This window comes from Micromonospora sp. DT68 (genome assembly GCF_049847245.1).
Classification (GTDB): domain Bacteria; phylum Actinomycetota; class Actinomycetes; order Mycobacteriales; family Micromonosporaceae; genus Micromonospora; species Micromonospora profundi.
Window position 1 is genome coordinate 113,423 of sequence record NZ_JBNCNZ010000011.1, and the last position, 56,619, is coordinate 170,041.

Here is a 56,619-nt window from a genome sequence, read left to right on the forward strand (position 1 = left end):
CAGCTCGACGGCGTGCTCGTGCAGGCCGTCCACGTGAAAGGACGGGGGTTGCCAGACGTCGTCCGGGGTCGGCGCCCAGTTGAACCGGAGCGCCGTGAGTGCGCGTCGCTCGGCCTCATCCATTACAGGCCGATGGCGAGGAGATGCTTGTGCTGGTTACCGATGCTCACCGCAGCAGCGCGCTGCTCAGCCGTCAGTGCCTTCTGGTTCGACTCGGGCACCAGATGCACGTCGGGGGCACGGTTGAGGTCGATGAGAGCGGCGTCGACCTGCGGGCCGGGCACCCCCGCCAGCGCGGCGCGCAGCGCGGCCAGCGCGATGTAGTCGCCGGGCCGAGGCGCCAGATCGGTGTACGCCGCACGGATGCGCTGCTCCACGTCGGTCGCCTCGGTGGCCGGCTCCGGTGCCTGCTCCGCGACGGCCGGCAGGTCCTTCGCCAGTCGGAACCGGAAGAAGTCCCTGGGCTCCGTCCCGGTGTGCTCCACCAGCCGCCGGATGAAGTCGAGAGTGGCGTAGAGGGTCTCGCCGGCCGTGCCCGCCCGCAGGGGCGGCTCGGCTCCGAGTTCGGCGACCGCCCGATCGTGGCCCTGCTGGGTCAGGTCCAGGGTGATCGGCCGCTCCGTGGCGACCACGTAACCCCTGTCGACCAGATCTATCCGCTTGTCCTTCGTGAGGCTACCGAAGAGCTTGAATGGCAGGGCATCCGCGTTGATCATCAGCCGGACGAGTACGTAACGCTGCACGGGGGTGAGACCATCGTGGGGCATTGTGCTCCTGAAGGGGTACGGAATCGCGCCGACAGCCACGGCGGACATCTGCGGAGGGGTTTGATCGTCGACCGTGTTTCGCCGGCAACGGTATACCGGCCCGATTCTCTCTATCGACCGAGTACGGCGCAAGGTCCGATATGAAACGGCAGATACCCGACAGCGAGATCGACGCCGATACCTAAATCGCCTGGTCGACGGCTTATGCAACTCCCGTCAGCAGATCCCCGGGCAACCGATCATGCCCGGTCGCTTGCCAACCAACTTGACGCCGGTGCAGCATTGCGCTCGTTACGAGCAGGGCATCCGCGGTGGTCGTGTCCAACCGATCGCCGGCATTGTGTTGCCGATTTCTCAAAGCCGGAGGTCAGGTGTGTCGTCTGAGGTAGTCCGCTACGAAGTGGACAGCGGGACGATCACCGAGATTGAGATCGAGCCGGTCGCCGGGTTTCAACCAGCCAGCTCCGGTGACGTCGCGGGCCGGGTCAGGGAAGCCGCGAAACCCGCGATCCAGGCCGCGCGTGAGCTGCTCGACCAGGTCAGGGTGCTGACACCCGACGCCGTGCAGGTCAAATTCGGTGTCAAGGTGACCGGTACCACGAATTGGCTCATCGCCAAGGCAGCCACCGAGGGCAACTTCGAGGTAACCCTCCACTGGCAACCGCAGGCGTCGCCGGCTGACGGCAGCACGTTCGACAGTTAGGGGTCCACCCGGTGACCGCAGCACCGAGCGCCCCGTGGACAGTCGCCATCCATGACGGCGAGAAGACCCATATGCCGATCGGCACCGGCTTTGTCATCGACTCGAATCTCGTCCTCACCTGCGAACATGTGGCCTTCGTCAAGGGCGAACTCCGCGCCGACCTGTGGATTTCCTTTCCCAAGGCGAAGGTCAAATACTGGGATCGCCGAAAAGTCCGTCAGTGCCTGCACAACGGTCGCCCCGAACAGCACATTGACCTGGTGCTTCTCGAACTCGTCGAGCCTGTTCCCGCCCCCGTGACAGCAGCCCGGCTGAGGGTTCTACCGGCAGAGGCAATCAGCGGCAGGCCGTGGTGGGCGTACGGCTTCCCGCAGGACACCGTGGGCGGACGCCCGGCGCACGGCCAGGTGGGCGCCGAGGGCGGTTGGGGTCGCGTTCTGCTCACCTCGGAGTCCGACCCCGGCGTCGCCAAGGGCTTCAGCGGTGCTGCCCTGTGGTCGCCCGACTACGAGGCCGTGGCGGGAATCCTGCTGGAGGCCGACGCGTCGGGCCGCGGGCAGGCGCTGACCTTCGCCCACATCGACGAGATGATGCCGGAACTCAAGCTGGACTCGCTCGCCCGGTGGCGCGCCGAGGATGCCGACGACGCCGCCCTCGCCGCCTGGGGCTGGACCCTCGCCACCGACGACGAGGCCGGGCGGCACTGGCTGCCACGCGCGCGTGGAGTCGCGGTCGCCAGCGAAACGGGTTCCCGGTTCCGGGGGCGCGAGGTCGCGCTGCAACGGTTGACGAGCTGGCTGGACAACACCCAGCCGACGGGCCGGCCGATGATCGTCACAGGATCTCCCGGGGTCGGCAAGTCGGCGGTCCTGGGCCGCATCGTCAGCACCGCCGACGCGACGATCAGAGCGGCGCTACCGACATCGGATTCCGCCTGGCGGGCCACTGTCGGCTCGGTGTCCTGCGCGGTGCATGCCAAGGGCAAGAGCGCCTTGGACGTGGCGACCGAGATCGCCCGCGCCGCCGGCGTCGGGCTGCCGGAGCACCCCGAGGCTCTCGTGCCGGCACTGCGGGAACGGCTCGCCCGCCGGCCGACGCGGATCAACGTCGTGGTGGACGCGTTGGACGAGGCATCCAGCCCGGAGCAGGCCCGCCTGCTCATCGAAGAGGTGCTCCTGCCTCTGGCCCGCAGCGCCGACGTCGGCGCCCAGGTCGTCATCGGTAGCCGACGCGCCGACGACCAAGGCGACCTGCTCAGCCGGTTCGGCAACAACGCGGACCTGATCGACCTCGACGCGCTGGAGTTCTTCGCCGAGTCAGATCTGGTCGACTACGCGTGCGCGACTCTCCAGCTTCAGGGTGCCGAACGTCCTGGCAACCCGTACGCCGACGAGACCGTGGCCGCCCCGGTGGCACGGCGGATCGCCGAACTGGCAAACGGCAACTTCCTCGTCGCCGGACTGGTCGCGCGGGTTCGAGCGCTGCGCGACACCGTGGCCATCGACCCGGCCCGGGTGACGTTCAGCGGCACCGTCGCGGATGCCCTGGACACCTACCTGACGTGGCTACCCGACGCCGGTTCCACGCCGGCCCGGCTGACGCTTACCGCGCTGGCGTACGCCGAGTCGCCCGGGTTGCCGCTGGCACTCTGGCAGGCCGCAGTGGCAGCGCTCGGTGGCACTGCCACCGAGGCCCAGCTGGGTGAGTTCGCCCGCACCTCCGCGGCGAACTTCCTGGTCGAGACCGGCGGCGCCGGGCAGCCCACGTACCGGTTGTTCCACCAGGCCCTCAACGACGCGTTGCTGAGCGCCCGCGCCGACCTGACGAGCCAGGCCGACGACGAACGCCGACTGTTCCAGGAGTGGACGGCGATCGGGTGGCAGAGCGACTGGGCGGCGGCACCCGACTACCTACTGCGATCACTGCCTGGCCATGCCGCCCGCGCCGGCTGCGTCGACGACCTTCTCGGCGACGACAACTACCTGTTGCACGCCCGGCTCGACCGCCTCCTGAGGGTGAGCGGCTCGGCGCAGGGTACGGCCGCCCGCGCCCGTACCCACCTGCTGCAACGCACTCCCGCCGCAATCGCAGCCCCACCGGCCGAGCGGGCCGCGCTCTTCTCCGTGGTCGACAAGCTCGACGGTCTGCACGGTGACGTCTCTCCTGCCGGTGCGCCCTACCACGCACGCTGGGCACGCACTCCGCCTCGGCAGGAACGCGGCGTCTTCGAGGGCGGCCACACGCAGGGGGTTTACGACGTCTGCCCGATCACGGTGGCGGGCCGCACCTTGCTGGCCTCAGCAGGCGAGGATGGCACCGTACGGTTCTGGAATCCACTCACGAACGAGTCGGAGAGCCTGCTGAGCTGCCACGACGACTGCGTGCGCAGCATGTGCACGGTCCGGGTGGGCGGTGAGCTGTTCCTCGTGACCGCCAGTTACGACGGGTCGATCTGCGTCTGGGATCCGCACAGCGGCCAGCCGGTGCACACGTTCCACGGCCACGACGACTGGGTCCGGGGTGTGTGTGCGGTGCCGTTCCCCGACGGCGACCTGCTCGCCTCGGTCGGCGACGACGGGATGGTCCGGGTGTGGGATCCGAGCACCGGAACCCTGCGCCACACGCTTACCGGTCACGCCGGCTGGGCGACCGCCGTGACTCACCTGCCGCTCGGCGGGGCGGGGATGCTCGCGTCGGCCGGGTATGACGGCAACATTCGGCTGTGGGATCCGGTGACCGGCGAGGCCCTCAACACGCTTGCCGGACACACCGACTGGGTGACAACTCTCTGCACCGTCCGCGATGGCTCACGCACCCTGCTCGCGTCAGCGGGCTACGACGGCATGGTCCGGTTGTGGGACGCCGCCACCGGGCAACCGGATCGCGAATTCGCCGTCGGCACCGGACGGCTGACCGACCTGTGCACCATCGACACCGGCAGGGTGACGCTCCTCGCCTGCACCGGGGAGGACGGCGTCATCCGGCTCTGGGACGTCGCGTCCGGCGTCGAGCATCCCAGCCTGCGGGGCCGTGCGAGCTGGATCCACGCGGTCTGCGAACTGTCGATGACCGATCGCAAAGTGCTCGCGACGGCAGGCGAAGACGGCACGATCCGCCTGTGGAACCCGGATGCCGAACTTCCCGACAGGTCGACCGCCGACGGGCAGGTCGGACGGGTGACAGCACTCTGCACCCTGCCCATCGGAGACGAACGGCTGCTGGTCTCCGCCGGCAGCGACGGCAGCGTACGGGTCTGGGACCCGGCCGACGGCACCTCGCGCGGAGAGTTCCACAGCCGGTTCGGCCCGATAAACGCGCTGACCTGTGTTGACGTCGACCCGGCCGTGCTGGTGACAGGCCACGACGACGGGAGCATCCGGGTCTGGGACGCGGCGCCCAAGCCGACGCCGAAGCTGGCGATGGGCGGGTACTCCGACCCGGTGAACGCGACGTGCGTGATCGACGCCGACGACGGCCAGATCGTGGCGTCGGCCGGCGACGACAAAATGGTGCGCTTCTGGATGCCGGCAACCGGGGCCCTACGGGACAGCCTCCCCGGGCATACCGGCTGGCTCACCGCACTCACTGTCGTCACTCGTCAGGGCCGCCAGGTCCTCGCCTCGGCCGACAACACCGGCACGGTACGGCTCTGGGACAGCGACGGCACACCGCTGTGGCAGCAGCAGCCCGGTCACCACGATGCCGTACGTGCGCTCTGCGCGGTCACCCCGCACGGCGACACCCTGCTCGTCTCGGGTGGGGAGGACGGCTCGATCCGGCTGTCGGACCCGGCCGACGGCCGCCCGGTCGCCACCATGTCCGGGCACACCTTGCCGGTCACCGCCGTGCACCCGATGCCCTACGGCGATCGGGAGATCGTGGTGTCGACGAGCCTGGACTGCACCGTCCGGCTCTGGGATCCGCAGACGCACCGACTTCTCCAGAGCATCCCGGTCCGGCACCCGGCACTGACATGCCACTTCGTCGGGGGCACCCTGGTGGTCGGGTTGGAGCACGGCCTGCTGGCGCTCACGGTCGCCCAACCGCGCATTGCCCGACCCTCCTCCCTCCCGCCGATTGGCCAAGCGGCATGAGAACGCCGTTCGCGGGTATGAGCCGGAGATGAGGGCGAGTTTCCGACTCGGTCGGATCGCGGGGGTGCCGGTCGGCGTCAACTGGAGCGTTCTGGTCATCTTCGCGTTGATCGCCTGGGGGTTGGCCGCCAACCAGTTCCCCCGCTCGTACCCGGACCGCAGCCCCTTGGCGTACACCATCGCCGGGCTGGTGGCGGCGGTGGTCTTCTTCGTCGGTCTGCTCGCCCACGAGGTGTCGCACGCCGTGGTGGCCAAGCGCAACGGGCTGGCCGTCGATGGCATCACGCTGTGGCTTTTCGGTGGGGTTGCCGAGTTGCGGGGCGAGCCGCGCGATCCGGGCGCGGAACTGCGGATCGCGGGCGTCGGCCCGCTGGTGAGCCTGCTGCTCGGCGCGTTCTTCGGTGCCATCGCGGTGATTCTCGCGCTTGCCGGACAGGGCGGGCTGCTGCTCGGCGCGGTGGCGTGGCTGGCCGGCATCAACGTACTGCTGGCGATCTTCAACGTGCTGCCCGCCGCACCGCTGGACGGCGGCCGGCTGCTGCGCGCCGCCGTGTGGAAGGCCACCGGCGACCGGACCCGGGCCTCGGTGGTCGCCGCCCGGGCGGGGTGGGTGCTCGGCGTGCTGCTGATCGGCGTCGGCCTGTGGCAGTTCCTGTCCGGCATCGGTTTCGGCGGGTTGTGGCTGGCGTTGATCGGCTGGTTCCTGATCGGTGCCGCCGGCATGGAGGAGCGGCAGGCCCGCACCGGCAGCGCGTTGCGCGGGATCCGGGTGGCCGACGTGATGACTCCGCAGCCGCAGACCGCCTCCGCGGACCTGACTGTCGCCGAGTTCGTCGATCACTACCTGTTCGCGTACCGGCATTCTGCGCTGCCACTGACCGAGGAGGGTCGCCCGAGCGGGCTCGTGACGCTGGACCGGGTACGGGGCGTACCGGCGGACCGGCGGGCGTCGACCACGCTTGCCGAGGTGGCTTGCCGAGCCGATGAGCTGGTTCTCGCCAAGCCGGGTGAGCAGCTCAACGACCTGTTGCCCCGGCTCACCGAGTGCGCCGACGGGCGGGCCCTGGTGGTGGACGACGAGGGTCGTCTCACCGGCATCATCTCCCCCAGCGACATCAGCCGAGCGGTCCAGCGCAGCACCCTCCGCGCCCCGACCACCACGTCCGGTTGATCATGAGGTTAGCGTGCGACACGCCGACCACCGACCCCGCCAACCTCATGATCACCGGAGGGAAATGGGCACCTTACGCCGGGAAGTAGTGGTTTAGGAGGTTGGTTCGGAACTTGCCCTTTGGGTCCAGGGTGGTCAGCAGGGCTTCGAAGTCGGCGTACCTCGGGTAGCGGGCGGCCAGGGCACCCGGATCGGTGACGAAGACCTTGCCCCAGTGTGGGCGGGGCGCGAACGGAGCCAGGCGTTCCTCGACCTCGGCCAGCACCGGCAGGACCGCGGCGGCGTCGTCCACCCAGGTGAAGTGCACAGCGAGGCTGTCGCGCCGGTAGTTCGGGCTGAGCCACAGCTCGTCCGCCGCCACCGTACGCAGCTCACACACGTGCAGCGCCGGCGCGATCAGGTGCGCCACCTCGGCCAACGCGGCGAGCACCTCGGCCACCGACGCGCGGGGCACGTGGTATTCGGACTGGAGTTCGTCGCCGCTGCTCGGGGTGAAGCCGAGCTTGAAGTGCGGCAGCCGCTCGTGCCACGGCCCCGGCACGCCGAGCTGAGGGGTGCAGTTCTCCGCCGGCATCCCGAGCACCGGGTGCCGTGGCTCGTCGGCGGCGGTGGTGCCGAGCCAGTCCGCCTCCGGCGGAGCCTGGTCCACCGACTGTTTGCGCCACACCTCCCGCAGCCGTGGCGTACGCCAGTCGGTGAAGACACTCACGCTGTACGCCGAGCCGAGCGCCTCGTCAAGCGCCTCGGGGGCCAGGTCGAGGCGTACGTACTGGCGCAGGTCGTAGGTCGGCACCACGTCCAGGGTGAGCCGGGTGACCACACCGAGCGCGCCGAGCCCGACCACGATGCCGGCGAACGTGTCGTCGTCACGGTCGACGTGCAACAGGTCGCCGTCGGCGGTGACGAACTCCAGGGCGGCGACGGCTGTGGCGAGGTTGCCGTGGGTCTGGCCGGAGCCGTGGGTGGCGGTGGCCACCGCGCCGGCCACCGAGATGTGCGGCAGTGAGGCGAGGTTCGCCAGCGCGTACCCCTGGGTGTGCAGGTGTTTGCCGACGTCGCCGTAGCGCAGCGCGCCGGCGACGGTGACCTGCCCGCGCTCCCGGTCGACCTCGACCGTCGGGGGCAGCCCGGCGAGGCTGACCAGGTCCCCGTCGGTGTCACCGAGGCGGTTGAAGGAGTGGCCGCTGCCGACCGCCCGGAGGCGGGTGCTGCCGGCGACGAGGCGGCGTAGGTCGTCGATGGTGTCGGGTCGGTGGAACTCCCGCGCGGAGTAGCGCACGTTGCCGGCCCAGTTACGGCGCGGCACGTCGGCAGCGGCCGACGGGCCGCCCGGTTCGAGGGCGGTCACGGCGTGGTCCTCCGGTCGGTGGTCGGGTGGTCGGCCAACGCGGCGGCGAGGGCGTCCAGCGCCGTTTCGGCCGCGAGCGTCCCGTACCCCCGCTGGGCGACCGGCAACCCGGCGGCGCGGGCGTGTTCGATCTCGTTACGGGCGGCCTGCCGGATCTGCGCGTCGCCGGACACCAGCGCGTCCTGACCGAGCCGGATCAACTGGTCGACCCGGTTCATCTGGTAGCCGCGCAGGCTGGCGGGCAGGTCGGGGTCGGCGAAGGCGGCGCGACGCAGCGCGGGCAGGTCCACGAAACGATCACCGGCGTAGCTGGTGATCGCGGCGGCCACCTGCTCGGGCTGCTCCCGGACCTGGTCGAGGACGAGCAGCTCGATCGCGGGCCGCCCGTCGATCGGGTGGCGGGCGGTCACCGGCTCGACCGGCACACCGGGCGGAGGCACCAGCAGCAGGCGCGGCGGCTCCGGGCGCCCGTCGCGTCGAGGTGGCTCGTCGAGGACCAGCGCGTCGACCTCGGCCCAGGCGATGGACCGCCGCAGGCCCGGACGCCTGATGGTCAGGCCCTCCGCGTCGATCCCGAACCGGAACGGCCGCAGGGCGCTGAACAGCGCCACGAGGCCGAGCGCGACAGCGCCGACCGCGATGACCGTCCGTAGCGGGGAGCCGTCGCTGGGCAGGGCCAACAACACCACCCCACCGAGTACGCAGACAACGGCGAGCAGCCGGGACCCCCGACTCCGGCGCAGCTCCACGCTCGGACCCCCGTTCATGACCGTGGCGTAGCTTCCCGCATCCTCCGACAGACCGGGCGCCACGGACACCGGACGATCGGGCACGGTTGTTCTCGTCATCGTCGGGGAACCCTACGCCCATGAGCAGCTATCGCGACCCTGCCCCGCGGGGCGACGTCTTCCCGTCCGAGGAGGAGCTGGACCCGACCGGCAGCGCGGTCGAACCGGCCAGTGCTCCGCCGGACGCCCGGTGGGCGAGCCATCCGTCGCCCACGCCTGGTCCCCGTCCGACACCCGCTCCCGCGCCCGCGCCGACGCCCGTACCGTCGCCCGGGCCGCCGCCGCGCGAGCCCGGCGCCGGGTCGCTGTCGATCGTGACCCGGCACCTGGACGGCTCGGTCGAGGTGGTCACCGACCTCGACGGTGACGGCCTCGCCGACATCGTGGAGATCGACGTGGACGGTGACGGCGTACCGGACATCACCTATGTGGACAGCGACCGCGACGGTCGGCTGGACACCGTGCTGCGCGACCCGGCCGGGAACGCCCACCGCGGGGCCTGACCCGCCGGGTCAGCGCTCACAGGTTGGCCATCACCTCGGTGGCGACCAGTTCGACGTGGTCCAGGTCGCCCAGGTCCAAGACCTGGAGGTAGAGGCGCTGGCTGCCGATCTTGGCGTACCGGCCGATGGTGTCCAGGACCTCGTCGGGCGTCCCGGCCAGGCCGTTGGCCCGCAGCTCGTCGGGTTCGCGGCCGATGGCGGCGGCCCGCCGTGCCACTTCGGCGTCGTTGCGCCCGCAGCAGAGCACCAGGGCGTTTGACCACACCATTCCGGCCGGGTCGCGACCAATCTCGGCGCACGCCGCGCGGACCCGCTCGAACTGTGCCGCCGTGTCCGCCACGGAGGCGAACGGCAGGTTGAACTCGTCGGCGTAGCGGGCGGCCAGCCGGGGCGTGCGCTTCGGGCCCATGCCGCCGAGCAGGATCGGCGGACGGGGCTGCTGCACCGGCTTGGGCAGGGCCGGCGAGTCACTGACCGGGTAGTACCGGCCTGGGTGGTCGAACCGCTCCCCCGGCGGCGTGGACCAGAGGCCGGTGATGACCGCGAGCTGCTCCTCCAACCTGTCAAACCGCTCGCCCAGGGGCGGGAACGGGATGCCGTACGCGGTGTGCTCGTCGCCGTACCAGCCGGTGCCGATGCCCAGCTCCACCCGGCCGCCGCTCATCTGGTCGACCTGCGCCACGGTGATCGCCAGTGGGCCGGGCAGCCGGAAGGTGGCGGCGGTCATCAGGGTGCCGAGCCGGATCCGGCTGGTGTCCCGGGCCAGGCCGGCGAGGGTGGTCCACGCGTCGGTGGGGCCGGGGTCGCCGCTGACCGCGCCCATCTTGAGGTAGTGGTCGGACCGGAAGAACGCACCGTAGCCGGCGTCCTCGGCGCAGCGGGCCACCGCGAGCAACTCGTCGTAGCTGGCGCCCTGCTGGGGTTCGGTGAAGATCCTCAGTTCCATGATCCGAGCATAGGTAGCCGTTCGGCGCGGCGCGCACGGATGCGGAGGCCGAACGGCTCGACAACGGCTGAGCCGGCGCCGATCGTGCCGGCTCGACTGTCGCTCAGACGTACGGCCGCTTGGCGTACGCCTCGCGCAACGCGGCCAACCCGGCCGCCTTCGGCGACAGGGTGCCCCACCCGGAGTTGAAGTAGTTGGTCCGGACGATGCGTGGCCCCCGCTCGGCGTTGAGTTGGGCGATGGCCGCCGGGACGGTGGCGATCCAGGCCGCCTGGTCGGGGATTTCCGCCACCCGCACCCCGTACTCCGCGATGATCACGGGCCGGGACAGCGCCACCGGTCCGAGGTCCGCCACCGCCCAGTCCCTGGTACGGCGGAAACGGGCCAACGCGGTCTGCCCGGGGGCCGTGGCGTAGGCGTTCCACTGGAGGAAGTCCAGCCGGGCCATCAGCGACTCCGGGTGGGTGCGCTGGTAGCAGGCCCGGTCGAAGCCGCCCACCCCGATCGAGAAGGTGGTGCCGGCGGGCAGCGCCCGTCCCTTGAACCAGCTGATGATGTAGTTCACCGCCTGCACGGCCCGCGCGTCCGACTCCGCCCAGGTGTACGCCTTGCCGTTCTCGGTGGTGCCGAACTCGTGGTCGGTGTCCAGTTCGGAGGCGAGTTGGATGTTCACCCCGAAGCCGAGTGTCCGATACTGCGCCAGGGCGCGGTGCAGCAGTCCGTCGCACTGGCCGGTGATGACCTGCGTGTACCCGTACGCCCTCGGCCAGGTGGTGCCGGGGCGCTGCTGGATGGTCATCGACGGCGCCGGCACCGTGTACGAGGTTCCGTCCACTGTGAACGTCTGCGGCCCGGCGCTCGGTGCGCCGTAGTGCTTCAGCTCCAGCACCATGTTCATCTGCACCCGGGCCTTGCCGAGGCTGGTCAGCCATGGCCGGTTGTAGCCGGGGAAGATGTAGCCGTCGGCGAGGCTGCGGTACTGGGTCAGCGAGCGGAAGTTGCCGCCGGCCATGTCGGCTGTCGGATCCGCGCCGCCGGACAGGTAGTAGCCGCCGAGCACCGGCTGGCTCAGCTCGTAGTCGGCGGTTGCCGTCGCGGCGTGACCGGCGGCGTCGCGGACCTGGACGGTGACCCGGGGCATCACGCCACCGCCCGGTAGACGGCCACCGAGCCGTTGTCGGAGACCCGGTTCCAGGTACGCCCGGAGCTGTCGGAAACGGTGACGGTGAGCGGGTCGATGACGGCGCTGACCTTCACCGGTGCGCTGCTGTTGCCCTGCGCGTCGGTGACCACGATGGTGACGGTGAGCGGTTTGGTGTCGGCGTCGGAGTACGTGACGGTCAGCAGCATCTGGTCACCCGGCGCGAAGACGGATGCGTTCAGTGCTGCGGTCGCCGTGGGAGCGGCCATTGGGGGGTCCTTCCTGAATTCGGGTCGCCGGGGCCGGTCGCGCGGGTGAGCGACGTCGGCCCCCGGCAGAGTCCACGGTGGCTGATGCCGGTAGGCGCGGATGCGGTGGCGACCGCGAAGCGGCGAACTGCCGGCGGTGATGACGTCCTTGTCCCGGTGGGCGGTGAACACCGCTGCTGGCGCCCGCGGCGGTGGGAAGGGATATGGCCGACATCTGTCCGCCTCTTTCCCTGCCCCAACAGTGCCCCACCAGGGGCTTTACCGTCTTGTCCTGTTTACGACACGCATACCGACTTATACACTAAAGGGCTGATTGGCTGGTCAGGTCCGGGCTCCGGCAGCAGGAGCGCGTGTCCGCCGTGTCAACGTAATGTTGACAGGTGACTGCGGAGCTGGACCGGCTGACGGACGTGCGGGTGACCCGCACCGGGCTGGACGAGCAGGAGTTGGACCTCATCGACCGGGCGCGCCACGGTGGCGCGACGTGGGCTCAGATCGCGACGGCGTTGGGCCTCGGCACCCGGCAGGCCGCCGAGCAGCGCCGGCAACGCCTGCTGGCCGCGCGGCGATCGCGGCGGCAATACCTCGACCTCAGCCTCTCGCCGCAGATCGTGGCGCTAAGGGCCGCCGTGGTCGACCTCGATCGGTGGATCGGCGCGGACCGACTGTGGGACACCCGGTTCCGCCGGGCCGCACTCGTCCGCAGCACGGTGTACGTCGCCCTCGATGCGGCTCCAGGCTCGCTGTACGCGTTGGCTCTGCACCTCGTCACCGACCTGGCGGCGGCGGGCGACCGAGTGCCGCCACCGGTCCGAATCGTCACGGGAAGGCTGACCACCACCCTGCCAACAAACCATTGACAAAGCCCTAGGCGTATTGCTCTCCCACGGCTCAAGAATCAGGGTATGAGTCATCCCGGCTCAACCTGGAGGGCTCATGCGCCGCAACGCGGGGTTGTTCGTGACGATCTCGCTGTTGTCCGGCTTCGGCGGCAGTGCCATGTCCCTGGTCTCCGGCATCTGGATCCTGGACCTGACGGGTTCCACAGGCCTCGCGGCGCTCGCCGGCCTCTGCGTGTACGCCCCGGTGCTCGCCGGCCCGTGGCTGGGCGCCCTGCTCGACCGGGCCCCCCGACGCCCGCTGGTCATCGCCGTCAACCTCGTCCTGGCCACCATGCTGCTGGCGCTGTTCGCGGTGCACGGGCCGGGACAGACCTGGCTCATCTTCACCGTCTCGTGCGCATACGGACTCAGCTACGTCCTGATCGACGCCGGTGAAACCGCACTGCTGCCGTCCGCGCTGCCGCCGGCCGAACTCGGCACTGTCAACGGATGGCGCTCAAGCGCCCAGGAGGGCATGAAGCTTGTCGCGCCACTGGCCGGCGCGGGCCTCTACGCCTGGCGCGGCGGTCACGCCGTCGTCGCGCTGAGCGCGACGATGCCGGTCCTCGTCGCCATCCTGTACGCAGCCGTCCGCCTGCACCGCACGCCACCTCACCGTCCAGCCCAGCGGGACAACGGCCTGCGGGCGGGGATCTCGCTGCTGTCCGCACAGCGGGCGACGCGTGTGCCGGTCGTGCTCGCGGCCGTGTCGATCGCCATGTCCGGCTTCTCCACCGCGGCGATCTACGCGATCGTCGTCTCGGAGCTACGCCTACCGACGACGTTCCTCGGTGTGCTGGCCAGCGCACAGGGCGCCGGTTCCATCGCCGGTGGCCTGATCGTCGGGTGGCTCATCAACAGGTGGGGCACCAGCGCTCTCGGCGCCGCCGGGACAGCGCTGTTCGCCCTCGGCTGCCTGGCGCGTTGCCTACCGTGGTGGCCGGTCACCGTCGCCGGCGCGGCCCTCGCCGGTGTCGGCCTGCCCTGGACCCTCGTCGCCGGGGTGACAGCAGTGCAGACGCACACGCCGTCGACGCTGCTGGGCCGGGTCTCCGCCACCGCCAACACGGCGATGTTCGGGCCCCTCGTGGTGGCGATCCCCCTCGGCTCGGCGGCCGTCCACCTCGGTGCCCGCCCACCGCTCGTCGCCGCTGCCGTGTTCTGCCTGGCAGCCGTGGCCGTCGTCCACCGCCCGCCGTCACGACGAGGGACTGCCTGATCGGGGTGGACGCACGTGGATGCTCGACGTGGTGTGCTTCGATGCGTTCATGCTCCGAAACCGAGTGCTCGCCGTGCTTCTGCTGCTGATCGCGTTCGTGGCGCTGGTGCTCTCGCACACATTTCCGTTCCTGGACGACCTCTCCGAGCTGGAGGAGACGGCGATCGTCGTCGTAGGTGCGGTCTGCTGCCTGGCCGGTGTGTCACTGTGGCTGCGTAAGGCGCCCCGGGGGGACGACTCTCCGCCGCCCGCGTGACGCCCGGACGGAGCTGACGCCGGTCCGTTCCCCGGCCGTCACCGGGTGCTGCGCCACGATCGGCGGACCGGGGCCGCCCCGGCGTAACGACTGAGGACATGCGCAGCAGCAGTGACGGCGATCACACCATCGCGGGACCCGATCATCCGGGAGCCGTCGTCTTACCCCATGTGAGACGAAGCCTGGATGCGGCCGACGAGCAGGAGCTCGTGCGCCGCGTGGCCCGCGGTGACCGGCGGGCCTTCGACGAGCTCTACAGGCGTACGGCGCCGTGGCTGGAGGTGCGGCTGCGTCGCCGGTGCGCCGACCCGGACGTGGTCGCCGACGTGCTCCAGGAGACCTACCTGGCCGTCTGGCGGGCTGCTGGCAGCTTCGCTGGCGACCACGTCAAGGGCAGCGCCGTCGGCTGGTTGTGGACCATCGCCGCGCACCGCCTTGTCGACGCGTTCCGGCGCCGCGCCCGGCAGGCACAGATGCCGCAGGTGCACCCGGGCGTCACAGTGGCGCCGGCCGCCGAGGACGAGGTGCTGGCCGGCCGGGTCGGGCAGGAACTCGAACAGGCCCTGGCCGCCCTGCCGCCCGAGGTCCGCGCGGTGCTGCGGGCCACAGTCCTCGACGGCTTCTCCGTCCGCGAGACGTCGGTGCTGCTGGGCGTACCCGAGAACACCGTCAAGTCCCGGGTCCGCCGAGCCCGGATCGCCCTGCGGGAGGCCCTGTCATGACCACGCATCCCACCCTGAGCGAGATCGACAGCTACGCCGAGGGCGGCCCCGGGCTGGACGAGGCGACCGTCTGGTCGATCGAGGTGCACCTGGAGAGCTGCGGCGACTGCCGTGCCCGGCTCGCCGGCAGCACCACTGCCGCGTCGCGCGCCCTGATCGCCCAGGTCGCGGCGGCCGTCGACAGCGAGATCGCCGCCGGCCCCGCCCCACGATCAAGAGCCTTCCTCCGTACGCCGGTGCGGCAGCGCTGGTTCGTGGCGGCGCTGCTGCCGTGGGTGGCCATGACCGCCACCGTGCTCGGCACCGCCACCGTGCTCACCAACCTTCTGCCCCAGTTGCCGTCGATCGTGTTGCTGCTCGCGCCCCTGGCACCGCTGCCCGGTGTCGCGGCCGCCTGGAGCAGACGCGCCGATCCGGCCTGGGAGTTGATCGCCGGTACCCCGTCGGCCGGGTTGAGGATGCTGCTGCGGCGTACCGCAGTGGTGCTGGTCCTTGTCATCCCGGTGCTCGCCGCGGTCACCTCGGTCGGTACGAGCCGGCCGAACCCTGCGCTGCTGCTGTTGCCGTGTCTGGCCTTCACGGCAGCCACGCTGCTGCTCGGCTCCCTCGTCGGCGTCCAGCGCGCAGCGATCGGCCTGATGGCGGCCTGGGCCGCCGCCGTGGTCGCACCCAGCCTGGCAAGCGCGGAGCTGCCCGTGCTCCTCGAACCCGCCTCCACCGGCGCGTGGGCCCTCCTCACGGTCGTGCTGGCCGCCCTGACCCTGCTACGCGCCGACAGTTTCCGGCGCATCACCTCGTTCTGAGAGGAACCACAATGCGAGCGGTGAGCACTGCGGAAACGACAGCTACCACCCATCCCTGGGCCATTCACGCCGAGGCGTTGAAGGTGCGCGCCGGGCGTCACCTGGCCGTCGACGGGCTCGATCTGAGCCTGGGCACCGGCGTCCACGGCCTGCTGGGGCCCAACGGGGCGGGCAAGACGACGCTGATGCGCGCCCTCGCGACGGTGCTCACGCCGTCCGGTGGGCGGCTGACACTGCTCGGCTGCCCGGTCGACGGCCGCGCAGACCTGCGGCCGGCCCGACGCGCGCTGGGCTACCTGCCGCAGCACTTCGGCTACTACCCGCGGTTCACGGTGCGCGAGTTCGTGGCGTACATGGCCTGGTTGAAGGAGATGCCGAAGGCCGACATCCCGGCGGCCACGCAACGCGCGATCGACCGGGTGGGGCTCAGCGCCAAGGCCGACGCCCGGCTCAAGACACTCTCCGGCGGGATGCTGCGCCGCGCCGGCGTGGCCCAGGCCATCGTGAACGACCCGCAGGTGCTGCTGATGGACGAGCCGACCGTCGGCCTCGACCCGGAGCAGCGCCTCGACCTGCGCGAACTGCTGCGTGACCTGGGCACGGACGCGTGCGTGCTGGTCTCCACCCACCTGGTCGAGGACGTGGTGGCCGCCTGCACGGAGGTGGTGCTCGTCAACGAGGGTCGGCTGGTGTGGCAGGGCACGCCCGCCGGGCTGGTCGCGCAGGGCGACGACGGTCAGGCGGGCGACAGCCCCGCCGAACGCGGCTACTCGGCCCTGCTGCGTCGCCACCGGGCGGAGGCCGTCCGATGAGCATCCTCCGGATCGAGTTGCGCCGCTCCGCGGCTGCCGGCGCCGCCCTGCTCGCGTTCGCGGTCGGTGTGGCCGCCCTCTACCTCGCCCGGGGACGCTGGGCGGACGGCTGGTTGCCCCTCACGCTGGCCACTAAGGAGTACATGCTCCTGCTGTGGCCGATCGCCCTGGCCGCAGGCGCGTGGCAGGGCCGCCGCGAGCACCGCGCCAAGGTCGGTGAGCTGTTCGACACCACACCCCGCTCACCGTTGCGGCGGATGCTGCCGGTGCTCGTCGCGATGGGTGCCACGCTCGGGCTCGCCTACGTGCTCGTCGTCGTCGCGGGCGGCGTACAACTCGCCTCGACCGCCGGCTACTTTCCGCCGGACGTCGTCGCCATCGTGCTTGTCGGCGCGCTGTCCCTGATCGCGGCGACCTGGCTGGGCCTGGGCATCGGGCGGCTGCTGCCCGCGCTGGTGACCGCCCCCGTGCTCGCCGTGGCCGGTGTGCTGCTGGTCTTCTTCACAGCGGTCATGCAGCCGGACTGGCTGGCTGCGGTGCTGTCCCCCGCCTACGGCAGCGGCTCGTTCTATCCGTTCCAGACCATCGACGCGGGGGTCACCGCCGCGCTCGCCGTCTGGATGGTCGGGCTCGCGCTGACGGGCGTACTGCTGCTGGTCGCCCGGGGCCCACGGGTCTGGCTGGCCGCCGCGCTGCCGGTGCTGCTCGGCTTCGGCGCCGCAGCGGCGATCGTCCCCCGCGACGAGGCCGCTCTCGTCGCACCGGTCGATCCGGTCGCACGCGAACTCGTCTGCACCAACGACACGCCGAAGGTCTGCGTCACCCGGATCCACGCCAACGTGCTTGACACCCTGACCCCGCTCGCCCGCGAAGGGCTGGCCGTCCTCGCGAAGCTGCCGAACGCCCCCACCCAGGCGCACGAGGAACGGCGGGCCTACCTCACCGATGGTCCGCCGGCTCGTGACCTCGACGTCGTCACGGTTTTCGTCCGGATCGACGAACGTGGTGGCCTGGCCCATCCCGACGCCGTGGTGCCCGAGATGGTCTTCGGTCTGGGCACCGGGTACGGCGACACGCGCTGCGAGCGCAACGGCGCGGTCGAACGGGCAGCCGCCTACTACCTGCTCGGCAGCGAGCCGGTCTCCGCAGTCGAGGCGACCCCCGAGATGATCGAGGAAGATCCGGAGATCACCGCCGAGGCTGTCGCGCTGTGGCAGGGACTGCAAAAGCTGCCGGAAGCGGAGGCGCTCTCCCGCGTGACGGCGGTCCGCGACGCGATCGTGGCCTGCCGGGACAGCACCGGGCTGCTGTCGCGGTGATCCTCCACCTGCGCGCGCGACGCGTACCCCTGGCACTCGCCGCGTCCGTCGGCGCCGCCGCCCTGATCTGGGCGCTGTGGCTGACCTTCGCCAAGGAACGCGACGCCATCATCCTGATCGTCGTGCTGACGATCGTGCTGATGGTGTCGGTCCTGTCGACAACGCTTGCCGCCCCGGACGAGGATCTGGAGCGCACCGCGTCGCTGCGCTGGCCCTGGCGCCGAGCCCTGCACCTGCTGGCCGCGCTGGCGCTCGTGCTCGTCGTACTGCTCGCCACTCTGCCCACCGACGCCCGTTTCGGCCCCGCCGCGCTGGTGCTCCGCGACGCCGCCGGTTTGCTGGGCCTGACCGCCCTGTGCGCGAGCGTCGTCGGCGCGGCCCGCGCCTGGTTCCTCCCCCTGGGTTGGACGGTCGTCGCCGCCCTGTTCACCCAGTCGAGCACGTGGGGCGCCCTCGCCACCTGGCAGAGCCAACCCCACACCAGCCGACCGGCGGCGGTGGTCGCCGCCGTCCTGGCGGTAGCGGGCTTGCTGACGTACGCGTTCCTCGGCTCCGCCCGACGCGACTGAAACGAGGCCACCGCCAACGGTGACATCGGGGTATCCGCACGAGTCGGATACCCCGATGTCACCCGAAAACGGGTCGACAGCAAACCTCCGCTGGGTACAGCCTGCACCGCCCCGGCCGGTACCGGTTACCGGCTACCGCTCACCTCTCCGTGCGGCCGGGCTCCCAGCCGAGGCGCGCGGACAGCCGCGCGGTCGACTCGAGCAACGCGTCACGGCAGTCGTCGAACTCGGACTCGAACCGCTCCTTGGGCCCACACACGCTGATGACGGCCGTTACCGCGCCCTTGTGGTCGAAGACCGGCGCGGCGACCGATGCGGCACCGCTGCGCCGCTCCCCTGTCGACCGCGCCCAACCCCGCTCCCGGACGACCCTGAGCTCCTTCAGCAGAGCAGCCGTGTCGGTGATCGTGCCGTCGGTGACCGGTTCCAGCGCGTTTTCGAGGTAACGGTCGATCCCGTCCTCCGTGAAGAAGGCGAGGAACGCCTTCGACGACGCGCCCGCGTGCAGCGGGTACGGCGTGCCGAGGCTCACCGACATGATGACCTCGCGCCGGGGCACCACCTCGTCGACGTAGATGCGCCTGCGCTGGTCCACGCGTACGGACAGGGTCGCCGTCTCGTTCGTCCGGTTTGACAGCCGGACGAGCTCCGGATGCGCCATCCGGCGAATGTCGATGTGCTCCATGTAGGCGAGACCGAGTTGCATTATGCCGATGCCGAGGGAGTACCTGCGCGTCGTCTCGTCGAGCTCGATCAGACCGCGCACGCGCAGTGATGCGAGCATGCGGTGCGTCGCCGCCTTCGACATGCCGAGCCCATCGGCGATCTCACTGACGCCGAGGTCGCGGGTCGGTGCGTCCTTGAAATACATCAACAGATCCGCGGCCCGCACGACCGTCGCGATTGTGGCGCTCGAGACCTGAGCCCCCATCTGGAGCTCAGCGTCAGCCCGCTGCCTGCCCTGCGACAACTGTCTGTCCCTTCCCAAATCGTGCCCCTCGGCCGCAGTCAGTGGCATCGAGCACGGTGCCGGTAAGCCGATCGTGGTGGGTCGCCATGTTACTCGCCGTACCCGACCCATCCGCCGGCCCGCGCCGAGGCGTACCAGAGATCCACGAGGCGTACGGCTTCCAAGCCGTCGTCCCCCCTCACGGGGAAGGGTTTCCCTAGTTCGACGGCACGATCGGCCGCCCGAAAATACTCCAGATGGCCGGCGCCGTACAGCAGGTCCGCGCCCTCGGTCTCCGGCTCCGGCGGGGTCATGCCCTCGGGGCTCGACACCACCCGGGAACCTTCGATGACAACGGTCCCCTCGCTGGCGGAGAGGGTGATCCGCACGCCTGCGCCACGAGCTGCGACCGCCACCATCGAGACGGCAGCCCGCACGTCGCCGGGCAGCGCGATGAGCGCCGTCGCGGCGTCGTCGAACGATCCCCTGACGTCGGCCACGAGGCGCTCCGGAGCACCGAACCACCACGCGAGCAGGTCGAGGTAGTGGACCCCGACCGTGAGCAGGAGGCCGCGTCCCGCCCGGGCCTCGCTCGTCTGCCAACCGGGCACCTGGACGGCCGCCGGCAGGTTGACCTCGACGACGACGTTGTGCACCCGCAGCGTGCCGTCGGCGACGATGTCCCGGACCCAGCGCAGTTGGGCGTAGGACCGGTAGTTCATCAGGCAACCGAGCTCGACACCGCCGGCCCTGGCGACGGCCACCATCCGGCCCGCTTCTTCGGCGTCGCGGGCGAGCGGCTTCTCCACGAGGACGGGAATCCCGTTGGCCGCCGCCACCTCGACGGTCCATTCGTGCAGATCGTGCGGCAGCGCCACCGAGATCGCGTCGGGACGCGCTTCCTTGATCGCCGCGTCGAGGTCGCTGTGGACGGCATAGCCCGCGGCGGAAGCTCGTTCGCGGGCCTCCGACGAGGCCTCGACGACACCGGCGACGACAGCCGTCGAGACACGCGAGAGCGCTGCCGCGTGCACCTCGCCGGCCCGGCCGTAACCCACGACGAGCCAACGGCTCATTTCGATCCTCCAGCCTGCGTCCGGAACCACTCCGCGACGAACGCCCAGTCCTTCTCGGCGGCCGTGCCGTCGACGCCCTCGCCGAGCGCCCCGGCGATGACGTCACCGAGGGGAAGCCGACCCGCGTGCTGCCGCGCCTCCGCGCGGGCCAGGTCGACGTCCTTCTTACCCAGCCGCATCGTGAACGCGACCGGCTCGTAACGCTGTGCCACGACCATCTCGCCGTAGGCGCGATGGATCAGCCCGGAGAACAACCGCTCGGTGAGTACGTCGAGCAACTGTCCCGGGTCCACCCCGGCGCTCTCGGCGACCCCGGCCACCTCGCCGAGCGAACTGGCCGTCACAGCGATCAGGTAGTTGCCGAGGATCTTGACCAGGTTGGCCTGTGCCGCCTCCGGAAAGGTGTGGACGCTGACCGCCAGGTCGGCGAGGACCGGACGGATCAGATCCACCGGCTCCGCGTCCCCACCCGCGACGACGGTGAGCTGACCAGCGACCGCTGCCGCGGACCGCCCGAAGACCGGCGCCGAGACGTAGTGCGCGCCCCGAGTCCGGTAGAGGCCGTCGAGGTCGCGCGACAGCCCGGGCGAGATGGTGGCGCAGTTGACGTGGACGCTGCCCGGTGACACGGCCGCGAGGACCGTGTCACCGGCGAGGACCTGGCGCACCACCTCGTCGTCGGGCAGCGTGCTGACGACGATGTCGCGCGCTGCCACCTCGGAGATGTCTGTGCTGACAGTGACGCCGTGGGCGGCGGCGTCGGCAGCGCGTGCCGCGCTCCGGTTCCATCCGAGGACGGGACGGCCACGATCGACGAGCCTCGTGGCCATCGCCATCCCCATGCCGCCCAGCCCGATCCACCCGATGGTGGGGTTCGCGGGCGCGTCCGGCAGCGCGTCGCTCGTCACGACCACTGCCAGGTCGAGCCGCGCCGAAGGAAGCTGTCGCAGCCGGTCTCCTCGAACAGCTCGCGCTGGACCTCGTTCGCGCGGCGCACGGCCTCCTTGAGGTCGACCTGCACCGGCTCACCCCGGCGCATCATCGTGCGACCGCGCACGACGACCCGGTCGATGGAGTCCGGGGCCGGCCCGCCGGACCAGACGAGGTTGGCAAGCAGCGCCCCGTCGGGAGCCGCTGTCGTCTCGCGCGACATGTCGATGACGAGCAGGTCGGCTTCCTTGCCCACCTCGAGCGAGCCGATCCGGTCACCGAGGCCGAGCGCGCGGGCGCCGCCGATGGTGCCGAGTTCGAGCGCCTCCTCGGCGGTGCCGAACAGCAGCTCGTCGCCGAAGTTGCCCTTGTCGCCACGGGTGAGCCGCCGCGCGCTGTCACCGATGCGCTGGGCCATGAGGTACGACCGCAGCCCGAGCCAGTAGTTGTGGCCGTACGAGACGACCGGACCGTCGAGGCCGATACCGACGGTGACCCCGGCGTCGAGGTACTGACGCGAGTCGAAGGTGACCATTCCGAGGATGAGTTCCATGTCCGGAACCAGGGAGATGGTGGCGCCGGCACGGGCGATCAGCTCGGCCTCACCCGGGCGGATGTGCTGGGCGTGGATGCCGATGACGTGCTTGTCGAGCATGCCCTCCGAGTGCAGCCACTCGAACGAGCCGCCCTCCCAGCCACGGACCTCCTTGAGGTACGCGCCGTCCATCATCGAGGGAGCGTGGATGTCGAACTGCTTGCCCTTGTCGAGCGTCCACTGGTAGAGCGCGCGCAGGTCGGACTCGCTGACGTAGGTGATGCCGATCGAGCTGGCCGTGACCGACATCGTCTCGGAGTCGAAGGCGGCCGCGAGCCGGTCGGTCTCGCTCAGGGCGGTGTCGATGTCCTCGCGCAGCTCCTCCGGCACCGCGAGCGGGTCGTTGATGAGCAGGCGCGCGGCGCGGGCGCGGATGCCCGAGTCGGTCAGGGCGCGAAGCACGCCGTCCATCGAGCGCTTGTTGGCGTGGGTGAAGTGGTCGTCGGTCGTCGTGGTCACGCCCGAGCGCAGCAGGTCGAGCGTCGGCGTCATCGCCGACCAGTAGGACCGCTCCTCGTCGCAGGCGCCGGTCATCGGGTAGTAGAACCCGAACAGCCGCTCCTGGAACTTCGTGCCCTCGGCCATGCTGCGGATGCAGCCCTGGACGAGGTGCGTGTGCGTGTTGACGAGCCCCGGCATGACGAGGTAGTCGGCGCCGCCCCAGGTCTCGCCCGGCTGGTAGGGGGCCGGCCCGGTGCCGACCTCGACGATGGCGCCGTCGGTGATGGCGACCCAGCCGTCGGAGAGCACACGCCGGTTGGCGTCCATCGTGATGACCCGGCCCCGGACCAGAACATCACACTGTGAAAGCTCGTTCATGTATCGGCCTTCCTCTACTTTGTGGCGGTGCTACTTCATCTGCGCGGGGCACAGCGGCAGGTGGTTCAGGCTTGGTCGAACTGCCCCGGGTAGTGGCATGCGACGAGCACGCCGTCCCGTCCGGGTTGCAGGCCCAGCTCGCGGGTCCGGCACTCGGGGCGCGCGATCGGGCAGCGCGGCGCGAAACCGCAGACCGACAACGGGTCGACGTCGCCGGCATCGCCGCGCAGCGGGATCTCGGGGCGCCGTTCCTCGGTTCCCAGGTGCGGGACGGCGCTGAGCAGCGCCGCCGTGTACGGGTGCAGCGGCCCGGTGAGCAGGGTGCTCGCCGGGCCGGTCTCGACGACACGGCCGAGGTACATCACCGCGACGCGGTCGCAGAGGTGCCGGATGACGCCGATGTCGTGGGAGACGAGCACCGCGGTCAGCCCGAGGTCCTTCTTGAGGTCCTCCAGCAGGTTGATGATCTGCGCCTGGACCGACAGGTCGAGGCCGGACATCGGCTCGTCCATGACGACGACCTTGGGCTGGACGACGAGAGCGCGGCAGATGCCGACGCGCTGGCGCTGGCCGCCGGACAGCTCGTGCGGGTAGCGGGACTCGATGCTCGGCATGAGCCCGCACTCGGCCATGTACTCGCGGATCCGCTTGGCCCGCTGGGCTTTCGAGAGATCGGTGAGCCGCCGCAGCGGTTCCTCGATGATCTGCCAGACAGTACGCCGGGGGTTGAGCGAGCCGAAGGTGTCCTGGAAGACGTACTGGACGAAGGTGTGGTCGACGCCGCGGCGGCGGTTCGAGAGCTCCTTGCCGTCGGCGTACCGGATGACGCCGTCGGTCGGCTGGTCGAGGCCGGCGAGGATCCGCGCCGTCGTCGACTTGCCGCAGCCCGATTCGCCGACGATGCCGAGGGTCTCGCCGAACGCGAGCTGGAGGTCGACCCCGTCGACAGCCTTGGTGATGTTGGTGCCGCTGCCGAACACGCGGCGCAGACCTTCGGCGTGGATGGCGGTGACGCCGGGTTCGGCGCGGACCGAGGGCGGGACGATCGACACGCCTGGCGACCGGACCGGCTCGCTTGGCGCCGGCGACCCGTAGGGATGGATGCAGCGGACGAGCCGCCCCTCGGGCGCGTCCGGCGCGGGCAGGAGCGGGGGGTTCGCCGTGCCACAGTCGGCGGTCGCCGTCGCACAGCGCGGCTGGAACCGGCAGCCGACGGGGAACTTGAACAGCTCCGGTGGCCCGCCGGAGATCGCGTTGAGTTTCGTGCCGGGTCTGCCGTTCTCCGGTCGCGCGTCGAGCAGCGCCCGCGTGTAGGGGTGCGCCGGCGAGGCGAGAACCTCCTCGGTGGGCCCGCTCTCGACGACGTTGCCGGCGTACATGACGACGACGCGGTCGCTGTAGCCGGCCACGACACCCAGGTCGTGGGTGATGAGCAGTACGCCCATTCCCCACGACACGGCGGCCTCGCGGACGAGGCGCAGGATCTGGGCCTGGACTGTCACGTCGAGGCCGGTCGTCGGCTCGTCCGCGATGAGCAGCTTGGGCTCGTTGGCAAGCGCCATCGCGATCATGACGCGCTGCTGGGTGCCGCCGGAAAGCTCGTGGGGGTACTGGTCGATCCGCTGCTTGGGGTTGACGATGCCGACGTCGCCGAGCAGGCGCAGGATCCTCTCGCGTACCGCGGCCTTCGGCAGTTTGCGGTGCAGCATGATGGCCTCGCCGATCTGCTGCCCGACCGTGTGGAACGGGCTCAGCGCGGTCATCGGGTCCTGGAAGATCATCCCGATGTCGCCGCCACGCACCCGGCGCAGGTCGGCGGGTTCGAGCGTGGTGAGGTCCTTGCCGTCCAGCAGCACGCTGCCGCGGGTGAGCTGCACGGGGTGGCGGATCAGCTGGAGCACGGAGAGGGCCGACAGGGACTTGCCCGACCCCGTCTCGCCGACGATGGCGACGATCTCCCCGGCGGCCAGGTCGAAGTCGATGCCCGTCACGGCCTCGGTCTCGCGCTTGCCCTTGGTGATGGACACGGTGACGTCGCGCACCGCGAGCAGGGGCGGGTTCGGAATGGTAGTCATCGGGTCCTCGGGTTCAGAGTCTTGCGGAGCGTCCGGCCCAGCACCGTCGCGCAGAGCACCGTGACGGTGATGGCGACGGCGGGCATGAACGCGTACCACGGGTTCTGGATGAGGAAGGCGCGACCGGAGGCGAACAGCTGCCCCCAGTCGGAGGCCGGAGGCTGCACGCCGAGGCCGAGGAAGCTGAGGCCGCTGACGAGCAGGAGCACCGTCGCGACCGCGAACGTCCAGAGGACGAGCACGGACGACATCACGTTGGGCAGGATGTGCTGGAAGGTGATGCTGAGGGTCGACCCGCCACTACCACGCGCCGCGAGCACGAAGTCGGCCTGCCGGAGGGTGAGCACCTCACTGCGCACGACACGGGCGAAGTGCACCCACCCGAAGATCGACAGTACGAACAGCAGCGAGCCGATGCTGTTGCCCTGCGACGTGATGACGACAAGGGCGAGAACGATGTTGGGGAAGGCGAGCTGCACGTCGCAGAGCCAGTCGACGACAGGCCCGATCCACCGACGGTTCATGCCGCCGACGAGGCCGAGCACGGTGCCGACGATGGCACTGATCGTGGCGGCGCCGAAGGCGAGGGCCAGGGCTGTCCGGGCGCCGAAGATGAGCCGGGAGAGCAGGTCGCGGCCGAGTTCGTCGGTGCCGAGCAGGTGGTCGCCGCTGCCGCCGGCCCACACGGGCTTGAGCAGCGCCTTCGCAGGGCTGGGCTCCTCCGGGTCGTATGGTGCGACCTGGTCGGCCAGCAGTGTCACGACGATGATGGCCAGCAGCACGACGAGGCTGACCACCCCGCCCTTGGACCGCAGGAACGAGCGCGCCAGGGTCCGCGACGGGTCGCGCTGGCCGGGTACGGGCGGACCGCCCGGCGTCGCCGCAGCCGCACGGACGTCGGCGGCCACCGTGTCGGCGTGGCCTGCCGGGCCCGGCGCGCTGCCCGGTGGCGGTGTCTGAGCCATGGTCAGCGCCCCTTTCGAATCCGCGGGTCGAGCCGGCGGTAGGCGATGTCGATGATGAGGTTGACGAGCACGACGAGGACGGCCGCGACGAATGTCGCCGCCCCCACCAGGGGGTAGTCGCGGTTGGAGACGCCGGAGATGAGCACGTGGCCGAGGCCGGGCCAGACGAAGATGAACTCGACGACGACGCCACCGGAGAGCATTCCGGCGAAGTCGACGCCGATGACGGTGATGAGGCTGTTGAGCACCGGACGGATCGCGTGGCGGGTCACGAGCCGGGCCGGCGGCACGCCCTTCGACAGCGCGGTGCGGACGAAGTCCTCCTGCATGCTGTCCGCCAGGCCCGCCCGGGTCACTTCGAGGACGCGGGCGATGGGATGGATGGCGAGCACGAGGATCGGCAGGATGATCGCCCGGGGATCCGAGGCGAAGCCCTCCGTCGCCATGGACGGCACCCAGCGCAGGTCGACTGCGAACAGGTAGACGAGCAGGACCGCGACGGCGAAGACCGGAATGGCCTGGCCGCCCACGACGATGACGTCCATCAGCTTGTTGTAGATCCGGCTGCGGGTGAGCGCGGCGATCATGCCCAGTGGCACGCCGATGAGCGGCGCGAGCAGGAGCGCGGCCAGGATGAGCCCGAGGGTGGCCGGCATGCGGTGCAGCACTTCGGCCATGGCGTCGGTTCCGAGCCGGTACGAGTCGCCGAAGTCGAACAGGAACGCCCTGGTGACGAACTCCAGGTACTGCGTCATGATCGGCCGGTTGAGCCCGAGATCCTCGCGGATGCGCTCCAGGTCGGCGGGCTCGGCGTCCTGCCCTGCGAGGGCCTCGGCCGGGTCACCGGCGACGCGGAGCAGGACGAACAGGAGCGTGAGTACGCCGATGATGACCAGGACGAGGCGCACGATGCTCCGCAACGCGAAGTTGACGACGCCGTGCGAGAGGAACCGGGACCAGATGGGGGCCCGGGGGCCTCCGTCACCGTCACCGGTCGTCGCGGGGGCGGTGCCCGGGGGCGCGACGTTGAGAGTCATGCGTTCAGCCTTTCCGTCGCTACGGGCACGAGCGTCGGGAGTCGTCGTTGGGGTTCGCGCAGAGACCGACGAGCAACGTCGCGAGCCAGTCGGGCCGCGCGATCATCACGTCGTGCGGACTGTCGACGTGGTGGGTGGACCACCCGTCGCCGGCCCGGACCCGGGAGAGGTACGGCCGGTCCGGAAATGCATCCGGCGGGCCGCACAGGACGTAGTCCTTGGGCAGGTCCCGTGGCCATCCGCCGGGCAGGCGGACCGGGTCGGTGACGCACCGCAGGGGTTGGGGGGTGACACTGGCGGCGACCCAGGCGTTGTCCGCCGGGGAGAGCCTGTCGTCGGGCCCACCGGAGATGGGAATGATGTCGGTGTCGGCGATCCGCCGCGCCCGGGCCCGCATCGCGTCACCGGCCGGGTGGACGTCCGCTCCGCTCTCGCCGTCTTCGACGACGGGGCCGTCGATCAGGACGACCCGCGCGACGTTCTCGGGCCTGGTCCCGAGGACGCCTGCCACCACTACCGCGCCGTAGCTGTGGCCGACGAGGCACACAGGGGCCGGAGCGTGCCGGGCGACGACGGCGTTCACGTCGTCGATGTGGGTCTGCATGCCGACCTCGGGGGTGAGCAGGTGCGCGCGCTCTCCGAGCCCGGTAAGCGTCGGCGCTTCCCACTGCACCCCTGCCGCGTCGAGCAGTGGGGTGAGGCGCCGCCAACACCAGGCACCACGGCCGGCGCCGTGGACAAGCACAACTTTCAAACAGCTCACGACACCTCCCGATTTTGGAACGGCGTTCCGCACAACGTAATTGAGTACTACGGGGCGGTCAATGCTCTTCTCAGCCGCTCTCGGCAGCCGCCACCATCTGGGCAACCTCGGCTGGACGTTCCACGTGCGGCCAGTGCCCGCACCCGGGCAACTGGACGACCCGAACGCCCTCCGCCGCGGTCCCCTGCGCCCCGGCCGACTGCACCCCAGCCCAGCCAGGGTCGCCGAAGACGCCGAGACGGTGCAGAGGCGACCCCCGGTCGGGGTCCCGGGACCACGCGAGCACCGAGGACATCGACTCGGCCATAGCTGCGGGGTCGAGCTCACCGGCGACTGTGGCGAGGCCGAGCTCTTCCCGCTTGTTGTTCACACTGGCGATCCGGCGTTCCACCTCAGCGGGGTCGACGACCCCTTCAGGTGCCGCCACCCAGGCCCACGACGACTCCACAGTGACGACCCGGGTGACGAGCTCCGGTTCGAGCCGCGCCGCGGCGAGCGCGACGGCGCCACCGAGGCTGTGGCCGACGAGAAGAGCCGGCCCACGGTCCACCGCTCGCACGAGGTCGAGAACGCACCGGGCCATCGCCTCGACCCCGTACGCACTACCGAGCGCCGCCCCCGTGCGGGGGTGACCCGGCAGGCCGGGCACGAGCACCTCGTACCGGCCCGCGAGTTCGAGGGCCAGCGGCCGCAGGTCCTCCCCGGCGCAGGCCCACCCGTGCAACAGCACAGCGAGCGGGCCCGAACCGGGGTACCTGTCGTATTCGAGTACAGCAGCCATGGCGCCGATCAGTCCCCGGACGGTTGTGTCGGCGGCAGGTCGACGTAGACCTGCATCGAGGCGGTGACACGGCAGACCATGCAGTAGAACGACGTGACGATGATGAGCTCGGCGGTCTCCCGGACCCCGAAGCGCGACTGGCACAGCCGCACGAGCGATTCCGGAGCCTCACCGCCGACGATCGCGGTGGCAAGCTCGCAGACCAGACGCTCGTCGGCGTCGAGCCCGTCGGTCTCACCGGCGACAGCCGCGCGGAGCAGTCGTGTATCCACCCCGGCGGCGGCCGCCAGCCGCTCGTGCGACGCGGCGATCCGTCCGTTGCCGTGCAACCGCGCAACGGTGATGATCGCCGGCTCCGTGAGCCGCGGCTCGACCGCCAGCTCACGGCGCAGGCGACGGAGCAGGTCTACCCACCCCGACAGGGCCGTCGGCGCGTTCGCGAGGACGGAGAACAGCTCGGAGACGTGCCCGAACAACGCGTGGGCCTTCTCGTAAGCCTCCATCGTCTCCGGATCCCGAGTGGACTCGGGAACCGGAGCGAACAACGCCGACGACCCGTCAGACGGAATCACCGTCATGCCGTCAGGTAGAGCCGGTCGTAGTACTGCTCGGTCTGGACGTCGCACTGGACCAGACCCTTGAGGTTCTTGGCCCCCGCGTCGATCCAGACGTCACCGCAGGCGAACAGGAAGCAGGACTCCTCGTGGAACAGCTCGGTCATCTTGGCGAGGATCGCCTGCCGCTTGGCCGGGTCCTGCTCACCGAGCTGCTGCTTGTACATCTCGTCGAACTCGGGGTTGGCCATGTGGTACGAGCCGCTCGTGGAGATGAAGCGGCTGTAGGCCCGCGCGGCGTCCATGTACGGGCGCGTGAACAGACCGAAGTGGTAGATGTCGGGGCGCTGCTTGGTGTTGTAGAAGTACTCCAGCTGCAGCGCGGTGTCGGTGAGCGCCGTGAACTCGACCTTGATGCCGAGCTTGCTGATCGACGACTGCATCCACTCACCGATGAGACGGCGCACGGAGCCCGTACCCGCGAAGGCGGAGGCCATCGTGATTGTGAAGCGGGTGCCGTCGGCCTTCACGGGGTAGCCCGCCTCGTCGAGCAGGGCCTTGGCCTTCTCGACGTCGTACGGGTAGTCCTTCACGGTGTCCGTGTAGCCCGGCAGGCCCTTGCCGATGAGCTGGCCGTCGTCGGCGACGGTGCGGCCCTGCAGGACGTCCTTGACGAGCTCCTGCTTGTTGAGCGCGTACTGGAGGGCCTGGCGGACCCGCTTGTCGCCCATCGGCCCGGTCTTCGGCTTGCCCTTGTTGTCGACCGAGTCCATGAAGGCACCGAGGTCGTTGCCCTTTGTCAGCTCGATGAGGGTCGCACCGGCGTTCGTGAGGGTCGGCAGGTTGTTGAGCGGCTGGATGTTGATGTAGTGCACGTCCCCGGCGAGGAACGAGTTGAGCTGCGTACCGGCGTCGGTGACGAGCAGGAAGGTGATCTCTTCCAGGGTGGGCTTGCGCCACGTCGTGTCGCCGGCCTTCTTCACCACTGCCTTGTCCGAGGCGTACGACACGAACTTGTAGGGGCCGGTGCCGATCGGCGCCTTGGCGAAGGCGGCGTCGCGCGCCTTCTGGTCCGAGCCGAGACCCTCGTAGTACTTCTTCGGCAGGATGGCGACCTGGGCGAGACGCTTGAGGATCAGCACGTCAGGGGTCTTGGTGACAAGCTCGACGGTCTTCTCGTCGACGATGCGCGTGCTCTCCATCGTCGAGAAGTGCGTCGCGATGCCGTAGCCCGGGGTGGACGCCCGCTGGAAGCTGAAGACGACGTCCTCGGCGGTCATCGGGGTGCCGTCGTGGAACTTGACGCCGTCGCGCAGCGTGAACTGCCAGGTGCGGTCGTCGACCTGCTTCCACTGCGTGGCGAGGAACGGGCGGGGCTCGCCGGTGTTCGGGTGGGTGTCGACGAGCGACTCGTACATGTCGAAGCGCCGAGCGCCGCCGCTGACGACGACCATCGGGTCGACCGACGAGGACAGGTTCGACACGGCGATTGTGGCAACCTGCGTGGCGGCCAGCTGCACACCGGCGGGCGGCCCGTCGCCCGGCCCGCCGTCACGGGACAGGGCGTCGATGTTGTCGCCGGTGCCGGTCGAGGTGTCGGCGCCGCGGCACGAGGTGAGGGCGAGGGCTGCCGCGCTGGACAGCCCGAGGAACAACGCACGCCTTCGGCTGAACGGGGTCGAGGAAATTTCTTTCACGGTGTCCTCCGATGAGGAGAGGGGCCCGGTCCAGCTAGCCGGGCAGGAGTGATCCAAGGGGATGCGAGAGCCGGTCGCACTGTGGTGCGGTCCCGAAGCCGTCGAAGGGATTTAGCCGTTCGTGTTTCGTTCTGTGGAACGGGCTTTCTATATGCGAGATTATGGAGCAGTCACAGTGATGTCAACGGCCAGATCGGCTGCGGTTTGGCAACATCGGCCGCACCTGCCGGGCGGTGGCGTCACCACCGCCCGGCACAGCTCTCGCAGGCCTAGCCGACCGGCTGCAAACCGTTCCGCAAACGGGCCCTGATCAGGTCAAAAGCGTATGTCGTTGGGTCAACTATCCAGCTGTCCGACCAGGAGGATGGGCCAGTCGCTACGGCGCTGCACCCGTTGAGAACGATCCCGACACCAGCCCTGGAGCGCTCGCGCACGATCCGGTCCAGAGCGCTCGTCCATTCCTCTTCGTGGACCACCTTTTCGATTCCAAGGTTGAGGATGTCGGTCCCCCGGAAACTGTCGGCCAGGCCGTAGCCGCGCAGTCGTGCCGCGAGTTCGTCAGCGATGGTCTCGTTTCGGGTGACAGCCGAAAATGGACCACCGATCCCGTACAGGCCGCCGGCGATGAGGCGGAGCAAGCCGAGGACCGGGATCTCCCCCTCGCCGAGCGCCTCGACGCCGGGATCGAGGACACAGTCCGGCATGACGACGTCGTAGCGCGCCGGGTCCAGGCCCGCCGCCACGGCGACGATGTGCGTCGCCGCCGCCTCGATGTCCTCCGGTCGGTCGAGGCCCCGCGGCGCCTCCGCCGGCAGTCGGACGAGGTCCACGTCGAGATCCGATCCGCCGAGCGTGCGCAACCGCGCCGCCCGGGCCGAGGTGATCGGCTCGGAGAGGTGGATCGGCGAGATCATGCAGATGCGCAGTGGCGTCACGTCGATCCCTCCCATCACAGCTCCAGCACCGCCGGGACGCCGGCCAGGACGAGGGCTGCGACCTCCGCCCGGTTGATCTTTGCGCTGGAGTTGCGGGGCATCTCGTCGACGAGCAACAGCCGCCTCAGGTCGGCCGGGAAATCGGCGACAGCCGCCCCGATCGCGGCCCGCTGCTCGACCACGTCGCCCTCGAAGTGGACGACGACGGCCACGTAGTCGGCCGAAACCTCGCCGCCGACGGCCTCACCGTCGGTACGCAGGCCGAGCACCACGGAGTCGCGCACGCCGGGGATCTCACCGAGAATCCCCTCGATCTCGTACGGGTAGACGTACGTGCCGTTGAGGACGAAGGCGTCCTTCCACCGGCCGAGGATCTGCAGGTTGCCCCGCTCGTCCCAGCGGCCGACGTCGCCTGTGTAGAACCAGTCGTCTGTCGACGTGCCGACGTTGGACGGTGCCGTCGGGTGAAGCTCGGACGGCAGGATGTAACCGGGCGAGATGCCCGGCCCGGTCGCCCGGACCTCGCCGGCACCGCGCGGGTCACCGTACGTGTCCTTGCGCGGGGCGATGTCGACGGTGCTCAGCGGCGCGGGCCGCCCGACCGAGGACGAGTCGCCGTACTCCGGCATCGACGACGTGAGGATCGTGAGGGTGCTCGTCTCGGTGAGGCCGTAGCTGTTGACGACCTCACCCCGGTCGGTCATGAGCTCGCCGAGGCGGCGCAGCGTCGCCCGCGGCGTCCGCTGACCCGTCGCGACGCAGACCCGCAGACCCCGCTCCAGCAGGCGCTGCGCCGCGCCCGAGTCGAGCATCTCGCGCCAGGCGGGCGCCTGTAGCGGCAGGACCGTGACGCCGTCCTCGCTGTTGCGCTCGATCGAGGCGACGGACACGTCGTCAAGGGCGATCGTCGTGCCGCCCAGGAGTGTCATGCACCGGAGGGCGCCGACGGAGACGTTGATGTTCGTCGGACTCGCGGCGACCCAACGCTCCGAGTGACGCAGCCGCATGCACAACGAACGGTTCACCGCGTCCCAGAAGTCCGCACCGACGGAGCGGACCATACCCTTGGGTACGCCAGTCGTACCCGTCGAGTACTGGATCCCGGACACGGTGTCGGCGGCCCGGAGGCCGACCCACTCGATGTCGCCGTCGGGCCGGGCGACCTCGTCGTAGCTGTCGGTGCCGGGCTCGGTGAACCAGACGGGGGCCGACCCCATCGCGCGGCGGGCCTCGGTGAGCAACTCCGGTCCGGTGAACAGCTCCTTGAGGTCCAGAGCCCGCGCGGCGGCGTCGAGGTGCTTGTTGAGGGTGATACCGAGCAGCACCGGCTGCAGACCCGCCGCCTGCGCGGCGAGATAGAGCTCCAGCCCGAAGGTGCCCTGGTAGTGGGCAATGCCGATGCGGTCGCCGGGCTTGCGGCCCCGCTCCCGGAACCCTCCGACCAGACCGTCGATGCGGGTGCCGAGTTCGCCCCACGTCAGGGTACGGCGCGACACTGTCGTCACGTCGCCGACGATGGCGGGGCGGTCCGCCAGTAGCGTGGTGTTCTGCCTAGCCTTGAGGAGCAGATCGGTCATGACCGCCTCCTAGATGCCCTGGGTGTGAGATCGGTTGGGGTTCCGGGCGCAGGGCCCGGGCCGGCGGAGCTAGGCGAGCGCCTGCGACCGGTTGATGCTCGGGAGAACCTCGTTGACGACCCCCGCGTCGATGGCCGACTCCCAGATCGAGGTGAGGGCCGCCTCCGCACGAGCGCGAACGCCGTTGATGTCGACGCCGACGAAGGTGCCGTCCTCCATGACGACGGCGCCGTCGACCATCTCGAACTGCACGTCGCGGCCGTTGCCGTAGTAGACGAGGGACTGGACGACGTCCAGGGCCGGTGCGATCGACGGGTCGGTGATGGCGACGCCGATGAGATCGGCCCGCGCACCTTCCTTGATGACGCCGAGGTCCGGGCGGCGCAGGACCGAGGCGGCGTGGCTCGTCGCGAGGTCGACGACCTGGGCGGCCGTCGGCCGGTGCGACTGGGCGACGCCGATCTTGCCGAGCATCGCCGTGAACTTCAGTTCCTCGACCATGTCGCAGTTGAAGCCGTCGGTGCCGAGCGCGACGGAGATGCCCGAGTCCATGAAGGAGACCGACGGCGAGATGACAGCTTCCTTCGCCTTGCGCGAGGCGCAGTGGACGATGGTGATCCCGGTGTCGGCGGCGAGCTGGCGGTCCTCGTCCGGCAGGTAGGTGCCGTGCGCGGCGATCAGCCGCTCGTTGGCCAGCTCGGCGCGCTGAAGGACCCGCAGCGGGGTCGTGCCGAACCGTTCCTGGGTGGTGGCGAGTTCGCTCGGCGCCTGACACAGGTGCGTCGTGACGAGGCAGTCGAGTCGCTGCGCCGCCGCGCCCACCCCGGCGAGCACGCTGAATTCGTCGGTGTGCACAGCGGCCGGTCCGAGGATCATCGTGATCCGCCCGTCCGCGGCGCCGTCCCACTCCCCGAAGAGCCGCTCCAGCTCTTCGAGCTCGGCCAACTGGGCCTGCTCCGAGGTGGTCTGCTTGCGGTCCTCCAGCCCACCGGAGAGCTGCCCGAGACGGTGGGTGACGTCGAGCGGGATCGTCGGGCCGGCGAAGGTGCGTACCCCGACCCGCTCGGCGATGTGCAGGTAGCCCTCGATGTCCGTCGACGCGTGGTTGAGGATCGTCGTCGTTCCGGTCCGCATCATGCCGAGGACGTCCCACTCGATTACCGCGCGGAACTGCTCCCGAAGCTCCTCGCGGTACGCGTGCCGCCACAGCCGCGACAGCGGCACGTAGAACGGCATGCCCGTCGGCAGTTCGTAGTCCTCGGAGATGGCCCTGCCGACCGGGCCGGCTCCCGCGTGCGTGTGCATGTTGATCAGACCCGGCAGCAGGACCTTGTCGGTCAGCTCGATCCGCCGGCCGTCGATGCCCTCGGCCTGCTCGGCCGGCAGGATCTGAACGATCCGATCGCCCTCGACGACCACCGCCGCGCCCGTGCGTACCTCACCGGCGCCGAGGTACACCCAGCGAGGAAGGATCACCGTACGTTCCACCATCGTCAACCACCTTCCAGCCCCGTCGTGTGATGTCGTCCCCGCTGATGCCCGCGCCCGCCGGAGACCCGGCGGGCGCGGGACCTAGACGCCGCTCAGCCCTTTTCCTGCCGTACGACGAACACGTTGCCGTCGGGGTCCTTGAACGACGCCCACCAGCCGAAGTTGGCCAGGACCGGCTCGGAGACGAACTCGACGCCCTTGGCGGTCAGCTCCTCGTAGGTCGCGTGGATGTCATCGCAGGTGAAGGTGATGCCCGAGTAGAACTCCACCTCGTCGAAGACCGGCCAGTGCAGGACCATCAGCGCGTTGCGCGACGAGGCGGCGGTCTCGAGCCAGCGACGCGGAGCGAAGTCGGGCATGACGACGTCGCTGACGACCTCCAGGCCGACCTGCTCGGTCCAGAAGCTCGCCGACCTGTCCTGGTCACGGACCTTGATGTTCACACCGCGGATTCCGGTGATCATGGCTGTTCCTTTCTGTCGGTGATCGACGTGGATTCCCGTCGCCCGCTGGGCGCCGGTTCGTTTGGGCGTGGCTGCCGTCGGAGGACCTCGAACACGACGGCGGTGTCACTGGCCACGAGGCCGTCGGACAGACCGTCGCGGTAGACGGCCCGGGCGGCGTCGAACAGTGGTGTCGCGGTGCCCGCCTCGGCCGCGGCCGTGCCGATGATCTCGAGATCCTTGGCGAAGACGTCCATCCGGATGCTCGCCGGCTCGTAGCGCCCCTGCACCATGTCGGGACCACGAACGCCGAACATCCGGGAGGCTCCCGCCCCGTCCCCGACTGCGGCCAGCACCTGCCGCAGGTCGAGGCCGAGGTCCTGGGCGAACCCGAGCGCCTCGGCCGCGGCGACGTTGTGCACAGCGACAAGGTGGTTCGCCACGAGCTTCATGAGAGTGCCCTTGCCGACATCGCCGAGCTCGAAGTGGGCGCGGGTGAACGCCTCGACGAGGCTCCTGGCCCGCTCGATCGCCTCCGGCGCTCCGCTGACGTAGGCGATGAGGTCGCCGGTCCGGGCCTGCGCGCCGGTGCCGCTCACCGGAGCGTCGAGCATCTCGATGCCCGCCCCTGCGAGGCGGGCCGCCCCGTCGAGCTTGGTACGCAGGTCCAGGGTGCTCGTCTCGACGACGACGGTCCCGGGGCGTGCGTGCGCGGCGAGTCCGTCGAGGACGGCGGCGAAGGCCGCAGCGCTCGGCAGCGAGGTGAGCACGATGTCGCTGGCGGCGGCGAGCGCGGCGAGGTCGTCGTACGCCACTGCGCCGGCCTCGGCGAACGCCCGGCGCCGGTCCGCGTCGATGTCGAAGCCGCCGACCTCGAAGGCGCCGGTGGCCAGGACGTTGCCCGCCATCGCCGAGCCCATCACACCGAGCCCCACGAAGCCGACGCGCGGTCGAGCCGTCGCGGTCATGACCTGCTCCCTTCGACGTGGCCGACGCGCGCCCAGTCCCCGACGAGCCGCGCGAAGGGCTCGGCGAACTCCAGGGCACTGGCGTGCCGCGCCCCGGCGACGACCGCGCGGCGGGAGCCGGTGATCGCCTCGGCGAGGCGGGCTGCGCCGTCGTGGAACAGCGGCGCGTCGAGCTGGCCGTCGATGAGCAGGGTCGGCGCCGTTATCTCGCCGAGTCGCGGCGTGACGTCGGCTGTCGCGAGCGCCAGGCACGCGAGGGCGTAGCCGCGCGGGTCGGTGCCGGCCAGAGCGCGGCGTACGTAGCTGACCTCGGGCCCGTCGGCGGCGAGCGCCTCGGGGGTGAGCCACAGCTGCAGTGTGGGCTCGACGAACGGGGCCATGCCCGAACCGACGACCTCGGCGGCGCGAGCGCGCCACTTCTCGCGCCAGTCCTGCGGGTACGTCGGGACGGCTGCCGCCACCACGAGGCTGGCGACGAGTCCGGGATCGTGCACGGCGAGCTCAAGGGCGATCAGGCCACCGAGGGACAGCCCCACCACGTGGACGTTCTCGTGACCGAGACCGCGCAGGTGCGTCGCGAGCGCGGTCGCCACGTCCGCAGTGTCGTAGGGGTCCTCGGGGACCGGGCAGCCACCGTGCCCCGGGAGGTCGACGGCGTACACGCCGAAGCCGTCGAGTTCGGCGGCGGCCGCGGTCCAGAAGTCGGCGCCCGCGCCGAGCGGGTGCAGCAGCACGACTGTCGGGCCGGAACCCTCCCGCAGGGTGCGCCCGCTGACCACCACGGCGCTCATGACGTACTCATCTCGACGGGCGGGTCGAGTGCGTCGGCGTCGGTCCCCGTCGTGTTCATGACCATGGCGAGGGTCGTGTAGTAGCCCGCGCACACGACGAGGTCGATGAGACCCTCCTCGCCGAGCAGGTCGATCGCCCTGTCGTAGAGCTCGTCGGGGATCGCGTCGTCGGCGAGCACGTGGGCGACGATCGCGTAGCCCGTGGCCAGCGGCTCCTGCATCGAACGCGGTTCCCGGCCGGCCGCGACGTCCGCCACGACGTCCCGGGGCACGCCCGCGTCGAGGGCGAGCGGGCAGTGGTAGCCCCACTCGAACGCCTGGTTCCGGGCGCGGGCCACCTGGAGGATGGCCAGTTCGAGAACCGCCTTGGGCAGGCCGGACCCGAACCGGAGGTACGCGCCGACCTCCTGGAGCCGGACCATCGCACCGGGGCTGCGCAGCAGGGGGACGAAGGGCCCGAAGAGAGCACCCCGTGGCCCGGCGCTGATCGCCGCGACCGCCTCCTGCTGCTCCGGCGTCAGGACCGCCGTCGGCAACTGGGGCATCCTGTCACGCACCGCTGCCGTGCCTCTCGACGAGCGGCATGACCTCGGTCGCCATGAGTTCCATCGACCGGCGCGCGAGCTTCTCGTCGACCCAGTCGAGGCCGGCGTAGACGAGTTCCCCGAACGGGCCGGTCTCCTCCTGGAAGGCGACGAGCTGCTCGGCCACCTGCTCGGCCGTACCGCAGATGACGAGGTCGTCGAGGACCCGCTCGATGGTGATGGCCTCGTCCGGCTCGTTGCGGTCGCGCTTGAACAGACCCAGCCGCCCGAGCTTGGTCATCTTGCGCAGCATCTGCTCGTAGTAGAAGCGGTAGGGGCTGTTCGCGTCGTCGCGCCCGTAGGCACGGGCCTCCTGCTCGGTGTCGGCGACGAAGACCGTCCGCGCGATCCGCCAGTCAGCCGGGTCCGCCTCGACCCCGGCGGCCTGCTTGCCCTCGACGTACTTGCCCCAGTGCGTGGCCACCCACTGCGGGAGCAGGAAGTTCGCCGACAGGGGGTGGAAGTCCTTGCGGCCCATCTCCACGACGCCCTTGGAGAACGGCGCGACGACGGTGCCGACGATCTCCGGACGCGGGCTCTGCAGGGGCTTGGGCAGGTAGCCCACGCCGAGCGGCAGGTCCATCGACCGTCGCGTCGAGACGTTGAAGCGCCCGCTGGCAGAGACGATGTCGTACGGCGGCTCGCCCTCCCAGATCTTGAGGATGACCTCGATGGCCTCGGCGAACATCGCGTTGCGGTCCTCGTCGAGGATGCCGAGCACCTCGGCGTCCGACGGCAGCGCCCCCGGGCTGATGCCGAAGATGAACCGGCCACCGGTCAGGTGGTCGAACATCGCCGCGTTCGCCGCTACGAGCGCCGGGTGCTGGTGGGACAGGTTCGTCGTCCCGGTTGCCAGCTTGATCCGTGGCGCGTCGTTGACGAGCGTCGCCAGGAACAGCATCGAGTTGGTGATGTTCTCAAGGTTGTCCGTCAGGTGCTCACCGATGAAGGCGTCGTGGAAACCGAGCCGATCGGCGAGGATGACCGCCTCACGGTCCTCATGGAGGGTCTCCGTCCACAGACGTCCGGGACGGTGCAGCGGCATGGCGAAGTATCCGAGTCTCACGAGATCAGTCAATCCGCTGGTCAATCCCCGAACAATTACGGCTTCCCACAACCTGACCAGGGCAGGTTGTGGGAAGGCGTGATTGTCTTGCCCTCCGCTCGGATGTTGACTCGGGTCCATGACCGTCGTTCGGACGCCACACGTTGACCGTGACCATTTCCGCAACGTCGTCGGCTGCTTCGCCACCGGCGTCGCCATCCTCACCTCGCGAGGCGTCCAGGCACGCGCGGGCATGACGGTGAGTGCGCTCACCTCCCTGTCGCTCGACCCGCCGATGGTGCTTGTGTGCGTGAACCGCTCGGTACCGACCGAGCGCAGCATCGCCGAGGCGGGCACGTTCTGCCTCAACATCCTCGGCGAGGGTCAGGAGCAGCTGGCGCTACAGTTCGCCCGCCCCAGCGACGACAAGTTCACGGGCGTACGCACCCACGAGGGTGTCCTCGGCAATCCCGTCCTCACCGACGCGCTCGCCTCGATCGAGTGCGAGGTGTCCGACACTGTGCAGGCGGGCAGCCACAGCATCTTCATCGGTAGGGCGCTTGACGCGCAGGCGCGCGAGGGCCTGCCCCTGACGTACTTCCGCGGCGGGTTCGGTGGCCTCACCCTCGACCGTTTCAACCAGGTGTACCAGCGGCTGCGGGACATGATCCTCGCGCGGGAGATCGACGGCAACGACGACATCGACGTCCCGCAGCTGGCCCGACGCCTCGACGTCGAGCCGGCCGCCGTCCTCGCCGGACTGTCGACGCTGCGCCGGGAAGGGCTCGTCACGTCGACGGATTACGGCCACCGGGTCGCACCTTTCACCGTCGACGACGCCGCTGAGGCGTTCGAGGCGCGCGCGATCATCGAGACGGGGATCGCCGATCTGACGGTCGGCTCGGTGACCGGGGAGGACCTTGCCGTCCTCGACCAGCTGTGCAGCGAACTGTGCGGGTTCATCCTCAACGACGAGTTCACCGATTTCGACGCGTACCTCGCCGCCAACGACAGGTTCCACCGCTTCCTCGTCGGCCTGTCGGGCAACCGGCGCGCCATCGCCCAGTACGAGGCGCTTGCCATGCCGACGATCATGGCGCAGAGCTTCGGGAAGACCCGGAAGAGCTCCTCGCAGTTCGTCGACGTCCACAAGCGGATCGTCGGCGGCTACCAGCAGCGTGACCTGGACGCCGTCAAGACGGCGATGCGGCAGTACGCGGTGCTGGCGACCGAGCGGGCCCGGGAACTGCTCACCTCACACGGCGGATCGGTATGACGGTCTCGTCCAGGCCGGCGAGCAGGTCGTGCAGGCGTAGCGCGAGCATGAGTTCGGCCTGGCGGGACTGGAGGTCGTGGCCGAGCATCTCCTCGATCCGGTGGATGCGGTTGCGCACCGTGTTCTCGTGCAGGTGCAGGGCGCGCGCTGTCGCCGCGTAGTTGCGCTCGCGCAGCCAGACACACAGCGTTTCGCGCAGCACGTCGAGCCCGCTGCCGCTACCGCTGAGGGCCGCTAGTTCCTCCTCGACGAGTTGCGCCGCCATGGGCAGGTCGTCGAGGAAGATCGCCTCCAGGCGGACGTCGGCGTATTCGAGGACGCCGTCACCGGCGAGCTGGTGGCGTCGGTGTTTCCCGGCGAACGCCTCCCGGATCCGACGAATCCGCCCGATCTGGCCGTAGCTGTGGCGCAGCCCTTCAAGACCCCGGGCGGGTGCGCTGACCTCGGCGGCGATACCGCCCTCGACGAGCAGCCGGCGTAGTGCCGTCCGCGCCTCGGCGGTCCACGCGCGGCGGGCGAGGAAGCGCACCTGGGTGCCGTCCTGCTCGGGGTGGTGCAGGACGTCCGTCACCGCGCAGGCGCTCTGGGCGCGTCGCACCCAGTCGGTGCCACCGGCATCGCCACGCGTGGCCACTGCGATGTGGTCGGCGTCGATGTCGTAGCCGAGCCCGAGCAGTTCGAACTTGTCCGGTACGTGATCGTCGCTGAGCAGGTCCTTGACGAGCCGGAAGCGGAGGTGGTCCCGCGACCGCTGGAGGCTCTCCTCGGAGAGCATGTGCTCCCGGGCGACCTGGGCCAGTGCCGCGTTCTGGTAGGCCATGACGAGTTCGGTGAGCAGGCGGGCGCCCTCGCCCCGGCGGACCGGGTCCGTCTCGACGGCGTCGAGGCGGGCCACCCAGTCCCGCCAGACGGTGAGGAATCCGACCCGGTACGACAGTTGCAGTGATGCCTGCACGACGCGCCGCCGGGCCTGGACCACGGCGAGGCGTCGGGGCTGCACGAGGTCGAGTTCCTCGATGCGGACCTCGCCCATCGCCACCCGGTGCAGGGTGCGCACGTTCTCCGTGACGCTCGCTGTCAACTGCGCGACGAACTCCTCGTCGTCGCGCAGATGGTCGAAGGCCGCGTCGAGGTCGACTGCCACGACCCGCTCGACCAGTTCCGCCGAGACGGCAGACCGTAGGGCCTCCCGCAGCCACGGGGGAAGCTGCGGGAGACCCACGGAGTCCGCGGACACGACGATCAGCGCTCCTGGAAGGGCAGCAGGATGCTCGATCGGTGGTCGCCTCCACAGTGGATGCTGACCCGTGTGGCGTACCGCTGCGCCGGGCGGTCGATCGGGTCGTCGTGCAGGAACGGCCCGCAGCCCTTCATCGCGTTCTTGAAGTTGGACATCGTCACCGCGTCCTTGAGCTCCGGGTTCTCGTAGTCCCGGCCGCCGATTGTCACCGCGAGCGTGTGACCGGCGGGAACGACGATGCAGGTCGGCCAGACCTCGACGTCGACCTCGTACACGGTGCCCGCCTCGACGGGCAGGGTGCGCGAGTGCGGGTGGATCGGCCGCCACTCGGTGGAGGCGACCTCGTCGAGTTCGCGATGGCTCAGGCGCAGCCACCCCATGCTGATCGGCGCGTTGGGGTCGACGGCACCGGCGAAGGTGACCTCCTTGCCCTCGCTGTCGAACAGCCGCACGGTGAGGAAGATGTCGGCGTCGTCCGAGTCGGTGGACACGAACAGTTTCGCCGAGACCGGGCCGCTGACCTCGCGATCGACGTCCGACACCGGGAGCCGGAACGTGACGTCCTGCTCGCCGGAGAACTCGACGGATCCCGCCGCGGCGTCGCCCTTCTCGACGAGGTCCAGCCGGACGGGGTCGAGTTCGAGGCGCTGCCACGCCGTCTCGGGCAGCGGCCACGCGGACGCGACCCGCTCCTCGTAGACCTCGCCCGGTGAGCGGACGAGCAGACTCACCGGCGGGCGCTGGTCCCAGCCGTTGTCGACGCCCTTGAGGAAGTGGTCGAAGAACGCGAGCTGGATCTGTCGCCCGTAGTCCGTGTAGTACGTCGTCCAGTGCTCCAGGCCGTGCATCTCCAGCCACTTCTGCGCGCTGCCGGCGCGCAGGAAGCCCTCGACGTTGCCGCGCAGGTGCAGCCCGGAGCCGCCCCAGTTTCCCGCGCTGAGCAACGGCACCTCGATGTTCTCCAGCACGCCGGAGCGCTCGCGGTACCAGTCGTCGAGCAGCGGGTGGGAGCGGATGATCGCGCCGAAGTCGCTGCGGTTCGCGGCGAGCTGGTCGTCGCTGAGAGTCTCGTCGCCGCACACGTTGAGCCCGGTGATGGGGTTGACCGGGCCACGGTCACCGAGGCCGTACTGGACGACCTTGATCTGCTTGTCGTACCAGTGCTCCCAGAACGTCGACAGGATGCCGCCGTGGTGGGACGCGTCGCGGTAGAAGTCGCTCGCGCCCTCCCAGATGCAGACCGCAGCCAGGCCACGGGGCCGCTCCGCAGCGACCTGCCACTGGTTCATCCCGAAGTACGACACCCCGGAGGTGCCGACCTTGCCTGTCGACCACTGCTGGTTCGCCGCCCACTCGATGCACGCGACGTAGTCAGCCGTCTCGCGCGCGGAGAAGTGCTCGATGTAGCCGGGCGAGCGACCGCAGCCCCGGGAGTCGACCCGGACCACCGCGTAGCCGTGCGGCACCCACTTCTCCGGGTCGACGACCTCCCAGTTCTGGTACGCGCAGGAACTGCCCTCGACGACGTCGGGGTGGCTGCTCGACAACGCCTCCCACGCCGTGGGGTAGCCCTCCTGGAAGGGCAGCCCCTTGGCGTACGGGCCGTAGCTGATCAGCACCGGATACTGTCCGGGCTGCTCCGGCAGGAACACGTCGGCGGCGAGTGGCAGGCCGTCGTCCATCGTGATGGTGACGTCCCACAGGATCCGCATGCCGTCGCGGACCTCGTCGATGCGGGCGTTGGTCTCGGTCACGGTCCGGTACGCCTCGCTGCTCACGGGATGTGGACGATGAGGTCGACGCTGAGGTCGCAGCCGGGGACCTCCTGGAAGCCCTTGGGGATCTCGTAGAACCCGGCGGCGGGCAGCCCGTTGGTGAAGGGCTCCGGCCAGGCCTGGAAGACGGCGGGTACGTCTTCGAGGTCGGACAGGAACAGGTCGGCGCGGACCGCGTTCTCGATCGACGTCCCGGCGGCCGTGCAGATCGCCGCGACGTCGTCGTGGATGCGTCGCACCTGGTCGACGATGTGCCGGCGGGTGTGCGGCAGGCTCCGGGCGAGGGCGCTGTCGGGCGCACCCGAGGCGGTCCGTCCGAGTTGGGTGGAGAGGAACAGCAGGGAGCCGCTGCGGACCGCCTGGACCTGGTGCCCGATGGGCGCGAGCGCGTTGTCGGTGTGCACGATGTGGCGGTCGCCGCCGTGCTCGGGGCGCGCCACGATGACGTAGATCTCGACGTTGCCGCCCTTGACTCCGCCGATGCCGGAGACGGGGACGATGGTGCGCGCCGGCGGCTCGGTCGGCCAGTGCTTGGCCCAGACCTCGTCGATGGCGGGCAACTGCCGGACGCCCTCGGGCGTCAGGTAGATGACGACCTTGATGACGTCGCTCCACTGCCCGCCGGCCGCCTCCATCGTGATGCGGATCTGGCGCAGCGTCTCGTCGGTCTCCGCGGCGACCTGGTTGCCGTACCAGATGTGCTGCGGCACCCTGGCGTTCGGGTGCAGACCGGATTCGAAGTCGGTGGGGATGAAGCCGGCGCTGAACAGGTACGGGCCGGACTCGACACCGACCGAGTAGCCGCCGAGCGGGTTGTGGACGTCGTGCGCGTACGCCCGCTTCTCGATGCCGGAGTCGTTGAGCAGCGAGATGAGCTGGATCTCGACGTGGGTGTCGGTGGCGAGCAGACGCTCGACGGGCAGCAGGCAGCTCGCCGGACGGTCGGACAGCAGGAACTCGTCGCGGCCCTGGATGTAGGAGTGCGCGACGAAACGCCAGTCCTCCCAGTGGGTCTGGTAGCGCGGCGTCCACTCCGGGTCCAGGTGACCGTCGGTGTGGAAGGTCGGCTGCCACTGGTTGATGCACACGCCCTGTTCGAGGCTCGACCCGGCGACGGTGAGTGCGGAGTCGAGGCGGCGGTACACCTCGCGGACCTGCTTCTTCACAGGGTGGCCGCTGTGCAGCGGCAGGCCGGGCTCGGCCTGGGCTGCCTCGGCGAGGCCGCCGTTGTCGAAGTCGGTGGCGCTCATCGAGGCGGTGAACGCGAACGGGCCGGCGGTGACTACCGGGCTGCTCGGGTACCAGTCAGGAAAGGACGCGTCGGGTACGTCGTGGACGACGCGGGGGCTGTTCTGGGTCATGCGAGGTCTCCAGGGTTGTGGTGCTCGAAGCCGTCTCGAAGCCGTTTCAGAGGGTCTGGCCGCCGTCGACCATCAGCGTCTGGCCGAGGACCATCTCGTTGAGCGGGCTGAGCAGGAACGCGGTGGGCAGGATGAGCTCACGGGCGTCGAGAATGCGGCCGGCCGGGATGCCCGCGACGACTGACGCGGTGAAGCCCGGGTCGGCGAAGAGCGCCTCGTTGACAGGTGTCAGCGTCGCGGTCGGGCCGATCGCGTTGACGCGTACGCCGCGCGACGCCCACTCGACGGCGAGGGTCTCGGCGAGCATCGACACGGCGGCCTTGCTCGCGTTGTAGCTCGACCAGTCGGGGAAGCCACGGCGGGCGAAGCTCGAACTGGTCAGGACGATCGAGCCGCCCTCGGTCATCCGCCGGGCTCCGCTGCGGGCCGTGATGAACACGCCGTTGATGTTCGTGTCCACGACGGAGCGGAAGTCGTCGGCGCTGACGTCGAGTGCTGGCTGGACGACGGCGATGCCGGCGTTGGCGACGACACCGTGCAGACCACCGAAGGTCTCGACGGCGCGGTCCATCGCCGCCTCGACGGCAGCCTCGTCGGTGACGTCGGCGATGGCGTACGCGAACGAGGGGCCGGCCTGCTCGGCGACGGCGGCAAGTCCTTCCGCACGCCTGGCGACACCGAGGACGTTGGCGCCGAGTTCGACGAGGCCGAGGGCCAGAGCCTGCCCGATGCCGGAGTTGGCGCCGGTGACGACGATGGTGCGTCCGGTGAGGCCGAGGGCCTGCCCAAGCGTGGAGCGCAGCGCGGGGTCGATGAGAGCAGTCATGTCAGTGGTCCATTTCCGGCGCGCCGAAAACGCGCTTGATGAGGCGGGTCCGTTCACGCTGGAGCACTGTCTGCAACTGCTCGGAGGGCAGGTGCTCGTCGACTGTCGAGTCCGACAGCAGGTCCTTGCCCGCGAGGATCTCCTCAAGGACGAGAAGTCGGTCCTTGGTCACCCACAACTCCTCCGCGAGACCCGCGATCATCCGAACAAGATCGTCGGTCGTCGCGTTCTCCAGGTACTTGGGAACTTCCATGGCTTCCTCTCAGGGGTGGCGCGGTGCCGGACCGACGCCCGGACGCAGGCGTTCACAGCGAGCGTCGGTAGGGGATGTCGACCCGCGCTGGCTTCTCGAGATCGAGGGCGTGGTGCCTCAGGCGGCGGGCTTGACGCCCTTGGTGATCCACGGGTAGTTGGCAGTGCCCACGCTGTATTCCTGGACGTCGACGAACCCGGCGGATTCGAGCAGCGCCTTGCGGTCGGTGAGGAGCGCGCCACGCCAGAACGGCTCGTTGCGGTTCTCCGTCTCCCAGTCGAGCACGACGGAGCGGAACAGGTTCTCGTGCTCGCTGTAGGGCGCCACGTCGGCGACCAGGAACTCCCCGCCCGGCTTGGTCACCCGGAAGGCTTCCTGGACGACGGCCTTGGCAGCCGGCGCCGGGATCTCGTGGAAGAGGATGAAGGCCGAGGTGAGGTCGAAGGTGTCCGCGTCGTAGCCGGTGGCCTCGGCCTGGGCCTGGCGCAGGTTCCATTCGAAGCCGCTGCGGGCGGCGATGAGCTTGGCGTGCAGCAGCTCGCTCGCGCCGAGGTCGACGCCGTGGATCTTCGCGTTCGGGTAGGCGCGCTGAAGCGCCAGGGCGTAGCGGCCGGTCCCGATGCCGAGTTCGAGGATGTTGTCGTAGTGGTCGCGGTTGCCCTCGACGGCGGCCACGTAGCGCAGGTCGGAGAAGTGGTCGCCGGGCTTGATGGCGCCGATCCCGCCGGTCGCGAAGATCAGGTCGTAGACGTAGTCGTGGATCATGAAGCCCATGTGCTCGTGGCCGTCCCAGCCACCGGGCGTGAGGTGGAACTCCGTCGTCCAGTAGTCGGGGATCTCGACGTCCGGGTTGAGTTCGAGCACCCCACCCTTGTCGGCGTTCGCCTCGTACTCGGCCCGGATCTCCGCCTCTCCGTCCTCGTACGCCTCCAGCGCCGCGACGTACTGACGCTCGGCGATGACCCGGGTGTAGAAGCGGTCCCAGGCAAAGGACCTGGAGTTGCCGAGCAGTTCGTAGCCGAGGCGCAGCCGCTCGCGAGCGCCTTCGGGGAGGCTCTTGCTCTCCAACTGCCTGCCCAGCGTCTGCTCGGCCGATGCCTGCAGCTCCCGGCCGCTCCACGCGGCCAGATCCGCCAGCAGGTTGAAGTTGGCCCGGCCACGCTGCTTGAGACCCGTCTTCACGTTCGTACCTCCAAGGGCGAGCGCCGCAGATTCCTTTATATGTAACGTCTTTCCGCTGGGTGCAGCGTAGCGATGTGATCGTCGGCTGGACAAGAGGCTGACGCAACTCGAACAGCCGCTTTCACCCTGGTCAAACGGCCGATTGGCCATCCGTCCGCGACAGCAGCCGCCGGCCCGCGTCCTCGGCCGCGATGAAGGCGAGTCCAAGTGCCGCGAGCAGCCCGTTGCCGGCCAGGTAGCCGTCCGCTCCCCTGCCGCTGATGCCCACGGCGGCACCACCGGCCGCGTAGAGCCCGGCAATGGGAGCACCGGCGCCATTGAGGACGCGCGCCGTCGCGTCAACGGAAAGCCCTCCCTGAGTGTGGAAGAGCGCGGGACGCACCTCGACCCCGTAGAACGGAGCGACAAGGTCCACGTCGCCCCACCGGGAACGCCCGTACCTGTCGGTCCCGCCGAGGCGGCCGGCAGCCGCCTCCGTGAAGGACGCCTCGAGCCGGTCGGCGGGCAGACCCATCCGCTCGGCCAGCTCGGCCACCGAGTTGCCCTGCCGCAGCACCCCGGACTCCTTGGTCTGGCGGAAGTCCTCGAAGGCGAGACAGGCGTCGTGGATCCGCTGGTCGAAGATGATGAACGCGCGGTTGTCCGGCTGGGTGAGTTCGAGGGCCGCGAACTCGGAGTAGCCCTGGGTCTCGTCGGCGAAGCGGTTCCCGTTCGTGTTGACGATGAACCCGCCGTGCATCACAGTCGCCCAACCGACGAGCGTGCCGCTGAGCGAGAGCGCGCCATGGCCCTGGTACGCGTCGATGCAGTCGACTGCCGCGTCGAACGTCTGCCCGATGCGCAGGGCGTCGCCGCGCGAGGCTTCGCTGCCGTGGTAGACGGCGCCGGCGATCTCCGGGGTGTGCTCGGCGATGAGCGCCGGGTCGGCTCCGAAACCGTTTGTCGCGAGGACGAGGGCGTCGCAGGAGATCTCCTCCCGCGTCCCGTCCGGCTGCTCGGTCACGGCGATGACGACGTCACCCTCGTGCCGGGCCGTCACCAGGCGCGCGGGGACGATGACGTCGATCCCCCGCTCCCGGGCGACACGGTGGAGCATGCCGAGCAGGATCGTGCCGTGCCGCCCCGGCACTGTGTGGCACCGGTGCCGCGTGTGCCCGGGGTACTCGAAGTCCGTGACGAGTTCGAGCGGGAGTTCGAGCGAGTCGGCGAGCCACTCGACGAGGGGGGCCGAGATCTGACTCAACGCCTCGGTGACGACCGGGTTGGCACGCCCCTTGGTCTTGCGTCGGACGTCCTCGGCGAAGGTCTCCGGCGAGTCCTCGACTCCCGCCTCGCGCTGGAACCGCGATCCGGCACCCGGAATCATGGCGGTCGACATCGACGTGTTGTTCGCCCGCAGAAAGTGCTCGTTCGCGTCGATCACCGCGACCGAGAGACCGAGCTCCTGGGCCCGCAACGCCGCGACGATGCCGCCGCCCGCGCCAGCCACGAGCAGGTTGACGTCCGCCATCTCATTTCCTCCTTCGGGTGCCCGAGAGGCCACCTCAGTGCTGTTCGTCGGGCACCCTGACGCGTCGGAACGATGCCCCTGGCCGGCGGTCGGCGATCGCGAGGCCGATCCCGCGTGGCGAGTCGTCGTCGGCGAGCGAGCTGAAGCCGTAGTAGTAGAGGTGCAGCCGGCCGTCGACCGGGACCAGCCGGGTCGCCGCCGCTCCGAGGCTGTCCCACGCGCCGGGCTCCCCGGCGGTCAGTACCGGACCGTCGGACTGGTGGTGCCAGTGCCGGCCGTCGTCGGAATCGGCTGTCGCCACCGAACGGCCGTGGTGCTCGTCGAGGCCGGTGTAGAGCATCAACCAGCGACGCCCCCCGTCGAACGGGTTGGGGAGCACCTGCCGCGTCACGATGCCCCCCTCGTCCCACTGCCGTACGCCGTCGGCCCAGACGAGCGGCCCCACGTCGGTAAGCACGACCCCGTCGGTGGACGTGAACGTGTCGGTACGGAACGTGCCGAGGTCGAGGGTCGGTGAGGTCGTCTGGACGTAGAGCGTCCCGTCGTGGTCACCGAAGACGTTCGGCCACGCGCAGTACAGCCGGTCCGGCGCGTAGTCGAGCAGGGCGCCGCCGGTGGCCGGGCCGGGGACGCGTGTCCACGTCACCCCGTCCGGGCTCGTGGCGTGCCCCGGGCGCATCCCGAGACCCGTCACCGCACCGAGCGCCGTCCTGCTCGCCCGTTCGGTCAGGTCACCCCCGAAGTACCAGAGGTGCCAGAGCCTGCCGTCGAAGGTGACGTCGGTGAGCCCGACATGGGAGGCGTCGAAGCTCGTCGGGTCACCGCTCGGGGCGAACACCGAGCCGAGTTCGTCAGGGCCGTCGTACCGCTTCCACCGGATGCCGTCGCGCGAGGTGGCCAGGGCCACCCGCCCGGACCCCAGCGTTCCCGGCGCCGGCCGGTCGTAGGCCCGGTCGCGGCAGTAGTACCACATGAGCCAGCCGTCGTCGGTACGGTGCACGACGGCACCGCCGACCCGGTAGTCATCGCAGCGACCGGCAGGGCCGGCCCCCAGGACGAACCCGTCCATACGCATCGTGCGGTCTCCCATCCGTCACGCCGTCCTGCCGGGTCTCTTACTCGCTGGTGAGCGGCCGCCGCTGGTACTCGCCGCGGGGCGCGCCCTGGATGGCGCCGTCGGCCAGGACGTGGTGGCCGCGCACGAACGTGTCGGTGACCGATGCGGACAGCTCGAAGTCCTCGAACGGCGTGTACTCCTGCGTCGACAGGGAGTCCTCGGCGCGTACGGTCCACGAGCGGGAGTCGTCGACGAGGCAGAAGTCCGCGTCGTAGCCCACCTTGATGACGCCCTTGCGACCGGACAGCCCGTACCGCTCGGCCGGGTTCCAGGCGGTGAGGGCAGCGATCCGGTCCCAGCCGAGGCCACGCTTGCGGCCCTCGCTGATCAGCGCCGGCAGGAGGTACTCCGCGCCACCGAAGCCGGACTTGGCAACGAAGACGTTGTCACGCTCGGACCCGAACTTCATCTCGTCACGGCAGCAGGCGTGGTCGCTCACCACCCAGTCGATCTCGCCGGCGAGGACGTGCTCCCACAGGCCCTCGACGTCGTCACGCGAGCGCAGCGGCGGGTTCACCTTGCCGCCGATGCCGGACGCGCTGTGGTAGTCGGCGACGAGGTGACCGATGGTGACCTCGCGGCGGAAGTTGATGTGCGGGAACGTACGCGCCATGAGCAGCGCAGCCTCGACGGCCTTGCGTCCACTCAGGTGCAGCAGGTTGATGTTCGCCAGCTGCGTCTCGTGCGCGAGGTAGGAGGCGATGGAGATCGCCAGGCCCTCGGAGTGCGCCGGCCGGGAAGCGGAGTACGCCTCGAGCCCGGTGAGCTGTCCCTCCTGCTCGACCATCGCGGTGTAGGCCGACATGATCTCGGCGGTCTCACAGTGCAGGCTGAGCGAGATCGAGTCGGCGATCTGCGGCGCGGCGTTCCGGGCGGCCTGGATGCCGCGCATGACGAACTCGAAGTGCGCGAGGTCGTAGCGCTCCCCCTCCGGCGTCATCAGGAACGAGCTCTGGTCAGCCGACCGGCCGTGCAGGCCGTAGCCGCCGTAGAACATGAAGATCTTGAACGACGAGACGCCGTGCTCTTCGATCAGCTCGGGGATCTCGCTGATGTGCTCCTTGGACATCGGCGCCAGGTGGAAGGCGTAGTCGATGTACGCCCGGCCCTGCGTGCGCTCGAGGACCTCGGGGAAGAAGTCCCGGTACGCGCCGGACTTGTTGAGGTAGTACTGCCCGGTGCGGATGTAGTTGAGGCCCGTCGTCACGCCGCCCTGGGCAGCCGCCTTCGACTCGGTCTCCGCGTCGATCTCCAGCGGGTTGTAGATGCCCCAGTGCTGGTGGGCGTCGACGACACCCGGCAGTGCGAGCTTGCCACCACCGTCGACGGTCGTCGTCGCTGTGACATCGCCGAGGTGACCGACGGCGGCCACCCGCCCGTCCGTCACGGCGATGTCGGTGAGCACGGTCTGCGGCGACTCGTGGGTGACGAGACGAACGTTGCGGACGATGAGGTCGTAGTTCATAGCTGGCCCTCCTGCGCGGCGCTGGTGTTCGCGGAATCCGCCGCGTCGTCGAGCGACGAGAGGACGATTCCGACATCGCTCAATTCGTCGAGAGCCAGCGAGTGCGCGGCGATCCGCGCCACCACCGTCTCGGGAAGGTGCCGACCGGCGTTGTCACGGAACTTGAGGGCGACCTCGTCGTCGGAGAGCGGGTTCTCCGGACCGCCCCGGTTGACGAGGACCCGCTCGGTGACCTCCGAGCCGTCGACGAGTTCGGCGGTGAGGACCGCCGGGAACTGGCTGGGGAAGATCTTGGTGCACTCGTCGTCGGCGACGACGCTCACCTTGTCCATGATCTCCCGACGCGTGGGGTCGACCGCGAGGGCGTCGGTGTAGTCGTCGAGGGCGACCCCGAGGCCACCACCTCCGCCGAGCAGGCCGACGGCCACCGCGTACGGGCCCGAGAACTGGGCCTGATAGCCAGTGGTCGGGCGACGCTTGCCCTCGATCGGCTCACCGATCGTCCGGATCACCGGCGCGGGAGCACCGAGGGTGAGGCGACGTACCTCGCGGTGGTCGACTCCGCGGCGCCGCAGCCCGGTGGCGGCGTCGATGGCGGCGTGGGTGAAGTGGTTCGCCGGGTACGGCTTGAAGAAGATCCTGGGCACCTCCCACTCGGTTCCCAGGCCCTCGACGATGGCGGCGGCGTCGAACTCGCCGCGCAGGAACGCCTGGAAGAACCCGAACCGTCCTTCGAGGACTGTCGGCGGCCCCGTGATGCCCCGGCTGACCAGGTCGGCGGCGGTCACGGCGGAGTGCGCGGCCCAGCCGCAGTGCAGTCGCTTGACGTTGCCACCGGTGCGGTTGGCCTCGATGATGCCTGCGGCCATGGACGCCGCGACCCCGAGGGAACTCGTGAGCTGTTCCTCGTTCTGACCGAGGATGACACCCACTGCCACCGCCCCACCGAGGGCACCGCAGATGGAGGTCGCGTGCTGCCCGTGCTCGAAGAACACGGAGTTGCCGGCCTCCCGGTCGTAGCCGGCCATGCCGATGCGGACGCAGACCTCCAGGCCCACGGCGATGGCAGTGACCGCCGTACGCCCATCGGCGCCGGCACGTTCGGCGGCGGCAAGCACGCTCGGCACGATGCTCGCGCTCGGGTGGAGTACGGACGGCAGGTGCGTGTCGTCGTAGTCGAGGGAGTGCGCCAGCACCCCGTTGCCGAAGGCGGCCAGCGCGGCGGGAACCCGGTGCGGCACGCCGATCGCGCGAGCCTGAGGAGCACCGCCCTGCTCGGCGACGTAGTCGATGACCGCCCGGCTGCTGTCGAGGCTCTGCGCCGCGATACAGATGCCGAGGGTGTCCAGAACTCGCTGCCGCACACTGGCCACCACCTCGTGGGGCAGGTCCTCGTAGCGGGTCTGGGCGGCGAAGCGCGCGATCGTCTGCGCGAGGGTCACCTCATTCACCGGTCGTCACCGCCAACGGGCGGATGGGCGAGCCGGTCGCGCCGTAGAACTTGAGCGGCGAGGCGACGAAGACGAACTCGTGCACGCGCTGCGCGGCGAGGTCCTCAAGGTCGAGCGTCTCCATGATGTAGATGCCCGACTCGACGAGCAGCACCCGGTGCGCGGGCAGGACACTGTGCCCCGCGCCGGGCCGGAGGCACTCGAAGGCGATGGTGTCCGCGCCCGCGGCGAGGACTCCCCGCTCCGCGAGCCAACGCGCGCCGGCCTCGCCGATGCCCGGTACGCCGGAGTCGCCGCCGATGAACACGGAACGGTCCGGGTTGTCGAAGTGTCGCCCCCAGCCACTGCGGATCAGGACGACGTCGCCGGCCTCGATGGACCCGCCCTGCCGTTCGAGGGTGGCCTCCAGGTTATCGGGCGTGATCTCGTAGCCGGGAGCACACCCCTCCGGGGTGCCGAGGGCCGTCGGCACGTCGAGCAGGACGCCACGGCACACCATTGGGGGAATGGTGTGCGCTCCGAGCTTGGCGAAGCGACCACCCGCCGAGGCGTCATAGGCGTCCGAACCGTCGACGAGGCGACCGTCCTGCGACACGTGGGCGAAGGCATCGATGTGTGTGCCGACGTGGGTGCCCATCGTGATGATGTCGTTCGAGGCGGAGCCGCCGTCGGCCCGCACCATGTCCCCGTGCCGGCGCGGCAGCGCGTGCCAGTAGTGCGGGTGGTTGGGCGACTGGGGCATTCCCACGAAGAGAAGCCGACCGAGGTCGAAGACGCGCACCCCCTTCCGCACGGCTTCGATCAAGACGTTGTTCGGCACGTGACCCCTGCCCCTCCGCTCTCGGTAGGGCACTGTTGGCCCTCTTCGCCGTCCGGCCCCCGCCGTCGTGGTGAGGGAAGACTAGCGGAGAAAAACGCAGAGCGGAACATGGTTGCGTTACATGGAACAGTGGCTTGGGCGACGTGCTTCAAGCGCCGATTTGACCGCTCCCGCCGGATTGCCCGTCAAGCCGCACTGGCAGCAGTTCCGCAGGTCGCGTACGCGCAGGTAAGTCAATAGGTCTGAGAGTTGGCTCGCCAAGCCGAACGGTTGATTCCGACTGCCCGGGCCCGACTATTCCGAACCACTGTTCCGCATAAAGGAATTCTCAGGCAGCGTGCATGCGAGGGAGATACCGTCGGGAGCAGCCCTTTCGGGGCCACATTCGCGTCCGCTTCCTGCCACGATCTTGGCCATGCGTCCCTCGTCCGGTCTGCTCGTCGGATCCGCAGTGGCTGGTCTGCTCTCGATCGCGGCGACGCTGCTCGCCATGCCTGCCGCGTCGTTGCAGTTCACACTTGTCACGTTGCTCGCCCTGCTCGGGTACGTGCTGCTGCAACGAGGTGCACGTCGAGTGAGGTGGCCGATCGCCGCCGGCATCGGGCTACTCGCCGCAGTAGCGACGACAAGGCTGCTCTGGTGGCAGCAGCAGGCCGACGAAGCAGGCTGGCTGACGTACGGCCAAGGGGTGGCGACAACCGCCATGTCGGAGCCGGCACGGGAGATGATCGACCGCGAGAGGCTCGCAGCCCTCGGTCTGCTGCTCGGCGTTGTCTGTCTCGCGGCTGGCGCGTTGGCGTTGCCGTCACGCGGCAGGCGCGGAGGTCTGGTGACGAGCGTCCTCGCGCTGGTGCTGCTCGCCTGGCTCGGGCTGAGCCTCGCGCGCGGCAGCGACCGTCAACCGCTGCTCGACCTGGCCGCGACGGTGTGGCCGGCGTTGCTGGCAGCAGTTGTGGCCATGGGAGCATTCGCGCTGTCAGGGTGGCGGGCCGACCGGCGTCGGCTGCTCCCATTGGGGTTGTTCCTGCTGTCAGTCGCAGCGGCTCGCGCCTGCTCGGAACTGGCTGCGGCATGGTCAGACTGGGTGATCGCGACCGGACCTCCCACCGACGCGTTCCTGGAGCCAGGGATGAGGGTGAACACGTCGGCGGACAGCTTCCCTCAGGTGTCATGGGCCGTTAGCGCCGCAATCACGCTCGCCGGTGTGGGGCTGGTGACCGTCGGCGCATCGCGCAGTTCCCGCGAGGTTGACGCCGCATAGTCACAGGCCGGCCATCACCAGATTGGCGAATGCGATGAGCTGGGTTGCACGGTGACGTCCGCCCGGCGCGGCACCAGCATGGGCCCTCCCACAAGCAGCATTGCGACGCCCACGTCATCGATGACCAACGAGGGCAGGGTGTCGACCGCCTCCCGCGCCCGAGCAGGGCCGAGCTTCCCTCCTAGGACCTTGCCTCTGATCATGGACATGACCTTTGACTAGCTCACGGTCCGTCCGGCTCCGTTGCTGTTACCGCGCTCACAGCTGGACATGCTTGAGCTCACGTCTGGTTGAGGTTGCAAGATCTAAACCGGACCACGACCTCCGATAGCCCATTCTCGGGAGCGCGTATGAGAGAGCAGGAGCGCTTAGGCAGCGGTGAGACCTGCGCTTGCATGCGCCTGACCGGTAACGGTTCAACGTGCCTCGCCTATTGGTGGATCTCCTCGTCGGGCAGTCGTAGACCGTCCAGACCTTGTGGTGCCCGGCGAGGTGATCCGCCCGGCATCTCTGAGGAGGGCCGGGGTTCGGGGCAGAGCCCTGAGGTCTTCCGATCCTGTGACTCCCAAGCGTGGCCGGCTGGGCCGGCGCGGCCCGCCTGGCGGGGCCGCCTTGACGTGTACGCGGACCTGTTCGAGGACGACCTGGACCAGGTGGCGGAGATCGCTGTCGTCGGCCGCCCCCGGGCCGGTCAGGGTTCCGTCCTAATCCTGCGGTAGTGCCGGCGGGCCTTCAGTCGGTTACCGCAGGTTGCCATCGAGCACCAGCGTGCGGTGTTCGAACGACTTCGGTCGACCAGAAAGAGGCGGCACTCGTCGTTCGCGCAGGGTCGGAGGCGGCCGGGCGCGCTTTCGCGCAAGGCGGCCCAGCTGAGCACTGCCCGAGCGACGCTGCGGTGATCCGGCGGGGCGATCAGCGACCAGTCGAGCCGCGTCGCTGTCAGCCGGGGTGCCTGATGCACACCGACCAGTAGTGGTGCGAGGGAGTCGGCGGGGCGATCGCTGCGGGCCACCTCCTGCAACAGAGGTCGGGCGGAGCGTACGGCGTCCAACTCCTCCCGGGTGCCGGTCCCGCCGAGGCCGCGCAGCCTCGATCGCGCCTCGGCCGCGTCGGCGAGGAGGTCCTTCGCCTCGCCGTCGATCACCGGGGTGCTGTTGAGGATGAACAGCAGGAGTTCCTCGTCGGTGGAGATCATGGTCACTGAACTAACCTCCATTGCCAGCTTGCATGGTTAGGAGCTTAGCATTAGCTTCATAACCACCAAATCATGCAATGGAGGTTAGACATGCGAGTGTTCCACCGATACGCCGTCGTGGAGGGGCATCGGCTCTTCTACAGGGAGGCGGGTCCGTCCGACGCTCCCGCCCTGGTGCTGCTGCATGGCTACCCCAGCAGCTCGTTCATGTTCCGCGAGCTGATCCCGAGGCTGGCCGACAGATACCACGTGATCGCCCCCGACTACCTCGGCTTCGGTCAGTCGGACAGTCCTACGGTCGACGAGTTCGATTACAGCTTCGACTCGCTCGCCCGGCTCACCGCCGGCCTGCTCGACCAACTCGGCCTGCAGCGGTACGCCATCTACGTGCAGGACTACGGCGCGCCGGTCGGGTGGCGGCTCGCCCTGCAGCCCCACAGCCCGGTCAGCGCCGTCATCAGCCAGAACGGCAACGGCTACGAGGCCGGCTTCGTCCCCGAATTCTGGAACCCGATCTGGACGTACGGCGAGAACCGCAACCCGCAGACCGAGGCGGCCGTGCGCACAGCTCTGGAACGTGACGCCGTCGTCTGGCAGTACACCCACGGCGTGCCGGACCCGAGCGTGGTCAGCCCCGACACCTGGACGCTGGACCACGCTCTGCTGCAGCGCCCGGGCAACGACGAGGTCCAGCTGCGCCTGTTCCACGACTACCGGACGAACCGCGCTCTGTACCCCCGACTTCAGGAGCACCTGCGGATCAACCGGATTCCCGTACTGGCGGTATGGGGTGGCAACGACCAGATCTTTTCACCGGGTGGAGCGACAGCCTTCGGCGAAGACCTGCCCGACGCCGAGGTGCACCTCCTGGACGGGGGGCACTTCCTGCTGGAGAGCAATCTTGACGAAGTCACCGAACTCACCAGGGCCTTCCTCGACCGAGCACTGAGCCCCAGCTGACCTCAATGTCAACGCCGCACATGGTCGACCACTGCATGGTCGCCATGGGCGGTGGCTGGCCGATGCCAGGTTGGGGGCCATGAGGTGCTGGTCGCGTTGCCGGTCTGCCGACTCGCCCGCCCAGGACGGCATACGAGCCAAGAAGCGCAGGCCAAGAGCCGAATGACATCGGTCGGTGGGCCGGAGGTACCACCATGCGAACCGCGCAGCCACGATCGCAGGCGATCCGCTGACCCTGAATTCGCCACACTCACGGACCTCGGGTCATGCGCGATGGTTCCGACACGACCCCCCGGCCCGCCGGCCGGTCGCCGCGGCCTGGAACTCGTCGACCTCTTATCGGCGAACAGGCAGCCCGGATGACGCCAGGAGCTAGAAACGTAGAACATTTAGTTCTACACTCGTGTCCATGGAACGCATCGGTGTCCGGGAGCTGAACCAGAACACGAGCCAGGTGTTGGCTCGGGTGAGTGGCGGCGAGACCGTCGAGATCACCGACCGCGGACACCCGATCGCCCGACTTGTTCCGGTAGGCGACGAC

General features: G+C 69.9%; 54 protein-coding genes and 1 pseudogene (2 of these 55 only partly in view). 16 read left to right on the forward strand and 39 right to left on the reverse strand.

Annotation, left to right across the window (positions count from 1 at the left end):
* A protein-coding gene (locus ACPXB1_RS20650) for an ATP-binding protein (RefSeq protein ID WP_355595137.1) crosses the window boundary here: on the reverse strand, positions 1-123 show its beginning. Its footprint begins 3,087 nt before the window's first position; only the first 123 of its 3,210 coding nucleotides appear in the window; it begins with the start codon at positions 121-123; the stop codon falls past the left edge of the window.
* Complete coding sequence (locus ACPXB1_RS20655; RefSeq protein WP_355595135.1) at positions 123-767, reverse strand: hypothetical protein; 645 nt, start codon at positions 765-767, stop codon at positions 123-125. Before ACPXB1_RS20655 ends, ACPXB1_RS20650 begins: the two co-directional genes overlap by 1 nt.
* A 253-nt stretch (positions 768-1,020) precedes the next feature.
* On the opposite strand from ACPXB1_RS20655, the gene ACPXB1_RS20660 reads away from it, so the two are divergent.
* From ACPXB1_RS20660 to ACPXB1_RS20670, 3 genes are read left to right on the forward strand one after another with little or no spacing between them, the layout of a single operon-like run.
* The gene (locus ACPXB1_RS20660) at positions 1,021-1,470 is read left to right on the forward strand and encodes a CU044_2847 family protein (RefSeq protein WP_425735669.1); all 450 of its coding nucleotides are present in this window, start codon (positions 1,021-1,023) and stop codon (positions 1,468-1,470) included.
* Positions 1,471-1,481: 11 nt separating this feature from the next.
* Complete coding sequence (locus ACPXB1_RS20665; protein WP_355595133.1) at positions 1,482-5,564, forward strand: AAA family ATPase; 4,083 nt, start codon at positions 1,482-1,484, stop codon at positions 5,562-5,564.
* Positions 5,565-5,592: 28 nt separating this feature from the next.
* Positions 5,593-6,735, forward strand: coding sequence for a site-2 protease family protein (locus ACPXB1_RS20670; protein WP_355595131.1), 1,143 nt, complete (start codon positions 5,593-5,595; stop codon positions 6,733-6,735).
* Between the two features lie 73 nt (positions 6,736-6,808).
* Here ACPXB1_RS20670 and ACPXB1_RS20675 read toward each other — a convergent pair whose 3' ends face one another.
* Both ACPXB1_RS20675 and ACPXB1_RS20680 read right to left on the reverse strand, forming a co-directional pair.
* Positions 6,809-8,041, reverse strand: a complete 1,233-nt coding sequence (locus tag ACPXB1_RS20675) for an FAD-binding protein (RefSeq protein WP_355595303.1) — start codon at positions 8,039-8,041, stop codon at positions 6,809-6,811.
* Positions 8,042-8,079: 38 nt separating this feature from the next.
* Positions 8,080-8,850, reverse strand: a complete 771-nt coding sequence (locus ACPXB1_RS20680) for a hypothetical protein (RefSeq protein ID WP_355595129.1) — start codon at positions 8,848-8,850, stop codon at positions 8,080-8,082.
* Between the two features lie 101 nt (positions 8,851-8,951).
* Between ACPXB1_RS20680 and ACPXB1_RS20685 the strand changes: the two genes are divergently transcribed.
* Positions 8,952-9,374, forward strand: coding sequence for a hypothetical protein (locus ACPXB1_RS20685; RefSeq protein ID WP_355595127.1), 423 nt, complete (start codon positions 8,952-8,954; stop codon positions 9,372-9,374).
* A gap of 16 nt (positions 9,375-9,390) precedes the next feature.
* Here ACPXB1_RS20685 and ACPXB1_RS20690 read toward each other — a convergent pair whose 3' ends face one another.
* The 3 genes from ACPXB1_RS20690 to ACPXB1_RS20700 form a co-directional block, all read right to left on the reverse strand.
* Positions 9,391-10,320: an LLM class F420-dependent oxidoreductase gene (locus tag ACPXB1_RS20690; protein WP_355595125.1), complete on the reverse strand. Its 930-nt coding sequence runs from the start codon at positions 10,318-10,320 to the stop codon at positions 9,391-9,393.
* Between the two features lie 103 nt (positions 10,321-10,423).
* Complete coding sequence (locus ACPXB1_RS20695; protein WP_425735670.1) at positions 10,424-11,461, reverse strand: hypothetical protein; 1,038 nt, start codon at positions 11,459-11,461, stop codon at positions 10,424-10,426.
* Positions 11,461-11,730 carry a hypothetical protein gene (locus ACPXB1_RS20700; RefSeq protein WP_053653290.1) on the reverse strand — a complete coding sequence of 90 codons (270 nt, stop codon included), beginning with the start codon at positions 11,728-11,730 and terminating at the stop codon, positions 11,461-11,463. The genes ACPXB1_RS20695 and ACPXB1_RS20700 overlap by 1 nt, the downstream gene beginning before the upstream one ends.
* Before the next feature lie 380 nt (positions 11,731-12,110).
* On the opposite strand from ACPXB1_RS20700, the gene ACPXB1_RS20705 reads away from it, so the two are divergent.
* The 8 genes from ACPXB1_RS20705 to ACPXB1_RS20740 all read left to right on the forward strand — a co-directional run bounded on the left by ACPXB1_RS20705 (position 12,111) and on the right by ACPXB1_RS20740 (position 18,311).
* Positions 12,111-12,590 carry a hypothetical protein gene (locus ACPXB1_RS20705; protein WP_425735671.1) on the forward strand — a complete coding sequence of 160 codons (480 nt, stop codon included), beginning with the start codon at positions 12,111-12,113 and terminating at the stop codon, positions 12,588-12,590.
* 76 nt (positions 12,591-12,666) lie between these two features.
* Positions 12,667-13,830 carry an MFS transporter gene (locus ACPXB1_RS20710; protein WP_425735672.1) on the forward strand — a complete coding sequence of 388 codons (1,164 nt, stop codon included), beginning with the start codon at positions 12,667-12,669 and terminating at the stop codon, positions 13,828-13,830.
* A 49-nt stretch (positions 13,831-13,879) separates the two neighbouring features.
* Positions 13,880-14,086 (forward strand): hypothetical protein, encoded by a 207-nt coding sequence (locus tag ACPXB1_RS20715; protein WP_425735673.1) that lies wholly within the window; start codon positions 13,880-13,882, stop codon positions 14,084-14,086.
* Positions 14,087-14,256: 170 nt separating this feature from the next.
* On the forward strand, positions 14,257-14,808 hold the full coding sequence (locus ACPXB1_RS20720) for an RNA polymerase sigma factor (RefSeq protein ID WP_355629517.1): 552 nt from the start codon (positions 14,257-14,259) through the stop codon (positions 14,806-14,808).
* Positions 14,805-15,611 (forward strand): hypothetical protein, encoded by an 807-nt coding sequence (locus ACPXB1_RS20725; protein WP_425735674.1) that lies wholly within the window; start codon positions 14,805-14,807, stop codon positions 15,609-15,611. The genes ACPXB1_RS20720 and ACPXB1_RS20725 overlap by 4 nt, the downstream gene beginning before the upstream one ends.
* Before the next feature lie 11 nt (positions 15,612-15,622).
* The gene (locus tag ACPXB1_RS20730) at positions 15,623-16,423 is read left to right on the forward strand and encodes an ATP-binding cassette domain-containing protein (protein ID WP_425735675.1); all 801 of its coding nucleotides are present in this window, start codon (positions 15,623-15,625) and stop codon (positions 16,421-16,423) included.
* Positions 16,420-17,742, forward strand: coding sequence for a hypothetical protein (locus ACPXB1_RS20735; protein ID WP_425735676.1), 1,323 nt, complete (start codon positions 16,420-16,422; stop codon positions 17,740-17,742). Before ACPXB1_RS20730 ends, ACPXB1_RS20735 begins: the two co-directional genes overlap by 4 nt.
* Positions 17,739-18,311, forward strand: coding sequence for a hypothetical protein (locus ACPXB1_RS20740; protein WP_425735677.1), 573 nt, complete (start codon positions 17,739-17,741; stop codon positions 18,309-18,311). The genes ACPXB1_RS20735 and ACPXB1_RS20740 overlap by 4 nt, the downstream gene beginning before the upstream one ends.
* A gap of 139 nt (positions 18,312-18,450) precedes the next feature.
* Here the strand turns inward: ACPXB1_RS20740 and ACPXB1_RS20745 are convergent, their stop codons facing one another.
* The 19 genes from ACPXB1_RS20745 to ACPXB1_RS20835 all read right to left on the reverse strand — a co-directional run bounded on the left by ACPXB1_RS20745 (position 18,451) and on the right by ACPXB1_RS20835 (position 38,407).
* On the reverse strand, positions 18,451-19,242 hold the full coding sequence (locus ACPXB1_RS20745) for an IclR family transcriptional regulator (RefSeq protein ID WP_355595105.1): 792 nt from the start codon (positions 19,240-19,242) through the stop codon (positions 18,451-18,453).
* A 128-nt stretch (positions 19,243-19,370) separates the two neighbouring features.
* The gene (locus ACPXB1_RS20750) at positions 19,371-20,336 is read right to left on the reverse strand and encodes a Gfo/Idh/MocA family protein (RefSeq protein ID WP_355629505.1); all 966 of its coding nucleotides are present in this window, start codon (positions 20,334-20,336) and stop codon (positions 19,371-19,373) included.
* Complete coding sequence (locus ACPXB1_RS20755; RefSeq protein WP_355629502.1) at positions 20,333-21,244, reverse strand: NAD(P)-dependent oxidoreductase; 912 nt, start codon at positions 21,242-21,244, stop codon at positions 20,333-20,335. The genes ACPXB1_RS20750 and ACPXB1_RS20755 overlap by 4 nt, the downstream gene beginning before the upstream one ends.
* Positions 21,241-22,680, reverse strand: coding sequence for an amidohydrolase family protein (locus ACPXB1_RS20760; protein WP_053653301.1), 1,440 nt, complete (start codon positions 22,678-22,680; stop codon positions 21,241-21,243). The genes ACPXB1_RS20755 and ACPXB1_RS20760 overlap by 4 nt, the downstream gene beginning before the upstream one ends.
* A gap of 65 nt (positions 22,681-22,745) precedes the next feature.
* Positions 22,746-24,755, reverse strand: a complete 2,010-nt coding sequence (locus tag ACPXB1_RS20765) for a dipeptide ABC transporter ATP-binding protein (protein WP_355629498.1) — start codon at positions 24,753-24,755, stop codon at positions 22,746-22,748.
* Entirely contained in the window at positions 24,752-25,720 is a 969-nt protein-coding gene (locus tag ACPXB1_RS20770) for an ABC transporter permease (protein ID WP_355629495.1), read from the reverse strand. Before ACPXB1_RS20770 ends, ACPXB1_RS20765 begins: the two co-directional genes overlap by 4 nt.
* A gap of 2 nt (positions 25,721-25,722) precedes the next feature.
* Positions 25,723-26,757 carry an ABC transporter permease gene (locus ACPXB1_RS20775; RefSeq protein ID WP_355629492.1) on the reverse strand — a complete coding sequence of 345 codons (1,035 nt, stop codon included), beginning with the start codon at positions 26,755-26,757 and terminating at the stop codon, positions 25,723-25,725.
* 19 nt (positions 26,758-26,776) lie between these two features.
* Positions 26,777-27,520, reverse strand: a complete 744-nt coding sequence (locus ACPXB1_RS20780) for an alpha/beta fold hydrolase (RefSeq protein WP_355629489.1) — start codon at positions 27,518-27,520, stop codon at positions 26,777-26,779.
* A gap of 70 nt (positions 27,521-27,590) precedes the next feature.
* On the reverse strand, positions 27,591-28,301 hold the full coding sequence (locus ACPXB1_RS20785; protein WP_355629486.1) for an alpha/beta fold hydrolase: 711 nt from the start codon (positions 28,299-28,301) through the stop codon (positions 27,591-27,593).
* An 8-nt stretch (positions 28,302-28,309) separates the two neighbouring features.
* The gene (locus ACPXB1_RS20790; RefSeq protein ID WP_355629483.1) at positions 28,310-28,804 is read right to left on the reverse strand and encodes a hypothetical protein; all 495 of its coding nucleotides are present in this window, start codon (positions 28,802-28,804) and stop codon (positions 28,310-28,312) included.
* Between the two features lie 71 nt (positions 28,805-28,875).
* A complete protein-coding gene (locus tag ACPXB1_RS20795; RefSeq protein ID WP_355629481.1) occupies positions 28,876-30,552 on the reverse strand; it encodes an ABC transporter substrate-binding protein in 1,677 nt (558 codons plus the stop codon).
* Between the two features lie 269 nt (positions 30,553-30,821).
* On the reverse strand, positions 30,822-31,502 hold the full coding sequence (locus ACPXB1_RS20800; RefSeq protein WP_355596172.1) for an aspartate/glutamate racemase family protein: 681 nt from the start codon (positions 31,500-31,502) through the stop codon (positions 30,822-30,824).
* A complete protein-coding gene (locus ACPXB1_RS20805; protein WP_425735678.1) occupies positions 31,502-33,064 on the reverse strand; it encodes a class I adenylate-forming enzyme family protein in 1,563 nt (520 codons plus the stop codon). The genes ACPXB1_RS20800 and ACPXB1_RS20805 overlap by 1 nt, the downstream gene beginning before the upstream one ends.
* Positions 33,065-33,133: 69 nt before the next feature.
* Entirely contained in the window at positions 33,134-34,555 is a 1,422-nt protein-coding gene (locus tag ACPXB1_RS20810; RefSeq protein WP_355629478.1) for an amidohydrolase family protein, read from the reverse strand.
* A 92-nt stretch (positions 34,556-34,647) separates the two neighbouring features.
* The gene (locus ACPXB1_RS20815) at positions 34,648-35,019 is read right to left on the reverse strand and encodes a VOC family protein (RefSeq protein WP_053653312.1); all 372 of its coding nucleotides are present in this window, start codon (positions 35,017-35,019) and stop codon (positions 34,648-34,650) included.
* Entirely contained in the window at positions 35,016-36,002 is a 987-nt protein-coding gene (locus tag ACPXB1_RS20820; protein ID WP_369814768.1) for an NAD(P)-dependent oxidoreductase, read from the reverse strand. The genes ACPXB1_RS20815 and ACPXB1_RS20820 overlap by 4 nt, the downstream gene beginning before the upstream one ends.
* Positions 35,963-36,757, reverse strand: coding sequence for an alpha/beta fold hydrolase (locus tag ACPXB1_RS20825; RefSeq protein ID WP_053653314.1), 795 nt, complete (start codon positions 36,755-36,757; stop codon positions 35,963-35,965). Before ACPXB1_RS20825 ends, ACPXB1_RS20820 begins: the two co-directional genes overlap by 40 nt.
* Positions 36,754-37,293, reverse strand: coding sequence for a carboxymuconolactone decarboxylase family protein (locus ACPXB1_RS20830; protein WP_167943090.1), 540 nt, complete (start codon positions 37,291-37,293; stop codon positions 36,754-36,756). The genes ACPXB1_RS20825 and ACPXB1_RS20830 overlap by 4 nt, the downstream gene beginning before the upstream one ends.
* 13 nt (positions 37,294-37,306) lie before the next feature.
* A complete protein-coding gene (locus ACPXB1_RS20835) occupies positions 37,307-38,407 on the reverse strand; it encodes an LLM class flavin-dependent oxidoreductase (RefSeq protein ID WP_053653316.1) in 1,101 nt (366 codons plus the stop codon).
* Between the two features lie 118 nt (positions 38,408-38,525).
* Between ACPXB1_RS20835 and ACPXB1_RS20840 the strand changes: the two genes are divergently transcribed.
* Positions 38,526-39,662 carry a flavin reductase gene (locus ACPXB1_RS20840; protein WP_355596156.1) on the forward strand — a complete coding sequence of 379 codons (1,137 nt, stop codon included), beginning with the start codon at positions 38,526-38,528 and terminating at the stop codon, positions 39,660-39,662.
* On the opposite strand, the gene ACPXB1_RS20845 is transcribed toward ACPXB1_RS20840, so the two are convergent.
* From ACPXB1_RS20845 to ACPXB1_RS20895, 11 genes are all read right to left on the reverse strand, one after another.
* A complete protein-coding gene (locus ACPXB1_RS20845; protein ID WP_355629464.1) occupies positions 39,637-40,899 on the reverse strand; it encodes a PucR family transcriptional regulator in 1,263 nt (420 codons plus the stop codon). The two genes, ACPXB1_RS20840 and ACPXB1_RS20845, sit on opposite strands and share 26 nt — an antisense overlap.
* A gap of 5 nt (positions 40,900-40,904) precedes the next feature.
* Positions 40,905-42,680 carry a CocE/NonD family hydrolase gene (locus ACPXB1_RS20850; protein ID WP_355629461.1) on the reverse strand — a complete coding sequence of 592 codons (1,776 nt, stop codon included), beginning with the start codon at positions 42,678-42,680 and terminating at the stop codon, positions 40,905-40,907.
* Positions 42,677-44,038, reverse strand: coding sequence for a RidA family protein (locus ACPXB1_RS20855; RefSeq protein ID WP_355629458.1), 1,362 nt, complete (start codon positions 44,036-44,038; stop codon positions 42,677-42,679). Before ACPXB1_RS20855 ends, ACPXB1_RS20850 begins: the two co-directional genes overlap by 4 nt.
* A gap of 46 nt (positions 44,039-44,084) precedes the next feature.
* The gene (locus ACPXB1_RS20860) at positions 44,085-44,864 is read right to left on the reverse strand and encodes an SDR family NAD(P)-dependent oxidoreductase (RefSeq protein WP_355629455.1); all 780 of its coding nucleotides are present in this window, start codon (positions 44,862-44,864) and stop codon (positions 44,085-44,087) included.
* 1 nt (position 44,865) lies between these two features.
* Positions 44,866-45,117: a hypothetical protein gene (locus ACPXB1_RS20865; protein WP_355596146.1), complete on the reverse strand. Its 252-nt coding sequence runs from the start codon at positions 45,115-45,117 to the stop codon at positions 44,866-44,868.
* 117 nt (positions 45,118-45,234) lie between these two features.
* Positions 45,235-46,299 (reverse strand): class I SAM-dependent methyltransferase, encoded by a 1,065-nt coding sequence (locus tag ACPXB1_RS20870; protein ID WP_355629452.1) that lies wholly within the window; start codon positions 46,297-46,299, stop codon positions 45,235-45,237.
* A gap of 130 nt (positions 46,300-46,429) precedes the next feature.
* Positions 46,430-47,809: an FAD-dependent oxidoreductase gene (locus tag ACPXB1_RS20875; protein ID WP_425735679.1), complete on the reverse strand. Its 1,380-nt coding sequence runs from the start codon at positions 47,807-47,809 to the stop codon at positions 46,430-46,432.
* A 34-nt stretch (positions 47,810-47,843) separates the two neighbouring features.
* Entirely contained in the window at positions 47,844-48,884 is a 1,041-nt protein-coding gene (locus tag ACPXB1_RS20880) for a hypothetical protein (protein WP_355629447.1), read from the reverse strand.
* 40 nt (positions 48,885-48,924) lie between these two features.
* Positions 48,925-50,391, reverse strand: coding sequence for a dihydroorotase (locus ACPXB1_RS20885; protein ID WP_425735680.1), 1,467 nt, complete (start codon positions 50,389-50,391; stop codon positions 48,925-48,927).
* Complete coding sequence (locus ACPXB1_RS20890; RefSeq protein ID WP_355629441.1) at positions 50,388-51,842, reverse strand: MmgE/PrpD family protein; 1,455 nt, start codon at positions 51,840-51,842, stop codon at positions 50,388-50,390. Before ACPXB1_RS20890 ends, ACPXB1_RS20885 begins: the two co-directional genes overlap by 4 nt.
* Positions 51,835-52,662 (reverse strand): cyclase family protein, encoded by an 828-nt coding sequence (locus tag ACPXB1_RS20895; protein WP_355629438.1) that lies wholly within the window; start codon positions 52,660-52,662, stop codon positions 51,835-51,837. The genes ACPXB1_RS20890 and ACPXB1_RS20895 overlap by 8 nt, the downstream gene beginning before the upstream one ends.
* Positions 52,663-53,077: 415 nt before the next feature.
* On the opposite strand from ACPXB1_RS20895, the gene ACPXB1_RS20900 reads away from it, so the two are divergent.
* Positions 53,078-53,923: an aminopeptidase gene (locus tag ACPXB1_RS20900; RefSeq protein WP_355596132.1), complete on the forward strand. Its 846-nt coding sequence runs from the start codon at positions 53,078-53,080 to the stop codon at positions 53,921-53,923.
* Between the two features lie 92 nt (positions 53,924-54,015).
* Here the strand turns inward: ACPXB1_RS20900 and ACPXB1_RS20905 are convergent.
* A pseudogene (locus ACPXB1_RS20905) lies at positions 54,016-54,138 on the reverse strand (VapC toxin family PIN domain ribonuclease); the annotation flags it as partial.
* A 476-nt stretch (positions 54,139-54,614) separates the two neighbouring features.
* Positions 54,615-55,118 (reverse strand): CGNR zinc finger domain-containing protein, encoded by a 504-nt coding sequence (locus ACPXB1_RS20910; RefSeq protein WP_355596192.1) that lies wholly within the window; start codon positions 55,116-55,118, stop codon positions 54,615-54,617.
* 90 nt (positions 55,119-55,208) lie between these two features.
* Between ACPXB1_RS20910 and ACPXB1_RS20915 the strand changes: the two genes are divergently transcribed.
* Together ACPXB1_RS20915 and ACPXB1_RS20920 are read left to right on the forward strand one after the other, a co-directional pair.
* Entirely contained in the window at positions 55,209-56,078 is an 870-nt protein-coding gene (locus ACPXB1_RS20915; protein ID WP_355596130.1) for an alpha/beta fold hydrolase, read from the forward strand.
* A gap of 409 nt (positions 56,079-56,487) precedes the next feature.
* A protein-coding gene (locus ACPXB1_RS20920) for a type II toxin-antitoxin system Phd/YefM family antitoxin (protein WP_425735681.1) crosses the window boundary here: on the forward strand, positions 56,488-56,619 show its beginning. It continues 147 nt past the right edge of the window; 132 of the gene's 279 nt are visible here — the first part of the coding sequence; the start codon lies at positions 56,488-56,490; the stop codon falls past the right edge of the window.

Coding starts and splice junctions, on each gene's coding strand:
- ACPXB1_RS20655 (WP_355595135.1), bottom strand. CDS start 767: ATGCCCCACGATGGTCTCACCCCCGTGCAGCGTTACGTACTCGTCCGG.
- ACPXB1_RS20670 (WP_355595131.1), top strand. CDS start 5,593: ATGAGGGCGAGTTTCCGACTCGGTCGGATCGCGGGGGTGCCGGTCGGC.
- ACPXB1_RS20680 (WP_355595129.1), bottom strand. CDS start 8,850: ATGAACGGGGGTCCGAGCGTGGAGCTGCGCCGGAGTCGGGGGTCCCGG.
- ACPXB1_RS20685 (WP_355595127.1), top strand. CDS start 8,952: ATGAGCAGCTATCGCGACCCTGCCCCGCGGGGCGACGTCTTCCCGTCC.
- ACPXB1_RS20690 (WP_355595125.1), bottom strand. CDS start 10,320: ATGGAACTGAGGATCTTCACCGAACCCCAGCAGGGCGCCAGCTACGAC.
- ACPXB1_RS20695 (WP_425735670.1), bottom strand. CDS start 11,461: ATGCCCCGGGTCACCGTCCAGGTCCGCGACGCCGCCGGTCACGCCGCG.
- ACPXB1_RS20700 (WP_053653290.1), bottom strand. CDS start 11,730: ATGGCCGCTCCCACGGCGACCGCAGCACTGAACGCATCCGTCTTCGCG.
- ACPXB1_RS20710 (WP_425735672.1), top strand. CDS start 12,667: ATGCGCCGCAACGCGGGGTTGTTCGTGACGATCTCGCTGTTGTCCGGC.
- ACPXB1_RS20715 (WP_425735673.1), top strand. CDS start 13,880: ATGCTCCGAAACCGAGTGCTCGCCGTGCTTCTGCTGCTGATCGCGTTC.
- ACPXB1_RS20725 (WP_425735674.1), top strand. CDS start 14,805: ATGACCACGCATCCCACCCTGAGCGAGATCGACAGCTACGCCGAGGGC.
- ACPXB1_RS20730 (WP_425735675.1), top strand. CDS start 15,623: ATGCGAGCGGTGAGCACTGCGGAAACGACAGCTACCACCCATCCCTGG.
- ACPXB1_RS20735 (WP_425735676.1), top strand. CDS start 16,420: ATGAGCATCCTCCGGATCGAGTTGCGCCGCTCCGCGGCTGCCGGCGCC.
- ACPXB1_RS20745 (WP_355595105.1), bottom strand. CDS start 19,242: ATGGGGGCTCAGGTCTCGAGCGCCACAATCGCGACGGTCGTGCGGGCC.
- ACPXB1_RS20750 (WP_355629505.1), bottom strand. CDS start 20,336: ATGAGCCGTTGGCTCGTCGTGGGTTACGGCCGGGCCGGCGAGGTGCAC.
- ACPXB1_RS20760 (WP_053653301.1), bottom strand. CDS start 22,680: ATGAACGAGCTTTCACAGTGTGATGTTCTGGTCCGGGGCCGGGTCATC.
- ACPXB1_RS20765 (WP_355629498.1), bottom strand. CDS start 24,755: ATGACTACCATTCCGAACCCGCCCCTGCTCGCGGTGCGCGACGTCACC.
- ACPXB1_RS20770 (WP_355629495.1), bottom strand. CDS start 25,720: ATGGCTCAGACACCGCCACCGGGCAGCGCGCCGGGCCCGGCAGGCCAC.
- ACPXB1_RS20775 (WP_355629492.1), bottom strand. CDS start 26,757: ATGACTCTCAACGTCGCGCCCCCGGGCACCGCCCCCGCGACGACCGGT.
- ACPXB1_RS20785 (WP_355629486.1), bottom strand. CDS start 28,301: ATGGCTGCTGTACTCGAATACGACAGGTACCCCGGTTCGGGCCCGCTC.
- ACPXB1_RS20790 (WP_355629483.1), bottom strand. CDS start 28,804: ATGGAGGCTTACGAGAAGGCCCACGCGTTGTTCGGGCACGTCTCCGAG.
- ACPXB1_RS20800 (WP_355596172.1), bottom strand. CDS start 31,502: ATGGGAGGGATCGACGTGACGCCACTGCGCATCTGCATGATCTCGCCG.
- ACPXB1_RS20805 (WP_425735678.1), bottom strand. CDS start 33,064: ATGACCGATCTGCTCCTCAAGGCTAGGCAGAACACCACGCTACTGGCG.
- ACPXB1_RS20810 (WP_355629478.1), bottom strand. CDS start 34,555: ATGGTGGAACGTACGGTGATCCTTCCTCGCTGGGTGTACCTCGGCGCC.
- ACPXB1_RS20815 (WP_053653312.1), bottom strand. CDS start 35,019: ATGATCACCGGAATCCGCGGTGTGAACATCAAGGTCCGTGACCAGGAC.
- ACPXB1_RS20825 (WP_053653314.1), bottom strand. CDS start 36,757: ATGAGCGCCGTGGTGGTCAGCGGGCGCACCCTGCGGGAGGGTTCCGGC.
- ACPXB1_RS20840 (WP_355596156.1), top strand. CDS start 38,526: ATGACCGTCGTTCGGACGCCACACGTTGACCGTGACCATTTCCGCAAC.
- ACPXB1_RS20855 (WP_355629458.1), bottom strand. CDS start 44,038: ATGACCCAGAACAGCCCCCGCGTCGTCCACGACGTACCCGACGCGTCC.
- ACPXB1_RS20860 (WP_355629455.1), bottom strand. CDS start 44,864: ATGACTGCTCTCATCGACCCCGCGCTGCGCTCCACGCTTGGGCAGGCC.
- ACPXB1_RS20865 (WP_355596146.1), bottom strand. CDS start 45,117: ATGGAAGTTCCCAAGTACCTGGAGAACGCGACGACCGACGATCTTGTT.
- ACPXB1_RS20875 (WP_425735679.1), bottom strand. CDS start 47,809: ATGGCGGACGTCAACCTGCTCGTGGCTGGCGCGGGCGGCGGCATCGTC.
- ACPXB1_RS20880 (WP_355629447.1), bottom strand. CDS start 48,884: ATGCGTATGGACGGGTTCGTCCTGGGGGCCGGCCCTGCCGGTCGCTGC.
- ACPXB1_RS20885 (WP_425735680.1), bottom strand. CDS start 50,391: ATGAACTACGACCTCATCGTCCGCAACGTTCGTCTCGTCACCCACGAG.
- ACPXB1_RS20900 (WP_355596132.1), top strand. CDS start 53,078: ATGCGTCCCTCGTCCGGTCTGCTCGTCGGATCCGCAGTGGCTGGTCTG.
- ACPXB1_RS20910 (WP_355596192.1), bottom strand. CDS start 55,118: ATGATCTCCACCGACGAGGAACTCCTGCTGTTCATCCTCAACAGCACC.
- ACPXB1_RS20915 (WP_355596130.1), top strand. CDS start 55,209: ATGCGAGTGTTCCACCGATACGCCGTCGTGGAGGGGCATCGGCTCTTC.